The organism is Streptomyces sp. NBC_01013 (genome assembly GCF_045162765.1).
Lineage (GTDB): Bacteria > Actinomycetota > Actinomycetes > Streptomycetales > Streptomycetaceae > Streptomyces.
Genome location: NZ_CP108687.1, coordinates 6,937,232 through 6,994,902 on the forward strand (window position 1 = coordinate 6,937,232; position 57,671 = coordinate 6,994,902).

The 57,671-nt window shown below is 70.7% G+C and carries 50 protein-coding genes and 1 pseudogene (2 of these 51 running past the window's edge); 44 read left to right on the forward strand and 7 right to left on the reverse strand.

All coding sequences use genetic code 11. The annotated features are described in order from the left end of the window. The 8 genes from ruvC to OG538_RS30350 all read left to right on the forward strand — a co-directional run. A protein-coding gene (ruvC, locus tag OG538_RS30315) for a crossover junction endodeoxyribonuclease RuvC (RefSeq protein ID WP_406098623.1) crosses the window boundary here: on the forward strand, window positions 1-520 show its 3' portion. Its footprint begins 56 nt before the window's first position; 520 of the gene's 576 nt are visible here — the last part of the coding sequence; the start codon falls outside the window, past its left edge; it ends in the stop codon at window positions 518-520. After that, window positions 517-1,143, forward strand: a complete 627-nt coding sequence (ruvA, locus tag OG538_RS30320) for a Holliday junction branch migration protein RuvA (protein WP_406098624.1) — start codon at window positions 517-519, stop codon at window positions 1,141-1,143. Before ruvC ends, ruvA begins: the two co-directional genes overlap by 4 nt. 83 nt (window positions 1,144-1,226) lie before the next feature. Further along, the gene (gene ruvB, locus OG538_RS30325) at window positions 1,227-2,300 is read left to right on the forward strand and encodes a Holliday junction branch migration DNA helicase RuvB (protein ID WP_406098625.1); all 1,074 of its coding nucleotides are present in this window, start codon (window positions 1,227-1,229) and stop codon (window positions 2,298-2,300) included. A 164-nt stretch (window positions 2,301-2,464) separates the two neighbouring features. Beyond that, window positions 2,465-2,944 carry a preprotein translocase subunit YajC gene (gene yajC, locus OG538_RS30330; RefSeq protein ID WP_406098626.1) on the forward strand — a complete coding sequence of 160 codons (480 nt, stop codon included), beginning with the start codon at window positions 2,465-2,467 and terminating at the stop codon, window positions 2,942-2,944. 146 nt (window positions 2,945-3,090) lie between these two features. After that, window positions 3,091-4,851 (forward strand): protein translocase subunit SecD, encoded by a 1,761-nt coding sequence (gene secD, locus OG538_RS30335; RefSeq protein ID WP_406098627.1) that lies wholly within the window; start codon window positions 3,091-3,093, stop codon window positions 4,849-4,851. 1 nt (window position 4,852) lies between these two features. Next, window positions 4,853-5,956 carry a protein translocase subunit SecF gene (secF, locus tag OG538_RS30340; protein WP_406098628.1) on the forward strand — a complete coding sequence of 368 codons (1,104 nt, stop codon included), beginning with the start codon at window positions 4,853-4,855 and terminating at the stop codon, window positions 5,954-5,956. Further along, window positions 5,953-6,504 (forward strand): adenine phosphoribosyltransferase, encoded by a 552-nt coding sequence (locus OG538_RS30345; RefSeq protein ID WP_406098629.1) that lies wholly within the window; start codon window positions 5,953-5,955, stop codon window positions 6,502-6,504. Before secF ends, OG538_RS30345 begins: the two co-directional genes overlap by 4 nt. A 170-nt stretch (window positions 6,505-6,674) precedes the next feature. Beyond that, entirely contained in the window at window positions 6,675-9,236 is a 2,562-nt protein-coding gene (locus OG538_RS30350) for a RelA/SpoT family protein (RefSeq protein WP_406098630.1), read from the forward strand. Window positions 9,237-9,324: 88 nt separating this feature from the next. On the opposite strand, the gene OG538_RS30355 is transcribed toward OG538_RS30350, so the two are convergent. Continuing rightward, on the reverse strand, window positions 9,325-10,554 hold the full coding sequence (locus OG538_RS30355) for a DUF349 domain-containing protein (RefSeq protein ID WP_406098631.1): 1,230 nt from the start codon (window positions 10,552-10,554) through the stop codon (window positions 9,325-9,327). A 247-nt stretch (window positions 10,555-10,801) separates the two neighbouring features. After that, window positions 10,802-11,599, reverse strand: a complete 798-nt coding sequence (locus OG538_RS30360; protein WP_406098632.1) for a peptidylprolyl isomerase — start codon at window positions 11,597-11,599, stop codon at window positions 10,802-10,804. 148 nt (window positions 11,600-11,747) lie between these two features. Here OG538_RS30360 and OG538_RS30365 point away from each other — a divergent pair, with 148 nt between their 5' ends. The 4 genes from OG538_RS30365 (at window position 11,748) to OG538_RS30380 (ending at window position 16,136) form a co-directional block, all read left to right on the forward strand. Continuing rightward, window positions 11,748-12,434 carry an MBL fold metallo-hydrolase gene (locus OG538_RS30365; protein WP_406098633.1) on the forward strand — a complete coding sequence of 229 codons (687 nt, stop codon included), beginning with the start codon at window positions 11,748-11,750 and terminating at the stop codon, window positions 12,432-12,434. Between the two features lie 14 nt (window positions 12,435-12,448). Further along, window positions 12,449-13,711, forward strand: coding sequence for a histidine--tRNA ligase (gene hisS, locus OG538_RS30370; protein ID WP_406098634.1), 1,263 nt, complete (start codon window positions 12,449-12,451; stop codon window positions 13,709-13,711). A 343-nt stretch (window positions 13,712-14,054) separates the two neighbouring features. Next, window positions 14,055-14,690, forward strand: coding sequence for a vitamin K epoxide reductase family protein (locus tag OG538_RS30375; RefSeq protein WP_406098635.1), 636 nt, complete (start codon window positions 14,055-14,057; stop codon window positions 14,688-14,690). 63 nt (window positions 14,691-14,753) lie between these two features. Next, window positions 14,754-16,136 (forward strand): replication-associated recombination protein A, encoded by a 1,383-nt coding sequence (locus tag OG538_RS30380; protein WP_406098636.1) that lies wholly within the window; start codon window positions 14,754-14,756, stop codon window positions 16,134-16,136. A gap of 9 nt (window positions 16,137-16,145) precedes the next feature. Here the strand turns inward: OG538_RS30380 and OG538_RS30385 are convergent, their stop codons facing one another. Continuing rightward, window positions 16,146-16,841, reverse strand: coding sequence for a DUF2470 domain-containing protein (locus OG538_RS30385; RefSeq protein ID WP_406098637.1), 696 nt, complete (start codon window positions 16,839-16,841; stop codon window positions 16,146-16,148). Between the two features lie 188 nt (window positions 16,842-17,029). Here OG538_RS30385 and rpsD point away from each other — a divergent pair, with 188 nt between their 5' ends. Continuing rightward, the gene (gene rpsD / locus OG538_RS30390; RefSeq protein WP_136327444.1) at window positions 17,030-17,644 is read left to right on the forward strand and encodes a 30S ribosomal protein S4; all 615 of its coding nucleotides are present in this window, start codon (window positions 17,030-17,032) and stop codon (window positions 17,642-17,644) included. Between the two features lie 24 nt (window positions 17,645-17,668). Here the strand turns inward: rpsD and OG538_RS30395 are convergent. After that, window positions 17,669-19,874 (reverse strand): annotated as a pseudogene (locus OG538_RS30395) (ATP-binding protein); the annotation flags it as partial. Between the two features lie 211 nt (window positions 19,875-20,085). Here OG538_RS30395 and OG538_RS30400 point away from each other — a divergent pair. The 13 genes from OG538_RS30400 (at window position 20,086) to nusB (ending at window position 33,474) form a co-directional block, all read left to right on the forward strand. Beyond that, entirely contained in the window at window positions 20,086-20,526 is a 441-nt protein-coding gene (locus OG538_RS30400) for a DUF948 domain-containing protein (RefSeq protein ID WP_406100370.1), read from the forward strand. 7 nt (window positions 20,527-20,533) lie between these two features. Further along, window positions 20,534-20,884 carry a DUF6167 family protein gene (locus tag OG538_RS30405; RefSeq protein ID WP_406098638.1) on the forward strand — a complete coding sequence of 117 codons (351 nt, stop codon included), beginning with the start codon at window positions 20,534-20,536 and terminating at the stop codon, window positions 20,882-20,884. Then, window positions 20,884-23,553, forward strand: a complete 2,670-nt coding sequence (gene alaS / locus OG538_RS30410; RefSeq protein ID WP_406098639.1) for an alanine--tRNA ligase — start codon at window positions 20,884-20,886, stop codon at window positions 23,551-23,553. Before OG538_RS30405 ends, alaS begins: the two co-directional genes overlap by 1 nt. An 8-nt stretch (window positions 23,554-23,561) precedes the next feature. Beyond that, window positions 23,562-24,035 carry a Holliday junction resolvase RuvX gene (gene ruvX, locus OG538_RS30415; RefSeq protein ID WP_406098640.1) on the forward strand — a complete coding sequence of 158 codons (474 nt, stop codon included), beginning with the start codon at window positions 23,562-23,564 and terminating at the stop codon, window positions 24,033-24,035. Window positions 24,036-24,130: 95 nt separating this feature from the next. Continuing rightward, on the forward strand, window positions 24,131-25,912 hold the full coding sequence (gene mltG, locus OG538_RS30420) for an endolytic transglycosylase MltG (protein WP_406098641.1): 1,782 nt from the start codon (window positions 24,131-24,133) through the stop codon (window positions 25,910-25,912). Then, window positions 25,899-26,735 carry a shikimate dehydrogenase gene (locus OG538_RS30425; protein WP_406098642.1) on the forward strand — a complete coding sequence of 279 codons (837 nt, stop codon included), beginning with the start codon at window positions 25,899-25,901 and terminating at the stop codon, window positions 26,733-26,735. Before mltG ends, OG538_RS30425 begins: the two co-directional genes overlap by 14 nt. A gap of 146 nt (window positions 26,736-26,881) precedes the next feature. Beyond that, window positions 26,882-28,066 carry a chorismate synthase gene (gene aroC, locus OG538_RS30430; RefSeq protein ID WP_406098643.1) on the forward strand — a complete coding sequence of 395 codons (1,185 nt, stop codon included), beginning with the start codon at window positions 26,882-26,884 and terminating at the stop codon, window positions 28,064-28,066. Further along, window positions 28,063-29,694, forward strand: coding sequence for a 3-dehydroquinate synthase (gene aroB, locus OG538_RS30435; RefSeq protein ID WP_406098644.1), 1,632 nt, complete (start codon window positions 28,063-28,065; stop codon window positions 29,692-29,694). Before aroC ends, aroB begins: the two co-directional genes overlap by 4 nt. Further along, window positions 29,691-30,131, forward strand: coding sequence for a type II 3-dehydroquinate dehydratase (aroQ, locus tag OG538_RS30440; RefSeq protein WP_406098645.1), 441 nt, complete (start codon window positions 29,691-29,693; stop codon window positions 30,129-30,131). Before aroB ends, aroQ begins: the two co-directional genes overlap by 4 nt. Window positions 30,132-30,270: 139 nt before the next feature. Next, the gene (locus OG538_RS30445) at window positions 30,271-31,146 is read left to right on the forward strand and encodes a Pro-rich N-terminal domain-containing protein (RefSeq protein WP_406098646.1); all 876 of its coding nucleotides are present in this window, start codon (window positions 30,271-30,273) and stop codon (window positions 31,144-31,146) included. 148 nt (window positions 31,147-31,294) lie between these two features. Next, window positions 31,295-32,401: an aminopeptidase P family protein gene (locus tag OG538_RS30450; protein WP_406098647.1), complete on the forward strand. Its 1,107-nt coding sequence runs from the start codon at window positions 31,295-31,297 to the stop codon at window positions 32,399-32,401. A 72-nt stretch (window positions 32,402-32,473) separates the two neighbouring features. After that, window positions 32,474-33,040, forward strand: a complete 567-nt coding sequence (efp, locus tag OG538_RS30455; RefSeq protein ID WP_385281161.1) for an elongation factor P — start codon at window positions 32,474-32,476, stop codon at window positions 33,038-33,040. A gap of 2 nt (window positions 33,041-33,042) precedes the next feature. Then, window positions 33,043-33,474, forward strand: coding sequence for a transcription antitermination factor NusB (gene nusB, locus OG538_RS30460; protein WP_024490948.1), 432 nt, complete (start codon window positions 33,043-33,045; stop codon window positions 33,472-33,474). Window positions 33,475-33,648: 174 nt separating this feature from the next. Here the strand turns inward: nusB and bldD are convergent, their stop codons facing one another. Continuing rightward, window positions 33,649-34,149, reverse strand: a complete 501-nt coding sequence (gene bldD / locus OG538_RS30465; protein ID WP_018103903.1) for a transcriptional regulator BldD — start codon at window positions 34,147-34,149, stop codon at window positions 33,649-33,651. A gap of 222 nt (window positions 34,150-34,371) precedes the next feature. Here bldD and pyrR point away from each other — a divergent pair, with 222 nt between their 5' ends. From pyrR to OG538_RS30535, 14 genes are all read left to right on the forward strand, one after another. Further along, window positions 34,372-34,956, forward strand: coding sequence for a bifunctional pyr operon transcriptional regulator/uracil phosphoribosyltransferase PyrR (pyrR, locus tag OG538_RS30470; RefSeq protein WP_148016313.1), 585 nt, complete (start codon window positions 34,372-34,374; stop codon window positions 34,954-34,956). A gap of 86 nt (window positions 34,957-35,042) precedes the next feature. Next, complete coding sequence (locus OG538_RS30475; RefSeq protein ID WP_406098648.1) at window positions 35,043-36,020, forward strand: aspartate carbamoyltransferase catalytic subunit; 978 nt, start codon at window positions 35,043-35,045, stop codon at window positions 36,018-36,020. A 2-nt stretch (window positions 36,021-36,022) separates the two neighbouring features. Continuing rightward, window positions 36,023-37,309, forward strand: coding sequence for a dihydroorotase (locus tag OG538_RS30480; protein ID WP_406098649.1), 1,287 nt, complete (start codon window positions 36,023-36,025; stop codon window positions 37,307-37,309). Beyond that, on the forward strand, window positions 37,306-37,893 hold the full coding sequence (locus OG538_RS30485) for a hypothetical protein (RefSeq protein ID WP_406098650.1): 588 nt from the start codon (window positions 37,306-37,308) through the stop codon (window positions 37,891-37,893). The genes OG538_RS30480 and OG538_RS30485 overlap by 4 nt, the downstream gene beginning before the upstream one ends. After that, window positions 37,890-39,032 (forward strand): glutamine-hydrolyzing carbamoyl-phosphate synthase small subunit, encoded by a 1,143-nt coding sequence (carA, locus tag OG538_RS30490; protein ID WP_406098651.1) that lies wholly within the window; start codon window positions 37,890-37,892, stop codon window positions 39,030-39,032. The genes OG538_RS30485 and carA overlap by 4 nt, the downstream gene beginning before the upstream one ends. Continuing rightward, window positions 39,025-42,333 (forward strand): carbamoyl-phosphate synthase large subunit, encoded by a 3,309-nt coding sequence (gene carB, locus OG538_RS30495; RefSeq protein WP_406098652.1) that lies wholly within the window; start codon window positions 39,025-39,027, stop codon window positions 42,331-42,333. Before carA ends, carB begins: the two co-directional genes overlap by 8 nt. A gap of 144 nt (window positions 42,334-42,477) precedes the next feature. Then, window positions 42,478-43,587 carry a quinone-dependent dihydroorotate dehydrogenase gene (locus OG538_RS30500; protein ID WP_406098653.1) on the forward strand — a complete coding sequence of 370 codons (1,110 nt, stop codon included), beginning with the start codon at window positions 42,478-42,480 and terminating at the stop codon, window positions 43,585-43,587. Next, window positions 43,584-44,423 (forward strand): orotidine-5'-phosphate decarboxylase, encoded by an 840-nt coding sequence (gene pyrF, locus OG538_RS30505; RefSeq protein WP_406098654.1) that lies wholly within the window; start codon window positions 43,584-43,586, stop codon window positions 44,421-44,423. The genes OG538_RS30500 and pyrF overlap by 4 nt, the downstream gene beginning before the upstream one ends. Window positions 44,424-44,668: 245 nt before the next feature. Continuing rightward, window positions 44,669-44,992, forward strand: coding sequence for an integration host factor (locus OG538_RS30510; protein WP_024490957.1), 324 nt, complete (start codon window positions 44,669-44,671; stop codon window positions 44,990-44,992). 38 nt (window positions 44,993-45,030) lie between these two features. Then, complete coding sequence (gmk, locus tag OG538_RS30515; RefSeq protein WP_406098655.1) at window positions 45,031-45,648, forward strand: guanylate kinase; 618 nt, start codon at window positions 45,031-45,033, stop codon at window positions 45,646-45,648. 83 nt (window positions 45,649-45,731) lie between these two features. Further along, window positions 45,732-46,004 (forward strand): DNA-directed RNA polymerase subunit omega, encoded by a 273-nt coding sequence (rpoZ, locus tag OG538_RS30520; protein ID WP_003970369.1) that lies wholly within the window; start codon window positions 45,732-45,734, stop codon window positions 46,002-46,004. A 144-nt stretch (window positions 46,005-46,148) separates the two neighbouring features. Then, window positions 46,149-47,351, forward strand: coding sequence for a bifunctional phosphopantothenoylcysteine decarboxylase/phosphopantothenate--cysteine ligase CoaBC (gene coaBC / locus OG538_RS30525; RefSeq protein ID WP_406098656.1), 1,203 nt, complete (start codon window positions 46,149-46,151; stop codon window positions 47,349-47,351). A gap of 240 nt (window positions 47,352-47,591) precedes the next feature. Continuing rightward, window positions 47,592-48,800 carry a methionine adenosyltransferase gene (gene metK / locus OG538_RS30530; protein WP_406098657.1) on the forward strand — a complete coding sequence of 403 codons (1,209 nt, stop codon included), beginning with the start codon at window positions 47,592-47,594 and terminating at the stop codon, window positions 48,798-48,800. Between the two features lie 236 nt (window positions 48,801-49,036). Beyond that, complete coding sequence (locus OG538_RS30535) at window positions 49,037-51,184, forward strand: primosomal protein N' (RefSeq protein WP_406098658.1); 2,148 nt, start codon at window positions 49,037-49,039, stop codon at window positions 51,182-51,184. A gap of 912 nt (window positions 51,185-52,096) precedes the next feature. Here the strand turns inward: OG538_RS30535 and OG538_RS30540 are convergent. Further along, window positions 52,097-52,645, reverse strand: a complete 549-nt coding sequence (locus tag OG538_RS30540) for a hypothetical protein (RefSeq protein WP_406098659.1) — start codon at window positions 52,643-52,645, stop codon at window positions 52,097-52,099. A gap of 241 nt (window positions 52,646-52,886) precedes the next feature. Between OG538_RS30540 and fmt the strand changes: the two genes are divergently transcribed. From fmt to OG538_RS30560, 4 genes are all read left to right on the forward strand, one after another. Next, window positions 52,887-53,819, forward strand: a complete 933-nt coding sequence (fmt, locus tag OG538_RS30545) for a methionyl-tRNA formyltransferase (RefSeq protein WP_406098660.1) — start codon at window positions 52,887-52,889, stop codon at window positions 53,817-53,819. A gap of 82 nt (window positions 53,820-53,901) precedes the next feature. Then, window positions 53,902-55,335, forward strand: coding sequence for an RsmB/NOP family class I SAM-dependent RNA methyltransferase (locus OG538_RS30550; RefSeq protein ID WP_406098661.1), 1,434 nt, complete (start codon window positions 53,902-53,904; stop codon window positions 55,333-55,335). Window positions 55,336-55,457: 122 nt separating this feature from the next. After that, window positions 55,458-56,141 (forward strand): ribulose-phosphate 3-epimerase, encoded by a 684-nt coding sequence (gene rpe, locus OG538_RS30555; RefSeq protein WP_328892877.1) that lies wholly within the window; start codon window positions 55,458-55,460, stop codon window positions 56,139-56,141. A 164-nt stretch (window positions 56,142-56,305) separates the two neighbouring features. Continuing rightward, window positions 56,306-57,322 (forward strand): sugar-binding transcriptional regulator, encoded by a 1,017-nt coding sequence (locus OG538_RS30560; protein ID WP_406100371.1) that lies wholly within the window; start codon window positions 56,306-56,308, stop codon window positions 57,320-57,322. 69 nt (window positions 57,323-57,391) lie between these two features. Here OG538_RS30560 and OG538_RS30565 read toward each other — a convergent pair whose 3' ends face one another. Continuing rightward, window positions 57,392-57,671, reverse strand: partial view of a terpene cyclase gene (locus OG538_RS30565; protein WP_406100372.1) — the final stretch only. 743 nt of this gene lie beyond the right edge of the window; only the last 280 of its 1,023 coding nucleotides appear in the window; its start codon lies beyond the right edge, outside the window; it ends in the stop codon at window positions 57,392-57,394.

Below are 57,671 nucleotides of genomic sequence, written 5' to 3' on the forward strand. Positions count from 1 at the left end.
CGGTGTCGCCGGCCGGCCCCTGACGATGCTCGGCGTCGGAGTCGTGCGCACACCGGCCGACGCGGAGCTCGGCCACCGGCTGGTGGCCATCGAGCGCGGCATCGAGGAATGGCTCGACGAACACCGGCCCGAGTACGTCGCCGTGGAGCGGGTGTTCGCCCAGCACAACGTCCGTACGGTGATGGGCACCGCCCAGGCCAGCGCGGTCGCCATGCTCTGCGCCTCCCGTCGCGGCATCCCGGTCGCCCTGCACACGCCCAGCGAGGTCAAGGCCGCCGTCACCGGCAGCGGACGCGCGGACAAGGCACAGGTGGGAGCCATGGTCACCCGGCTCCTGCGGCTGGACGCCCCGCCGAAACCGGCGGACGCCGCCGACGCCCTCGCCCTCGCGATCTGCCACATCTGGCGCGCCCCCGCGCTCAACCGCCTCCAGCAGGCGCACGCGGCCGCCGCAGCGGCTGTCCGCACCCCGCGCACCCCGCGCACCGCAGCAGCCCCCGTCCGGAAGGTCCCCCGATGATCGCCTTCGTCAGCGGCCCCGTCGCCGCGCTCGCCCCGACCACGGCCGTGATCGAGGTCGGCGGCATCGGCATGGCCGTCCAGTGCGCTCCGAACACCCTCGCCGGCCTCCGGATCGGCAAGGAGGCCAAGCTCGCCACCTCCCTCGTCGTGCGGGAGGACTCGCTGACGCTCTACGGCTTCGCCGACGACGACGAACGGCAGGTCTTCGAGCTCCTCCAGACCGCCAGCGGGGTCGGACCCAGGCTCGCCCAGGCCATGCTCGCCACCCACAGCCCCGACGCCCTGCGCATCGCCGTGGCCACCGGCGACGAGAAGGCGCTCACCGCCGTGTCCGGCATCGGCAAGAAGGGCGCCCAGAAGCTCCTGCTCGAACTGAAGGACAGACTCGGCGAGCCGGTCGGCGCCCACATCGGCCAGCAGGGCATCGGTACCGCGGTCTCCGCCGCCTGGCGCGACCAGCTCCACGCCGCGCTGATCGGTCTCGGCTACGCCACCCGCGAGGCCGACGAAGCCGTGTCCGCCGTGGCACCGCAGGCGGAGGCGGCCCTCGCGGAAGGCTCCCAGCCGCCCGTGCCGCAGTTGCTGCGCGCCGCCCTGCAGAGCCTCAACCGCGCGCGCTGAGCGGATCCGGGCCCACACACCCCTGACGCCAGGCCCGGCACCCCACGGGCCGGCACCGAAACACCCGAGGCGGGACTGACGAGATGAACTGGGACGAGACCGGACCCGACACCGACGAGCTCCTCGACGAGCGCCTCGTCGACGCCGGCGCGGACGGTGAGGACACCGCGGTCGAGGCGGCGCTGCGCCCCAAGGACCTCGACGAGTTCGTCGGCCAGGAGAAGGTGCGCGAACAGCTCGACCTCGTCCTCAAGGCGGCCCTCGCCCGCGGCGCCACCGCCGACCACGTGCTGCTGTCCGGAGCCCCTGGCCTGGGCAAGACCACCCTCTCGATGATCATCGCGGCGGAGATGAACGCGCCGATCCGGATCACCTCCGGCCCCGCCATCCAGCACGCGGGCGATCTGGCAGCGATCCTCTCCTCCCTCCAGGAGGGCGAGGTCCTCTTCCTCGACGAGATCCACCGCATGTCCCGGCCCGCCGAGGAGATGCTCTACATGGCCATGGAGGACTTCCGGGTCGACGTGATCGTCGGCAAGGGCCCCGGGGCCACCGCCATCCCGCTGGAGCTGCCGCCCTTCACCCTGGTCGGCGCGACCACCAGGGCCGGACTGCTGCCGCCCCCACTGCGTGACCGTTTCGGCTTCACCGGTCACATGGAGTTCTACGCCCCGAGTGAACTGGAACGGGTGATTCACCGCTCGGCCGGTCTCCTGGACGTGGGGATAGACGTCGAGGGCGCCGCCGAGATCGCGGGTCGCTCGCGCGGCACGCCCCGTATCGCCAACCGGCTGCTTCGCCGCGTCCGGGACTACGCCCAGGTCAAGGCCGACGGCAGGATCGACCGGGAGATCGCCGCCGCGGCGCTGAGGGTCTACGAGGTCGACGCCCGCGGGCTGGACCGGCTGGACCGGGCGGTGCTCGGCGCCCTGCTCAAGCTTTTCGGCGGCGGCCCGGTCGGCCTGTCCACGCTCGCGGTCGCCGTGGGGGAGGAGCGCGAGACGGTCGAGGAGGTCGCGGAGCCCTTCCTCGTACGCGAAGGACTGCTGGCCAGGACGCCGCGGGGGCGGGTCGCCACCCCGGCTGCCTGGGCCCATCTCGGGCTCGTGCCGCCACAGCATGGCGGAAAGGGACAACAGGGCCTGTTCGGGGCGTGATGCATCACAGGTTGGCCCACAGAGGAACCACGGTGCCATGCTGGGCGTTGTTCCATCGATGCGGACTCGCTTAGACTCCGCCGATGCCGCCCTTAAAGGTCGGTGTACCCACCCCCGTAGACCAGGCCGCCTTCCAGCGCGGTCGTGCGAAGGAAAATCGTCCCGTGAATCCCGTGACTCTCCTCCCCTTCATCGTGCTCATCGGGGCCATGTTCCTGATGACGCGGTCCGCCAAGAAGAAGCAGGCGGCGGCTGCGAACATGCGCAATGAAATGCAGCCCGGCACCGGCGTCCGGACGATCGGGGGCATGTACGCCACCGTCAAGGAGCTTCACGACGACACGGTCCTCCTTGAGGTCGCCCCCGGCGTCCACGCCATCTACGCGAAGAACGCCATCGGCGCCGTCCTGGACGACGCGGAGTACAACCGCATCGTCCACGGCGACGTGGAGGAGCTCGACGTCGACGGCACGGTCGTGCCGGACGACGCCTCCTCGCTGACCGAGACCGCCGACGAGGACACCTCGGACGAGGCGAAGACCGACCTGGTCAAGAAGACCGGGACGGACGACGCCGAGCCGGCCGACGACAAGGCCGACAAGAAGTCCGAGGGCAAGGCCGACGGCGAGACCGACGCGAAGTAGCACACGACCCGGGGATGCCGTGAGCCCACAGGCATCCGGCCATCCCCGGACCGTGCGGTCTTCTGCGGGGGCGGGTCCCCACTAAACTTCGTGGCCGCTCGGGCGCGTACCCGGCGCGGGGCGGTTGGACAGGGAGAAACGAGAAGGTGGCAGCACCGAAGAAGGGCCGAGGACCGGCCGGCGGTCAGGGCAGGCCGGGGCGTTCCCTGGCTCTGATCCTGATCGCCATGGTCGCTCTCACCGGCGGGATGTTCCTGGCCGACCAGCCGACGCCGCGACTCGGCATCGACCTGGCCGGCGGTACGTCCATCACGCTGGAGGCGAAGGCCGAGCCGGGCCAGGAACAGGCGGTCAACAAGACCAACATGGACACGGCGGTCCAGATCATGGAACGCCGCGTCAACGGTCTCGGTGTTTCCGAGGCCGAGGTCCAGACCCAGGGCGATCGCAACATCATCGTCAACATCCCCAAGGGCACGAACTCCGCCCAGGCCCGTGAGCAGGTCGGCACGACCGCCAAGCTCTACTTCCGGCCGGTGCTGACCGTCGCCCAGGGAACGCCGACGCCCACGCCGAGCGCCTCGTCCACCGACAAGGCCAGCCCGTCCGCAAAGCCGAGCGCCTCCGCTTCGGACAAGGCGAGCAGCCCGTCCGCGAAGCCCGGCGCGAGCGCCACCACGCAGGGCCGCGCGGTCACCGGCGCTCTGAAGGCCGACTCCACGCCCACGCCCAAGGCCAGCGCGACGCCCAAGGCCGCCACCACGCCGGAGGCGAGCTCCACCCCGACCGCCTCCGCCGCGGAACAGGCGGCCGCCGCGGATCTGCAGAAGAAGTTCGCGGCGCTGGACTGCTCCAGCAAGGCCTCCCGCTCCAAGGCGAGCCAGGGCACGAAGTCCACCGACACGGTCGTCGCCTGTGAGCAGGACGGCAGCGCGAAGTACGTCCTCGGCCCGGCCGAGGTGTCGGGTACCGACGTCGACAGCGCCAAGGCCGCGATCAACCAGCAGAGCGGTCAGTGGATCGTTCAGATGGAGTTCACCAGCGGCGGCGCCAAGAAGTTCCACACCACCACGGGCAAGCTCGCCCAGCAGCAGTCGCCGCAGAACCAGTTCGCCATCGCACTCGACGGCGAAGTCGTCTCGGCTCCCTCGGTCAGTACGGCGCTGAGCGCCAGTGCCGAGATCTCCGGCAGCTTCACCCAGCAGTCCGCCGAGGAACTGGCCAACGTGCTCTCCTACGGTGCGCTGCCGCTCTCCTTCCAGGAGCAGAGCGTCACCACCGTCACCGCCGCCCTCGGTGGCGAGCAGCTCCGCGCAGGCCTCATCGCCGGTGCCATCGGCCTGGCCCTCGTGGTCATCTACCTGGTGGCGTACTACCGCGGGCTGGCGTTCATCGCGCTGCTCAGCCTCCTGGTCTCCGGCATCCTGACCTACACGATCATGTCGCTGCTCGGCCCGGCCATCGGCTTCGCGCTGAACCTGCCCGCGGTCTGCGGCGCCATCGTGGCGATCGGTATCACCGCCGACTCGTTCATCGTGTACTTCGAACGCATCCGGGACGAGATCCGCGAGGGCCGCACGCTCCGTCCGGCCGTCGAACGTGCCTGGCCGCGTGCCCGGCGCACCATCCTCGTCTCCGACTTCGTGTCGTTCCTGGCGGCGGCGGTGCTCTTCGTGGTCACCGTCGGCAAGGTCCAGGGCTTTGCGTTCACGCTGGGCCTCACCACTCTTCTCGACGTGGTCGTGGTCTTCCTCTTCACCAAGCCCGTCATGACGCTCATGGCGCGCACGAAGTTCTTCGCCAGCGGTCACCCGTGGTCCGGACTGGACCCGAAGCGGCTCGGCGCCAAGCCGCCGCTGCGCCGTTCGCGCCGTGTCAACGCCCCCACCGACCCGAAGGAGGCGTGAGATGTCGCGACTCGGCAATCTCGGCGCCCGTCTCTACCGCGGCGAGGTCGGCTACGACTTCATCGGCAAGCGCAAGATCTGGTACGGCGTCTCGATCCTGATCACCATCACGGCCATCGTCGGCCTGGCGGTCAGCGGCCTGAACATGGGCATCGAGTTCAAGGGCGGAGCCGTCTTCACCACCCCGAAGACGAGTGTCTCCGTCAACAGGGCGGAGGAGCTGGCGTCCGAGTCCTCGGGACACCAGGCCATCGTCCAGAAGCTGGGCAACGGCGGTCTGCGCATCCAGATCACCGAGGTCGACACCGCGAAGTCCGACCAGATCAAGAGCGAGCTCTCCAAGGGCCTCGACGTCCCGACCGAGAAGATCGCCGCCGACCTTGTCGGCCCCAGCTGGGGTGAGCAGATCGCCAACAAGGCATGGACCGGCCTCGGCGTCTTCATGGTCCTCGTCGTGATCTACCTGGCGATCGCCTTCGAATGGCGGATGGCCATCGCGGCCCTCGTCGCGCTGATCCACGACATCACCATCACGGTCGGTGTCTACGCGCTGGTCGGATTCGAGGTCACCCCGGGCACCGTGATCGGTCTGCTGACGATCCTCGGTTACTCCCTCTACGACACGGTCGTCGTCTTCGACAGCCTCAAGGAGGGCACGAAGGGGATCACCAAGCAGACCCGGTGGACGTACAGCGAGATTGCCAACCGCTCCATCAACGGCACGCTGGTCCGATCGATCAACACCACGGTCGTGGCCCTGCTGCCGGTCGCCGGTCTGCTGTTCATCGGTGGCGGTGTCCTCGGCGCCGGCATGTTGAACGACATCTCGCTGGCCCTGTTCGTCGGTCTCGCCGCCGGTGCGTACTCCTCGATCTTCATCGCCACTCCGCTGGTCGCCGACCTCAAGGAACGCGAACCGCAGATGAAGGCGCTGAAGAAGCGGATCCTCGCCAAGCGCGCCGCGGCCGCCGCCAAGGGTGAGCTCAACGAGGCCGAGCAGGCGGACGAGCGGTCCCCCGAGGAAACCGCGCCCGCCGGTGCGGTGGTCGGCCAGCGCCAGGAGCCTCCCAGGGGCCACGGCCGGACCCCGGGGAAGCGTCGATGACCAGCACCACCGAAAGCACCAGGGCCCTGCTGCTCAGCCGGATCCGTGATGTGGCGGACTACCCGAAGCCGGGCGTGATGTTCAAGGACATCACCCCGCTGCTGGCGGACCCGGTCGCGTTCACGGCGCTCACCGACGCCCTCGCGGAGCTGTGCGTACGGCACGGCGCCACGAAGGTCGTCGGCCTGGAGGCCCGCGGGTTCATCCTGGCCGCGCCGGTCGCGGTCCGGTCCGGCCTCGGCTTCGTCCCGGTCCGCAAGGCCGGGAAGCTGCCGGGGGCCACACTCGGCCAGGCGTACGAGCTCGAGTACGGCACCGCGGAGATCGAGGTCCACGCGGAGGATCTGTCGGCCGACGACCGCGTCATGGTCATCGACGACGTCCTGGCCACCGGCGGCACCGCCGGGGCCTCGCTGGAGCTGATCCGGCGGGCCGGTGCCACGGTCGCCGGCGTCAGCGTCCTCATGGAGCTGGGATTCCTCGCCGGCCGGGAACGCCTGGCGCCGCACCTTCGGGGTGCCCCGCTGGAGGCCCTGATCACCGTCTGAACGGCTGCCGGACGGCAGTCCGCACAGCCCCCGCACACCGCGACGGGCACCCGGGAACAACCGGGTGCCCGTTTCGCGTTGCGAGGGCTCTCACCGTCCCCGGGGGAGCTCCGGCCGCAGGGTCGATACGATGGCCCTTCCGGGTGTCCGGATCCGCACGAGGAGCGCTCTTGCCAGACGAGGCCCAGCCAGTCGCCGCCCCGCAGCCCGACAAGCCCGCGGCGGCCCCAGCCACGCCCGCGAAGCAGCAGCCCGCGGAGAAGCCGAAGCCCCCGGCGCCCGAGCCCGGCACGGGGCCCGCCCCCGCCGAGGCGAACGGACCCGTGCCCGCTTCCCCCGCGCAGCCGGCCGTCCCTGTCTCCCCGCCCCCCACCGCGCCGAAGCCGCCCGCCAAGCCGGCGGCGGCCGCCCCGGCAGGCCCGGTGGCCCGTAGCGGCGGCTCGTCCAACCGGGTCCGGGCCAGGCTGGCCCGCCTGGGCGTCCAGCGCTCCAGCCCGTACAACCCGGTACTGGAACCGCTGCTGCGTACCGTCCGCAGCAACGACGCCAAGATCGAGTCGTCCACGCTGCGCCAGATCGAGAAGGCCTACCAGGTCGCCGAGCGCTGGCACCGCGGCCAGAAGCGCAAGAGCGGCGACCCGTACATCACCCATCCGCTCGCCGTGACGACGATCCTGGCCGAGCTGGGCATGGACCCGGCCACTCTGATGGCAGGGCTGCTGCACGACACGGTCGAGGACACCGAGTACGGCCTGGACACCCTGCGCCGCGACTTCGGCGACCAGGTCGCCCTGCTGGTGGACGGCGTCACCAAGCTGGACAAGGTCAAGTTCGGCGAGGCCGCGCAGGCCGAGACCGTACGCAAGATGGTCGTCGCCATGGCCAAGGACCCCCGGGTCCTCGTCATCAAGCTCGCCGACCGGCTGCACAACATGCGCACCATGCGCTATCTCAAGCGGGAGAAGCAGGAGAAGAAGGCCCGCGAGACGCTGGAGATCTACGCACCCCTGGCCCACCGCCTGGGCATGAACACCATCAAGTGGGAGCTGGAGGACCTCGCCTTCGCGATCCTCTACCCCAAGATGTACGACGAGATCGTCCGCCTCGTCGCCGAGCGGGCGCCCAAGCGCGACGAATACCTCGCCATAGTGACCGACGAGGTCCAGTCCGACCTGCGCGCCGCCCGTATCAAGGCGACCGTCACCGGACGGCCGAAGCACTACTACAGCGTCTACCAGAAGATGATCGTGCGGGGCCGGGACTTCGCCGAGATCTACGACCTGGTGGGCATCCGGGTGCTCGTCGACACGGTCCGCGACTGCTACGCGGCGCTCGGTACGGTGCACGCGCGATGGAATCCGGTCCCCGGCCGGTTCAAGGACTACATCGCGATGCCCAAGTTCAACATGTACCAGTCGCTGCACACCACGGTGATCGGTCCCAGCGGCAAGCCCGTCGAGCTGCAGATCCGTACCTTCGACATGCACCGCCGTGCCGAGTACGGCATCGCCGCGCACTGGAAGTACAAGCAGGAAGCCGTCGCGGGTGCCTCCAAGGTGCGCACCGACGTCCCCAAGAACACCGGCCGCGGCCAGGACACCGTCAACGACATGGCGTGGCTGCGCCAGCTGCTGGACTGGCAGAAGGAGACCGAGGACCCCAGCGAGTTCCTGGAGTCCCTGCGCTTCGACCTCTCCCGCAACGAGGTCTTCGTCTTCACGCCCAAGGGCGACGTCATAGCGCTTCCCGCGGGGGCGACACCGGTCGACTTCGCGTACGCCGTCCATACGGAGGTCGGCCACCGGACCATAGGGGCACGGGTCAACGGGCGGCTCGTACCGCTCGAATCGACGCTCGACAACGGCGACCTGGTGGAGGTCTTCACCTCCAAGGCGGCGGGCGCCGGGCCCTCCCGCGACTGGCTCGGCTTCGTCAAGTCGCCGCGTGCCCGCAACAAGATCCGGGCCTGGTTCTCCAAGGAGCGCCGCGACGAGGCGATCGAGCAGGGCAAGGACTCCATCGCGCGGGCGATGCGCAAGCAGAACCTGCCGATCCAGCGGATCCTGACGGGCGACTCGCTCGTGACGCTCGCCCACGAGATGCGCTACCCCGACATCTCGTCCCTCTACGCCGCGATCGGCGAGGGACATGTGGCGGCGGCCGGCGTCGTGCAGAAGCTGGTGCAGGCACTCGGCGGCGAGGACGCGGCCAACGAGGACCTCGCGGAGAGCTCCCCGCCCTCGCACGGACGCAACAAGCGCCGTGCCAAAGCGGATCCGGGTGTGGTCGTCAAGGGTGTCGACGACGTCTGGGTCAAGCTGGCCCGCTGTTGTACGCCCGTGCCCGGCGACCCGATCATCGGCTTCGTCACGCGGGGCAGCGGTGTCTCCGTGCACCGCGCCGACTGCGTGAACGTGGACTCGCTCTCGCAGCAGCCGGAACGGATCCTCGACGTCGAGTGGGCGCCCACGCAGTCCTCGGTGTTCCTGGTCGCCATCCAGGTCGAGGCGCTGGACCGGTCCCGGCTCCTGTCGGACGTCACACGGATCCTGTCCGACCAGCACGTCAACATCCTGTCCGCGGCCGTGCAGACGTCCCGCGACCGGGTGGCCACCTCGCGCTTCACCTTCGAGATGGGCGACCCCAAGCACCTCGGGCACGTCCTGAAGGCCGTACGGAGCGTTGAGGGCGTCTATGACGTCTACCGGGTGACTTCGGCCCGCAGGCCGTAACAGCGAGCCCGGGGGACGGCCCCGGACATGGAGTGGCCCCCGGTACGCGTCGCGTACCGGGGGCCACTCCATGTCAGCCGCAGCCCGGTCAGCCGCCGAACTCCTCCAGACCCTTGAGGGCCTGGTCCAGAAGCGCCTGCCGGCCCTCCAGCTCACGGGACAGCTTGTCGGCGCGGGCGTTGTTGCCCGAAGCACGAGCGGCGTCGATCTGCGAACGCAGCTTGTCGACGGCGCCCTGGAGCTGCCCGGTCAGACCCGCCGCACGCGCGCGTGCTTCCGGGTTGGTCCGGCGCCACTCCGACTCCTCGGCCTCCTGGAGCGCCCGCTCCACCGCCTGCATCCGCCCCTCGACCTTCGGGCGGGCGTCACGCGGCACGTGGCCGACGGCCTCCCAGCGCTCGTTGAGGGCCCTGAACGCGGCCCTGGCCGCCTTGAGGTCCTTCACCGGCAGGAGCTTCTCGGCCTCGACGGCGAGGTCCTCCTTGAGCTTGAGGTTCTCGCCCTGCTCCGCGTCACGCTCGGCGAAGACCCCGTTGCGCGCGGCGAAGAAGACGTCCTGGGCGCCGCGGAAGCGGTTCCACAGATCGTCCTCGGCCTCGCGCTGGGCGCGGCCCGCGGCCTTCCAGTCCGTCATCAGGTCGCGGTACCGGGCAGCCGTCACGCCCCAGTCCGTGGACCCGGAGAGGGCCTCGGCCTCGACGACCAGCTTCTCCTTGACCGCGCGGGCCTCCTCGCGCTGGGCGTCCAGCGAGGCGAAGTGGGCCTTGCGGCGCTTGGAGAACGCCGAGCGGGCGTGCGAGAAGCGGTGCCACAGTTCGTCGTCCGACTTGCGGTCGAGCCGCGGCAGGCCCTTCCACGTGTCGACGAGTGCGCGCAGCCGCTCGCCCGCGGAGCGCCACTGCTCGCTCTGCGCCAGCTCCTCGGCCTCGACGACCAGCGCCTCCTTGGCATGCTTCGCCTCGTCGGTCTGCTTGGCCTTCTGCGCCTTGCGCTCCTCGCGCCGCGAGTCGACCGTCGCGACCAGGGCGTCCAGCCGCTTGCGCAGCGCGTCCAGATCGCCGACGGCATGATGCTCGTCGACCTGCCCGCGCAGATGCTCGATGGCGGTCGTCGCGTCCTTCGCCGACAGGTCGGTGGTCTTCACCCGCCGTTCGAGGAGGCCGATCTCGACCACAATGCCCTCGTACTTGCGCTCGAAGTAAGCCAGGGCCTCCTCCGGAGAACCGGCCTGCCACGATCCGACGACCTGCTCGCCATCGGCTGTACGCACGTACACGGTGCCTGTCTCGTCGACACGGCCCCACGGGTCGCTGCTCACAGCGCCTCCTCCACCTGATGCCCGTGAGGGGGTTCGCCCCCCTGGCATCGTCCACAGTTTCCTGGGGCGGGCAGCGCCCGCCCTGCACAACGCCAATCTAGGCGACGGGCCGCCCGGCTGTCCGCACTCAGCGCGGCTGAAATTGGACCGGCCGGCACATGGGAGGTGGCGCCCCCCATGTACCGGCCGCTCCCGGCCGTCCGCACCGAGCGGCTGCCGGGCAGATCGTGCCGGGCCCGCCGGGGGGTCACGTCTTGTCGACGCCCGCCTTCGAGATGTTCACCGGCTTCTTCGGCGCACCGTCGGCGGCGCCGCCGGTCACACCCGCCTTGCCGATGGCTTCGACGGTCTTCAGGGAGTCCTTGTCCATCGTGCCGAACGGCGTGTAGCTGGGCGGCAGTTTGCTGTCCTTGTAGACGAGGAAGAACTGGCTGCCGCCGGTGTGCGCCTGACCGGTGTTGGCCATCGCGACCGTGCCGGCCGGGTAGGTCACCCTGCCGTCGGCGCCCGCCTTGCCCAGTGCGGTCAGGTTCTCGTCGGGAATCGTGTAGCCGGGACCACCGGTTCCGTCGCCCTTCGGGTCACCGCACTGCAGGACGAAGATGCCGTCCGTGGTCAACCGGTGACACTTGGTGCCGTCGAAGAACTTCTTGTCGGCGAGCGACTTGAAGGAGTTCGTCGTGTGCGGGGTCTTCGCCGCGTCCATCGCGAACGATATGTCGCCCTGGCTCGTCTTGAGCGACATCGTGTACGTCGACTTCTTGTCGATCTTCATCGCGGGCTCGGGCACGGTCTTCTCGCTCGCCGTGGGCGAGGGCGACGCCGGCGGGCTCTGACTCGCGGCCGCGTCGGCCTTGTTGTCCTTGTCGTCGTCGCCGCTGGTGGCGAAGTACGTAGCACCACCGATGACCGCCACCACGGCCACCGCGGAGGCGATGATGACCGTCAGCCGCCGGGTCCTGTGGCGGGCCTCCTCCCGGCGCTGCTGCTGCCGCTCGAATTTCTCCCTGGCGAGCTGCCGCCGCCGCTGATCGCTGCTGACCACCGGGTGATCTCCTTGTACGTCGTGTGATCGGGCCTGGGTTGCCCCGTACCGTATATGGGTTAGCTGTGGAATGAGGAGCGCCGGTAGGCTCTGAACTGCTGCGACCTCGCAGCCGACCTCCCTCGTCGGACGACCACTAAGGACGATCGTGCTCATTGCCGGGTTCCCCGCCGGGGCCTGGGGGACCAACTGTTACCTGGTCGCCCCCGCCGCAGGCGAGGAGTGCGTGATCATCGACCCGGGCCATCAGGCCACCTCAGGGGTCGAGGAAGCGCTGAAGAAGCATCGGCTGAAGCCCGTCGCCGTCGTCCTCACCCACGGCCACATCGACCATGTCGCCTCGGTCGTCCCGGTGTGCGGCGCGCACGACGTACCCGCCTGGATCCACCCCGAGGACCGCTACATGATGAGTGACCCGGAGAAGGCCCTCGGCCGCTCCATCGGGATGCCGCTCATGGGCGAGCTGACGGTGGGGGAGCCGGACGACGTCAAGGAGCTGAGCGACGGCGCGCAGCTGCTGCTCGCGGGCATGGAGTTCGGCGTCTCGCATGCGCCCGGCCATACCAAGGGGTCGGTGACGTTCAGGATGCCCGAGGCCGCGGAGGTTCCGCAGGTCCTCTTCTCGGGCGACCTGCTCTTCGCCGGCTCCGTCGGACGCACCGACCTGCCCGGCGGCGACCACGCCGAGCTCCTCGAGTCGCTGGCCCGTGTGTGCCTGCCGCTCGACGACTCGACCGTGGTGCTGTCCGGCCACGGCCCCCAGACGACCATCGGCCGCGAGCGCGCCACCAATCCGTATCTCAGCGGTATGGACGCGCCCCGACGAGGAATGTGACGAGAGCGAACACCGTGAGCACCTTCAAGGCCCCCAAGGGCACGTACGACCTGACCCCGCCCGACTCCGCGAAGTATCTCGCCGTGCGCGAGGCGATCGCCGCACCGCTGAAGAACTCGGGTTACGGCTACATCGAGACCCCCGGTTTCGAGGATGTGGCCCTCTTCTCCCGCGGTGTCGGCGAGTCCACCGACATCGTGTCCAAGGAGATGTACACCCTCACCACCAAGGGCGGCTCCGAGCTCGCCCTGCGTCCCGAGGGCACCGCTTCCGTGCTGCGGGCCGCCCTGGAGGCCAACCTCCACAAGCTCGGCAACCTGCCGGTCAAGCTCTGGTACTCCGGCTCGTACTACCGCTACGAGCGACCGCAGAAGGGCCGCTACCGCCACTTCTCGCAGGTCGGCGCCGAGGCGATCGGCGCCGAGGACCCGGCCCTGGACGCCGAGCTGATCATCCTGGCCGACCAGGCGTACCGCACCCTGGGGCTGCGCCAGTTCCGCATCCTGCTGAACTCGCTGGGCGACAAGGAATGCCGGCCCGTCTACCGCGAGGCGCTCCAGGGCTTCCTGCGCGAGCTCGACCTCGACGAGGACACCCGCCGGCGCATCGAGATCAACCCGCTCCGGGTCCTCGACGACAAGCGCCCCGAGGTCCAGAAGCAGCTGGCCGGCGCCCCCGTCCTGCGCGACTACCTGTGCGACGCCTGCAAGGCGTACCACGAGGAGGTCCGGAGCCTGCTCAACGCCGCAGGCGTCGTGTACGAGGACGACGAGAGGCTCGTCCGCGGCCTCGACTACTACACCCGCACCACCTTCGAGTTCGTCCACGACGGACTGGGCTCGCAGTCCGCGGTCGGCGGCGGCGGCCGGTACGACGGCCTCTCCGAGATGATCGGCGGTCCCGCGCTGCCGTCGGTCGGCTGGGCACTCGGTGTGGACCGCACCGTGCTCGCGCTGGAGGCGGAAGGCATCGAGCTCGAACTCCCCTCCACCACCAGTGTCTTCGCCGTACCGCTCGGCGAGGAGGCGCGACGTGTGCTCTTCGGCGTCGTCACACAGCTGCGCCGCGAGGGCGTGGCCGCGGACTTCGCGTTCGGGGGCCGCGGTCTCAAGGGTGCGATGAAGAGCGCCAACCGCTCGGGAGCGCGCTTCACCATCGTGGCCGGCGAGCGTGATCTGGCCGAGGGGAACGTGCAGCTCAAGGACATGGAGTCCGGCGAGCAGACGGCCGTGCCGCTGGCCGGGGTGGCCGAGGCGGTCCGCACACGCCTCGCGTGAACCCCTCCTGTCGCGGGCGGGCCGTACCGCCCGCGACAGGAAGCACCCAACAGCGGTTCGTGGAAGTCCCGTTCCCTCCTACCGTCAACCCGGCCGGTGCGCATTCATACTGCCGGGCGATTCCGGTCCGCGGGCGGACACCACACCAACGGGTGGACCGGATCCGGCCCGAGGCCGTGGGCACGGCCCCTCATCACGGCGGTGTCTGCCCGGCACCCCTGATTCCGGACCGTGTGAGGCCGCGCCCGTACGCGCATCTTTATGTTCATCGAACAGAAGACCGGCGCGCCCGTGCGGCACAATGACCGTGCCCCAGCAGGCCACTCACTGACGGAACGGCGATATGACGACTGCAGCGGTTGACCATCCCTCCTCCGACCAGGACGAGGACGGCGGCAAGAGGACCATCGGCGGCAGTCGCGCGCTGGCACTGCTGCTGGTGATCACGGGTGCTGCCGGACTCCTCGCCGCGTGGGTCATCACCATCGACAAGCTCAAGCTGGCGGAGGACCCCACCTTCGTTCCGGGCTGCAGTCTCAACCCGGTGGTGGCGTGCGGGAACATCATGAAGAGCGACCAGGCCTCGGCCTTCGGCTTCCCGAACCCGATGCTCGGCATGGCCACCTACCCCGTGATCATCGGGATCGGTCTGGCCCTGCTCGCCGGAGCGCGCTTCCGCGGCTGGTACTGGCTGGGGATGAACGCGGGCACGCTGTTCGGCGTCGGCTTCTGCACCTGGCTCCAGTACCAGTCGCTGTACAACATCAACTCGCTCTGCCTGTGGTGCTGCCTGGCCTGGGTCGCCACGATCCTGATGTTCTGCTACGTCACCACGCACAACATCAAACACCGGATCATTCCCGCGCCGAGCTGGCTGCGCAACGGCCTCACCGAGTTCCACTGGGTGCCCCCGGTCCTGTGGATCGGGATCATCGGCATGCTGATCCTGACCCGCTGGTGGGACTTCTGGACCAGCTGACAGGCGCGCTCGCCCCCGCCGGCCCCGGCCGGGATGTCAGTGCCGTGACATAGGCTTCAAAACGTGGAGCCCGACCTCTTTACCGCAGCTGCCGAAGACCGCCAGGAGAAGGACCCGTCCAGCAGCCCCCTCGCTGTCCGGATGCGTCCGCGTACCCTCGACGAGGTCGTGGGCCAGCAGCATCTGCTCAAGCCGGGCTCGCCGCTGCGCCGCCTCGTCGGCGAGGGGAGCGGGGGACCGGCAGGACCGTCGTCGGTGATCCTCTGGGGCCCGCCCGGCATCGGGAAGACGACCCTGGCGTACGTGGTCAGCAAGGCCACGAACAAACGATTCGTCGAGCTCTCCGCGATCACCGCGGGCGTCAAGGAAGTACGGGCCGTCATCGAAGGGGCCCGTCGCGCCACCGGTGGCTACGGGAAGGAGACCGTCCTCTTCCTGGACGAGATCCACCGCTTCTCCAAGGCGCAGCAGGACTCCCTGCTCCCGGCCGTGGAGAACCGCTGGGTCACGCTGATCGCGGCGACCACCGAGAACCCCTACTTCTCGATCATCTCCCCGCTCCTGTCGCGTTCGCTGCTGCTGACGCTCGAGTCGCTGACCGACGACGACCTGCGCGACCTGCTGTGCCGGGCCCTGACCGACGAGCGCGGACTCGGCGGCGCGGTGACGCTGCCCGAGGACGCCCAGGAGCATCTGCTGCGCATCGCCGGGGGTGATGCGCGCCGGGCGCTGACGGCGCTGGAGGCGGCGGCCGGTGCGGCGCTGTCCAAGCAGGAGGAGGAGATCACCCTCCTCACCCTGGAGGAGACCGTCGACCGGGCGGCCGTGAAGTACGACCGGGACGGCGACCAGCACTACGACGTGGCGAGTGCGCTGATCAAGTCGATCCGCGGCTCGGACGTGGACGCTGCGCTGCACTATCTGGCCCGGATGATCGAGGCCGGGGAGGACCCCCGGTTCATCGCCCGCCGGCTGATGATCTCGGCCAGCGAGGACATCGGTCTCGCCGATCCCACGGCGCTTCCCACCGCGGTCGCGGCCGCCCAGGCGGTCGCGATGATCGGCTTCCCTGAGGCGGCACTCACCCTCAGCCACGCCACGATCGCGCTGGCGCTCGCCCCGAAGTCCAACGCGGCGACGCTGGCGATCTCCGCGGCGCAGGACGACGTCCGCAGGGGACTGGCAGGCCCGGTCCCCGCCCATCTGCGCGACGGCCACTACAAGGGCGCCGCCAAGCTGGGCCACGCGCAGGGCTACGTCTACCCGCACGATGTCCCCGGCGGCATCGCCGCTCAGCAGTACGCCCCGGACGCGGTCCGCGACAAGCGCTACTACCGGCCCACCCGCTACGGGGCCGAGGCGCGGTACGCGGATGTGGCGGACCGGGTCCGCGAGCGTCTGGGGCACACGGAAAGCGGCGGCACGGGCGCACCGGACAGCGCGTAGGGGCCGGACTCAGTGCGCGGCCGCATCGAAGAGGGTGCGCATCGCGTGGCGCAGTTCCACCACATCGCGCACCGGCTCGGGGAACTCGAAGCGGGCGTCGAAGCAGGGCCCCTGCCGCTCGAAGAAACGGACCCGCAGCCCGAGACGGTCCAGCGCGACCGGTACGACGAACGGCGGCGCAGCGGTCCGGGCGGCCCGCTCGCCGAGCAGCCCGCACAACGTCTCCAGCCGGTCTCCGTGTGCCGCGTGCAGATGCTGCAGCAGCTCCGCCTCGTGGGCGACGAGCGGGTCGGCGGCCGCGTCCCGCAGCTCCTCCGGCTCGACCGTCTCCGCACCCCAGAGGTCCTCGACGTAGGCCTCGCCCGTCTCCAGCCGCAGCAGCATCCGGCCGGGGCCCGCCATCCCGGGCACGGACGTGAGCCATCCGCAGACGCGGGCCCGGCCACGGATGCGGTGGGGTACGGCGACGGGGGCGACGTCCGTGATCTCCAGCACGGCCGCCAGCTCGTCGTCCTGCGCATGGGTCGCGGCCCGCACAGCCGGGGAGCCGGCGGGAAATTCGAGGAACAGGTCGCCGTCCGGACCCACGGTCCGGGACAGCGGCATCAGCTGGTCCGAGCCCGCCCTTTCCAGCCCGGGTACGAGCAGCACCGCGGAGCAGGTACTCTGTACGAGAGTTCGTGTGCGCTCGGCTGCTGACGGCATCCGAGTGTTTTCAAGCCCGCTGGGACGCGGCTGACCACGATCTGATCGGTCCTCCGTCGTATCGACGCCTTCAGTTGCGTCGACGCTGTCAGTGCTGTCCGTGACGTGTGTGGTGTTCCCAGGGCGAGACATGCGATCTCCTTGAGTAAGGTGAGCCTAACCTAACCTACAACGGAGGTCTGGAGAACGTGCCTAATCAGTCGCGTCCCAAGGTCAAGAAGAGCCGCGCGCTCGGCATTGCGCTGACGCCGAAGGCCGTCAAGTACTTCGAGGCGCGCCCCTACCCGCCGGGCGAGCACGGCCGTGGCCGCAAGCAGAACTCGGACTACAAGGTCCGTCTGCTCGAGAAGCAGCGTCTGCGCGCCCAGTACGACATCAGCGAGCGCCAGATGGCGCGTGCCTATGACCGTGCCAAGAAGGCCGAGGGCAAGACGGGCGAGGCGCTCGTCGTCGAGCTCGAGCGCCGCCTCGACGCGCTGGTCCTGCGTTCTGGCATCGCCAAGACGATCTACCAGGCGCGCCAGATGGTCGTCCACGGCCACATCGAGGTCAACGGTGGCAAGGTCGACAAGCCGTCGTTCCGTGTCCGTCCCGACGACATCGTGATGGTCCGCGAGCGCAGCCGCGAGAAGTACCCCTTCCAGGTTGCCCGCGAGGGTGGTTACGACACCGACGGTGAGACCCCGCGCTACCTGCAGGTGAACCTGAAGGCCCTGGCCTTCCGCCTTGACCGGGACCCGAACCGCAAGGAAATCCCCGTGATCTGCGACGAGCAGCTCGTCGTCGAGTACTACGCCCGCTGATTCAGGCGTAGCCGCTCCACACCGGCGCTCAGGCCCGCCCCTCCCCGATCGGGGAGGCGGCGGGCTTTCGCGTGGCAGGGGAGGGCGAGCCGGACGCCTCCCGCCGTCGCTCGCCGGACCGGCCCGACAGGGCCCTGGCCACCACCGCGTCCGTGCCGAGCTTGCGGCCTGCCCCTCGCTCCGACACGTACAGCGCCTCGCCCAGCTCATGGCGGGCCAGTTCCTCGCACCGGGCCCGGGGCCTGCCGTAGTGAGCCGATCCGAACAGCGGCAAGCCCACCGACGGCCAGATCCGGTCGGCGGCCCCTTGCAGCAGAGCCGCCTCCGCCGCGTCGCCCTCGACCACCGTGACGAGTGCCAGCAGCTCCAGGCTGAGCACGGTGCCCAGACGGTCGTGGAACGTGTGACTGATGGCCAGCGACTCCCCGAGCAGTTCCCGGGCCCGGCCGGCGAGACCCCCCTGGAGTGCGGCGAAGCCCAGTACGTACAGCGCGTAGCTGAGCGCCCAGCGCTCCCCGTGGTCCTCGCAGATGTCCCGGACCTCCTCGCAGATCACGACCGCGCCGTCCAGATCCCCCTGGAACCCGACCGCCATGGCCAGCTCCACCTGGGCCATCAGCACATTGCTGTTCAGCTCGCCGAGCTCCCGGTAGCGGCCGAGGGCCTCCTGCAGCAGATCGTGGGCGCGTGGCATGTCGTCCGTGACCAGGGCCAGACAGCCCGTGCGATGCACCGCGTACGCCGAAGCGACGGTGTCACCCGCCAGGTCCGCCTCCTCCCGGCACTCGGTGAGGGCCGAGATCGCCCCCACCGGATCGCCCTGGAGGACCGCGACGTACCCGAGCACCCACAGTGCCTTCAGCCGCGAGGTGTCGTACGGCGTCTCCTCCTCCCGTACGTGCTCCAGCCAGTGCCGCCCCTCCGAGAGGCGTCCGCAGCCGACCCACAGGAACCAGAGCGTGCCCGCCAGGTACTGCGCGAGGTGCGCCTCATCGGGGCTCTCCAGCGAACACTCCATGGCCCGCCGCAGATTCGGCAGCTCACTTTCCACCCGAGTGGCCACCTCCGCCTGCCGCGGGCTGAACCAGTCGAGCTCGCACCAGGTCGCCAGCCCCAGGAACCAGTCCCGGTGACGGCGGCGCAGCCGGTCCGTGTCGCCCGTGGCCGCGAGCCACTCGGCGCCGTACTCCCGCACCGTGTCCAGCATCCGGTAGCGCGCCCCGACGGCCGCCTCCTCCCGCAGGACCACGGACTGCGCCAGCAGCCCGGACAGCACGTCCAGCACCGAGTCGGCCGGCAGATCGGGGCCGCTGCAGATGTACTCGGCCGCCTCCAGGTCGAACTGCCCGGCGAAGACCGACAGCCGGGCCCACAGCAGCCGCTGCTCCGGGGCGCAGAGCTCATGACTCCAGCCGATCGCTGTACGGAGCGTCTGGTGGCGGGCGAGCGCGCAGCGGCTGCCGCCGGTCAGCAGCCGGAAGCGGTCGTCCAGCCGTTGCAGCACCTGCTCCGTCGACAGGGCGCGCAGTCGGCCGGCCGCCAGCTCCAGTGCGAGCGGAATACCGTCGAGGCGCCGGCACAGCTCCAGGACGGCGCCCTGGGTGCGCTCGGTCAGCCGGAACTCGGGCTGCACAGAGGTGGCCCGCTCGGCGAAGAGCAGCAACGCGTCCTCGTCATTCATCGTCGCGAGCGGGTAGCCGCTCTCACCGTCGAGGTCCAGCGGCAGCCGGCCGGCGGCCAGCACCCGCAGCCCCGGAGAGCGGCGAAGCAGATCCCGTACCAACTCCGCACAGGCGTCGACCAGATGCTCGAAACCGTCGATCACCAGAAGGAGACGGCGCTCGGCACAGTGTTCGAGGAGTGTCGAGCGGGGTGGCCGGCTCGTGTGGTCCGTGAGACCCAGCGCGTCGACCAGGGCGTGCTCCAGAAGCGCGGGATCGTGGACCGAGGAGAGCTCCACCAGCCAGACGCCGTCGCAGTACCGTTTCTCCAGGAGCGCCGCGACCCTGCTGACCAGCCGGGACTTGCCGACCCCTCCCACCCCGACGACGGTGACGAGCCGCGACTCCTCCAACAGCTCGACCACGTCGGCCAGCTCGCCGTCGCGCCCCACGAACCTGTTCAGCTCCGCCGGGAGATTGCCACGGCGACGGGGCGCGGGCTCCTCGGGGGAGGCGGCCGGGTGGCCGGGGTCGTCGGGGGACGGAAAGGGGCGCTGAGGGCGTCGCATGAAACACGCAGAGTACTGGCCCGAAAGCGCTCCGTACAATCTCGTTGCGGGAACTCCTGCTGGGGCGGCCCGCAATGCGGTACAAGGCGTGAGCCCTGGCGCGATAGGCTCGGGGAACGGTGACCGGCCGCCGCGACGGCCTCGCCGAACAGCAGGAAACAAGACAGACAGACGACAAGCCAGAGAGCGGTGCACTGTGTCCGGTGGTGAGGTGGCCGGGATCCTGGTGGCCGTCTTCTGGGCGATCCTGGTTTCGTTCCTCGCCGTCGTGCTGGTGAGGCTCGCCCAGACGCTCAGGGCGACCACGAAACTCGTGGCGGACGTGACCGAACAGGCCGTCCCGCTGCTCGCCGACGCCTCCGCGACCGTACGCTCCGCGCAGACACAGCTCGACAAGGTCGACGCCATCGCGACGGACGTCCAGGAGGTCACCTCCAACGCCTCGGCGCTCTCCACCACCGTCGCCTCCACGTTCGGCGGCCCGCTGGTCAAGGTCGCGGCGTTCGGGTACGGGGTCCGGCAGGCCATCGGCCGCAAGGCGGACCCCGAGCCGGAAGCGCGCTCCCGGCGCGCGGTGATCGTCGGCCGGACCGTGCCGTCCGCGCGCGCCAGGAAGCGCAACGGCAGAAACTCCCGCGGATCGAAGGACTGACGCAGCGATGTTCCGCCGTACGTTCTGGTTCACCGCCGGCGCAGCCGCCGGTGTGTGGGCCACCGCCAAGGTCAACCGGAAGATCAAGCAGCTGACCCCCGAGAGCCTCGCGGCGCAGGCCGCCGACAAGGCGGTCGTGGCCGGTCACAAGCTGAAGGACTTCGCCCTGGACGTCCGTGAGGGCATGGCCAGACGCGAGGCCGAACTGGGCGAGGCGCTCGGGCTCGAAGCGCCCGTCGACCCCGATCTCCCCGTGCGGCGCCACCTCACCGTCGAGGCGGCCGAGCGCGAGGCGCCCCGCAGCCTTCCCCCCACGTCACGCACCTACAACTCGTACAACCGGAATGAGGACCACTGATGGAGTCGGCAGAAATTCGTCGCCGCTGGCTGAGCTTCTACGAGGAGCGCGGTCACACCGTCGTCCCTTCGGCGTCGCTCATCGCGGACGACCCGACTCTGCTGCTGGTCCCGGCCGGCATGGTGCCCTTCAAGCCGTACTTCCTCGGCGAGGTCAAGCCGCCCGCCCCGCGCGTCACCAGCGTGCAGAAGTGCGTCCGTACGCCGGACATCGAAGAGGTCGGCAAGACCACCCGGCACGGCACGTTCTTCCAGATGTGCGGGAACTTCTCCTTCGGCGACTACTTCAAGGAAGGCGCCATCGAGTACGCCTGGGAGCTGCTCACCAGCTCCGTGGCGGACGGCGGCTTCGGCCTCGACCCCGAGCGTCTGTGGATCACGGTCTACCTCGACGACGACGAGGCCGAGCAGATCTGGCGCGACAAGATCGGTGTCCCCGCCGAGCGCATCCAGCGCCTCGGCAAGAAGGACAACTTCTGGTCCATGGGCGTCCCCGGCCCGTGTGGCCCCTGTTCCGAGATCAACTACGACCGCGGCCCCGAGTTCGGCGTCGAGGGCGGCCCGGCCGTCAACGACGAGCGCTACGTGGAGATCTGGAACCTGGTCTTCATGCAGTACGAGCGCGGCGCCGGCGACGGCAAGGACGACTTCCCGATCCTCGGTGACCTGCCGTCCAAGAACATCGACACCGGCCTCGGCCTCGAACGCCTTGCGATGATCCTCCAGGGCGTACAGAACATGTACGAGACCGACACCCTGCGCGTCGTCATGGACAGGGCCACCGAGCTCACCGGCGTGCGCTACGGCGCCGCCCACGGCACGGACGTCTCACTCCGCGTGGTCGCCGACCACATCCGCACCTCCGTCATGCTCATCGGCGACGGTGTCACCCCCGGCAACGAGGGCCGCGGCTACGTGCTGCGCCGCATCATGCGCCGGGCCATCCGCAACATGCGGCTGATGGGCGCCACCGGCTCGGTCGTCAGCGAGCTGGTCGACGTCGTGATCAACACGATGGGCCTGCAGTACCCCGAGCTGATCACGGACCGCAAGCGGATCGAGACGGTCGCCCTCGCCGAGGAGGCCGCGTTCCTGAAGGCCCTCAAGGGCGGCACCAACATCCTGGAGACCGCCGTCACCGAGACCAAGGCCGCCGGCGGCCGGGTCATCGCCGGTGACAAGGCGTTCCTGCTCCACGACACCTGGGGCTTCCCGATCGACCTCACCCTGGAGATGGCCGCCGAACAGGGGCTGTCCGTGGACGAGGACGGATTCCGCCGCCTCATGCAGGAGCAGCGGGACAAGGCCAAGGCCGACGCCAGGGCCAAGAAGACCGGTCACGCAGACCTGTCCGCCTACCGCGAGGTCGCCGACAACTCCGGAGTCACCGAGTTCACCGGCTACCTCGCCACCGAGGGCGAGTCGACGATCGTCGGCCTCCTCGTCGACGGTGTCTCCTCGCCGGCCGCCTCCGAGGGCGACGAGGTCGAGGTCGTCCTGGACCGCACCCCGTTCTACGCCGAGGGCGGCGGCCAGCTCGCCGACCAGGGCCGTATCCGGCTCGACAACGGCGCCGTCATCCAGGTGCGCGACGTTCAGCAGCCGGTCCCCGGCGTCTCCGTGCACAAGGGCTCGGTGCAGGTCGGCGAGGTGACGGTCGGGGCCTCCGCCTTCGCCGCCATCGACAACACCCGCCGACGCGCGATCGCCCGCGCCCACAGCGCCACCCACCTCACGCACCAGGCACTGCGCGACGCGCTCGGCCCGACGGCAGCCCAGGCCGGTTCGGAGAACTCCCCGGGCCGTTTCCGCTTCGACTTCGGTTCGCCCGCGGCCGTACCCGGCACGGTCCTCGTCGATGTCGAGCAGAAGATCAACGAGGTCCTCTCGCGGGAGCTCGACGTCCAGGCCGAGGTCATGTCGATCGACGAGGCCAAGAAGCAGGGAGCCATCGCCGAGTTCGGCGAGAAGTACGGCGAGCGGGTCCGTGTCGTCACCATCGGCGACTTCTCCAAGGAGCTGTGCGGCGGCACGCACGTCGGCAACACTGCCCAGCTCGGTCTGGTGAAGCTGCTCGGCGAGTCGTCCATCGGCTCCGGCGTGCGCCGCATCGAGGCCCTCGTCGGCGTCGACGCGTACAACTTCCTCGCCAAGGAGCACACGGTCGTCGCCCAGCTCCAGGAGCTGGTCAAGGGCCGTTCCGAGGAGCTCCCGGAGAAGATCGCCTCCATGCTCGGCAAACTGAAGGACGCCGAGAAGGAGATCGAGAAGTTCCGCGCGGAGAAGGTCCTGGCCGCTGCCGCGGGTCTGGTCGACTCCGCCAAGGACGTACGGGGCGTGGCCCTGGTCACCGGCCAGGTGCCGGACGGCACGTCGGCCGACGACCTGCGCAAGCTCGTCCTCGACGTCCGCGGGCGCATCCAGGGCGGCCGTCCGGCCGTCGTGGCCCTGTTCACCACGGCCAACGGGCGCCCGCTGACCGTCATCGCCACGAACGAGGCCGCCCGCGAGCGCGGCCTCAAGGCCGGCGACCTGGTCCGCACCGCCGCCAAGACCCTCGGCGGCGGTGGCGGAGGCAAGCCGGACGTCGCCCAGGGCGGCGGACAGAACCCGGACGCCATCGGCGACGCCGTCGCCGCTGTCGAACGCCTCGTCACCGAGACGGCGTGACACCGGACATGACGCAGATGCGCCGCGGTCGCCGACTGGCGATCGACGTCGGGGACGCCCGGATCGGGGTCGCCTCGTGCGACCCCGACGGGATCCTTGCCACACCGGTGGAGACCGTGCCGGGACGCGACGTCCCGGCCGCCCACCGGCGGCTCGGACAGATCGTCGCGGAGTACGAGCCGATCGAGATCATCGTCGGCCTGCCACGGTCCCTGGGCGGTGGCGAAGGGCCGGCCGCGGCCAAGGTCCGCGCCTTCACCGATGTGCTCGCCCGTGCGGTTGCACCCATTCCGGTGCGATTGGTGGACGAGAGGATGACCACAGTGACGGCCAGTCAGGGGCTGCGCGCATCGGGCGTGAAGTCCAAAAAAGGCCGATCCGTCATCGATCAGGCTGCCGCTGTGGTGATCCTCCAGAACGCTCTGGAGTCCGAACGGGCCTCGGGCAATCCGCCCGGCGAGGGCGTCGAAGTGGTTGTCTGATCGCGATACGGTAACGTTCCGCGCGATGCGGCGGGGTTCGAACAAACACCGCACAGCAAAGAGACGGAACGTCGTCTCGCGGCTCAAGGGGATCGATGACTGAGTATGGCCGGGGCCCCGGCTCCGAACCGTGGCATCCCGAGGATCCCCTGTACGGGGACCAGGGGTGGGAGGGCCGGCGGCCTGCCCACGGCCAGGGCCAGTACGGCGGCCAGCAGCAGCAGGACCCGTACGCCCAGCAGCAGCCGCAAGACCCATATGCCCAGCCGCAGGACGCTTACACGCAGCAGCCGCAGGACCCTTACGCGCAGCACCAGCAGCAGCACCAGCAACAGCAGCACCAGCAACAGCAGCACCAGCAACAGCAGCACCAGGACCCGTACGCGCAGCAGCATCAGCAGGCGCAGTACCAGCAGCAGCCCCCGTACGGTGCGCAGCAGGACCCGTATGCCCAGCAGCAGCCGCCCTACAGCGGCGGCTGGGACACCGGCCAGCAGCCGGCGGCGCCCTACGACGGCCAGCCCGCCGCCGGGTACGGCTACAGCGAGACGAACGACTACTACGGCACCCCCGAGGCGTATCCGCCGCCGCAGCCCCCGGGCCGCCGCGAGGCGGAACCCGCACCGGCCCCGGCGCAGAACCCTGACTGGGACCCCGAGGTCCAGCCCGAGGAGACCCACCCGTTCTTCACGGGCGCGGACGACGGCAAGGCCAAGGACGACGACGAGTACGACGACGACCCTCGTGAGTCCCGCCGCGGGAACGGGGACGGCGAGCGCCGCGGCAAGGGCAAGAAGAAGAAGGGCCGCAGCGGGTGCGCCTGCCTGGTCGTCTCCCTCGTCCTGGCCGGCGGCCTCGGAGGAGTGGGCTACTTCGGCTACTCCTTCTACAAGGACAAGTTCGGCTCCGCCCCCGACTACGCGGGTAGCGGCTCGGGATCGGTCGAGGTGGAAATCCCGAAGGGCGCGTACGGGTACGACATCGGCAACATCCTGAAGAAGGCGGGTGTGGTCAAGAGCGTCGACGCCTTCGTCTCCGCGCAGAACGAGAACCCCAAGGGGAAGTCGATCCAGGCCGGGGTCTATCTCCTCCACGAGGAGATGTCGGCGTCCGAGGCCGTGAAGATGATGGTCGACCCGAAGAGCCAGAACCTTCTGATCATTCCCGAGGGCTCCCGCAATGTCGCCGTCTACGCGAAGATCGACGCGAAGCTGGACCTCAAGAAGGGCACCACCGCAGCCGTAGCCGCGTCCAAGAAGGCCGATCTGGGCCTGCCCGGCTGGGTGGCCAAGAACAAGGACATCAAGGACCCGCTGGAAGGATTCCTCTACCCGGCCGCATATCCGGTCACGAAGGAAACCAAGCCCGAGACGATCCTCAAGAAGATGGTCTCGCGGTCCAACGAGGAGTACGAGGATCTCGACCTCGAAGGCACCGCCAAGAAGTACAACCTGGACGGTCCGTGGCAGGTGCTCACCGTGGCCAGCCTGGTCCAGGCGGAAGGCCTTACGCATGACGACTTCCGCAAGATGGCCGAAGTCGTCTACAACCGCCTGAAGCCCGACAACGTGGCGACGAACCGCAAGCTCGAATTCGACTCCGCGTTCAATTACCTCAAGAACCAGAGCGAGATCAAGATCAGGTCGAACGAGATCCGGACCAACCCGGATCCCTATAACACCTATTACCACGCCGGTCTGCCTCCGGGCCCCATCGGCAACCCCGGGGACGAGGCCCTGCGCGCGACCCTGAGTCCCACCTCCAGCGGCTGGATGTTCTTCATCTCGCTCGACGGCAAGAAGACCCAGTTCACCAAGACGGCCGCGGAGCACGAGAAGCTCAACAAGAAGTTCAAGGAACTGCATGGGCTCGACTGACAGGCGTCACCGGGCAGCCGTTCTCGGCTCGCCCATCGCACACTCGCTCTCCCCGGTCCTGCACCGGGCGGCATACGCCGAACTCGGCCTCGACGGCTGGTCGTACGACCGGTTCGACGTGGACGAGGCGGCGCTCCCGGGCTTCGTCGAGGGCCTGGATTCCTCCTGGGCCGGGCTCTCCCTCACCATGCCGCTGAAGCGGGCGATCATGCCGCTGCTGGACTGTGTCAGCGAGACCGCGGCCTCGGTCGAGGCGGTGAACACGGTCGTCTTCACCGAGGACGGCGGGCGTACCGGCGACAACACGGATATTCCGGGCATGATCGCCGCGCTGCGCGAGCGGGGTGTCGAGAAGACCGAGTCCGCCGCTGTCCTCGGCGCCGGGGCCACCGCCTCGTCCGCTCTCGCCGCGCTCTCGCAGATCTGTACGGGACCCGTCACGGCCTACGTCCGCAGCCGCGAGCGCGGTATCGAGATGCGCGGCTGGGGCGAACGGCTCGGGGTCGACGTGCGGATCGCCGACTGGGCCGAGGCCGAGCAGGCACTGCACGCGCCACTGGTCATCGCGACCACGCCGGCCGGTGCCACGGACGCGCTGATGGACGCCGTTCCGGAGCGCCCGGGCACGCTCTTCGACGTGCTGTACGAGCCCTGGCCCACCGGACTCGCCTCAGCCTGGGCGAGCCGTGGGGGCGCAGTCGTCGGAGGTCTTGACCTCCTCGTCCACCAGGCCGTCCTCCAGGTCGAGCAGATGACGGGCCGCTCGCCCGCGCCGCTGACCGCCATGCGTCACGCCGGCGAACAGGCGCTGACCGCCCGCTGACCGCCCGGCCGGCCCGGCCGGTCCGTCCGTCTGCTGGACCGGCGGCGGGTCGGGAGGCCCGGTCGTGGGAGGATCGAGGGCGGCGGGCCAGGGCCGCGCACCCGGTCGCGCCGATGCAGTTACAGGCGCGAGCATGAGGAGCACCGTTGAGCAGGTTGCGCTGGCTGACCGCCGGAGAGTCGCACGGCCCCGCACTGGTGGCGACGCTGGAGGGTCTTCCCGCCGGTATCCCCGTCACCACGGAGATGGTGGCGGACGCGCTCGCCAGGCGACGGCTCGGATACGGGCGCGGCGCCCGGATGAAGTTCGAGAAGGACGAGGTCACCTTCCTCGGCGGGGTCCGGCACGGCCTGACCATGGGCTCGCCCGTCGCCGTGATGGTGGGCAACACCGAGTGGCCCAAGTGGGAGCAGGTCATGTCGGCCGACCCGGTCGACCCCGAAGTGCTGGCCGCCCAGGCCCGTAACGCCCCGCTGACCCGCCCCCGGCCCGGCCACGCCGACCTCGCCGGCATGCAGAAGTACGGCTTCGACGAGGCCCGGCCGATCCTGGAGCGCGCCAGCGCCCGGGAGACCGCGGCGCGCGTCGCCCTCGGCGCCGTGGCCCGGTCGTACCTCAAGGAGACGGCCGGCATCGAGATCGTCAGTCACGTCGTGGAACTGGCCGCGGCCAAGGCGCCGTACGGTCTCTACCCGGTGCCCGCCGACGTCGAGAAGCTCGACGCCGACCCGGTGCGCTGCCTCGACGCCACGGCGAGCAAGCAGATGGTCGCCGAGATCGACCAGGCCCACAAGGACGGCGACACGCTCGGCGGTGTCGTCGAGGTGCTGGCCTATGGAGTGCCGGTCGGCCTCGGTTCGCACGTGCACTGGGACCGTCGGCTCGACGCCCGTCTCGCCGCCGCGCTCATGGGCATCCAGGCCATCAAGGGCGTCGAGGTCGGCGACGGCTTCGATCTCGCCCGGGTGCCCGGCTCGCAGGCGCACGACGAGATCCTGGTGACCGAGGACGGCATCAAGCGCGCCTCCGGCCGCGCCGGCGGCACCGAAGGCGGTCTGACCACAGGTGAGCTGCTGCGGGTCCGGGCGGCGATGAAGCCGATCGCGACGGTGCCGCGTGCACTGGCCACGGTGGACGTGGTGACCGGTGAGCCCGCCAAGGCGCACCACCAGCGCTCCGATGTCTGTGCCGTTCCGGCCGCCGGCATCGTCGCCGAGGCGATGGTCGCACTGGTCCTCGCCGATGCGGTCGCGGAGAAGTTCGGCGGCGACAGCGTCGCCGAAACCCACCGCAACGTCCAGTCGTACCTCGACCACCTCCAGATCCGATGAGCGGTCCGCTGATCGTCCTGGTCGGGCCCATGGGCGTCGGAAAGTCCACGGTCGGCGAGCTGCTCGCCGCCCGGCTGGGCACCGGCTACCGGGACACCGATGCCGATGTCGTGGCCACGGCCGGCAAGCCCATCTCCGAGATCTTCTACGACGAGGGCGAAGAGCACTTCCGCGCACTGGAGCGGGCGGCCGTGCGGGCCGCGGTCGCCGAGCACGGGGGAGTCCTCTCGCTCGGCGGCGGCGCCGTCCTCGACGAGGCGACGCGCGCCCTGCTGGCCGGTCACGCCGTGGTCTACCTCTCGATGGACGTCGACGAGGCCGTCAAACGCGTCGGGCTCAACACCGCCCGCCCGCTGCTCGCCGTGAACCCGCGCCGGCAGTGGCGCGAGCTCATGGAGGCCCGCCGCCACCTCTACACGGAGGTGGCCCGCGCGGTCGTCGCGACCGACGAGCGCACACCGGAAGAGGTCGCCCAGGCGGTCCTCGACGCACTGGAACTGCCGGACGCACCGTCCGGCCGGGAGAAGCGAACGATGACCGACCAGACCCCCACCCGCGTCCAGATCGCCGGCAGCGCGGGCAGCGACCCCTACGAGGTCCTGATCGGCCGGCAGCTGCTCGCCGAGTTGCCCACGCTCATCGGTGAGCGCGCCCAGCGCGTCGCGGTCCTGCACCCGGAGGCGCTCGCCGAGACCGGCGAGGCCGTCCGCCAGGACCTCGCCGACCAGGGCTACGAGGCCATCGCGATCCAGCTGCCCAACGCGGAGGAGGCCAAGACCGTCGAGGTTGCCGCCTACTGCTGGAAGGCGCTCGGCCAGACCGGTTTCACCCGCACCGACGTCATCGTCGGCATCGGCGGCGGCGCCACCACGGACGTCGCCGGCTTCGTCGCCGCCTCCTGGCTGCGCGGGGTGCGCTGGATCGCCGTACCCACGACCGTGCTCGGCATGGTCGACGCGGCCGTCGGCGGCAAGACCGGCATCAACACCGCGGAGGGAAAGAACCTCGTCGGTGCCTTCCACCCTCCGGCCGGCGTGCTCTGCGACCTGGCCGCGCTGGACTCGTTGCCGGTCAACGACTACGTCTCCGGCATGGCGGAGATCATCAAGGCCGGCTTCATCGCCGACCCGGTGATCCTCGACCTCATCGAGGCGGACCCGCAGGGTGCGCGCACACCGGCCGGACCGCACACGTCCGAGCTCATCGAGCGGGCCGTCCGAGTCAAGGCCGAGGTCGTCTCCAGCGACCTCAAGGAGGCCGGACTCCGCGAGATCCTCAACTACGGGCACACGCTGGCCCACGCGATCGAGAAGAACGAGCGCTACAAGTGGCGCCACGGCGCCGCCGTCTCGGTCGGCATGGTCTTCGCCGCCGAACTGGGCCGCCTCGCCGGACGCCTGGACGACGCCACCGCCGACCGGCACCGCGCCGTCCTGGAGTCCGTCGGCCTGCCGCTCACCTACCGTGGCGACCAGTGGCCCAAGCTGCTGGAGAACATGAAGGTCGACAAGAAGTCCCGCGGCAACCTGCTGCGCTTCATCGTCCTGGACGGCCTCGGCAAGCCCACCGTCCTGGAGGGCCCCGACCCGGCCGTTCTGCTCGCCGCCTACGGGGAGGTATCGGCGTGAGCCGCCGGGTGTTCGTCCTCAACGGACCCAACCTCGGCCGTCTGGGTTCCCGGGAACCCGACGTCTACGGAGCGACGTCGTACGCCGGACTCGTCGACACCTGCCGCACCCTCGGCAAGGAGCTCGGTTTCGACGTCGACGTCCGGGAGACCAACGACGAGGGGGAGCTGATCCGCTGGCTCCACGAGGCCGCGGACGGTTCAATTCCGGTCGTTATCAACCCGGGTGCCTTCACGCACTACTCGTACGGGATGCGCGACGCGGCCGCCCAGCGCACCGCTCCGCTGATCGAGGTGCACATCTCGAACCCGTACGCACGGGAGGAATTCCGTCACAACTCCGTGGTCGCACCGGTGGCCACCGGGACCGTGGCCGGTTTCGGCATCGGCTCCTACCGTCTCGCCCTGCGCGCCCTCGCGGACGAACTGACGGACTGACCCACGCGGGCACCGGGTGGCCGAGTTGGCCGACCGGGCACTGTGGACCCTCCCCGGCCGTTCCCTCCGTGGCGGCCGGGGAAGGTACGGTTGCCGTTCCACCAGCGCCAGTTGCCTGTACGAGACGGAGTGCCACCCGATGCAGCACGCAGTGGGGGCCCCGCTGCCGCCGCCCCAGGGACCCGGAAACGGACCCGTCGGCTGGTCGCACCAGGCCCAGCACCCCGGCCACCCGGTCCCGGGTCCCGCCGGCCCGCCCGCTCAGCCCCCGGCCGGTCACCCGGGCCCGCCGCCCGCCGCGCCACCCGCCCCGCAGGGCCAGGGCGGCCAGGGCTGGACCGGGACCGCGCTGCACCAGGCCCCCGCCCCGGTCTCCAGGGAGACCACCGGGCACATCCAGCTGCCGCCCGGCGGGCCGGTACCGCTGCCCGCGCCGCCCGCCGAGCCCGGCACCGGGAACGCGACCCTCGCTGTGCTCCTGATCGGCCCGGCAGGCGCCGGGAAGACGACGGTGGCCAAGCTCTGGGCGGCCCGCCGTCGCGTCCCGACCGCCCACGTCAGCCTCGACGACGTCCGTGAGTGGGTCTGCTCCGGCTTCGCGGACCCGCAGACGGGGTGGAACGACCAGTCGGAGGCCCAGTACCGCCTGGCCCGCCGCACCTGTGGCTTCGCGGCCCGAAACTTCCTGGCCAACGGCATCTCCTGCATCCTCGACGACGCGGTCTTCCCGGACCGCCCCGTGGTCGGCCTCGGCGGCTGGAAGCGTCATGTCGGCCCCGGCCTGCTGCCCGTCGTCCTGCTGCCGGGCCTGGAGATCGTCCTGGAGCGCAACGCCGCCCGCAGCGGCAACCGCCGCCTCTCCGACGAGGAGGTCGCCCGGATCCATGGCCGGATGGCCGGCTGGTACGGCTCCGGCCTGCCGATCATCGACAACTCCACGTACGACGTGGAGACCACCGCCCGCGTCCTGGACGACATACTCGCCCGCTCCATCGCGAGCCCCCCGGCCTGGTGAAACCGGCGGCCGGCGGCGCGTGCCCGCGGGCGGAGCCGGCCTGGTATCCCGGCGGCCGGCGGCGCGCGCCCGCAGGCCGAGCGGCGGGCGCCCCCCGGTCGGATGCGCTGACCGCGCGGGCCCGGGCCCGCGCTCGTACGCTCGATGCATGTCAGAGGTGTACGCCGTCCGCCGCGGGCTGCTCCGCGACCGGTGCGCCGCAGTCGGATCCGCGGCCGCCCTGGTCTCCCGCCCCGCCAATGTCCGCTACCTGGCGGGCGGAGCGCCCCCGGGTGCCGTGCTGCTGCTCGGCCCCGACGAGGACGTCCTGCTCTGCCCGCGCCCCCCGACCGGTGATCCGGCCGACGGCCGCACCGACGAACAGCTGCGGGTGGACCTGCTGCCGGTCACCGGCGGCGATCCCGTGGTCGCCGCCGCGGATCTGGCCACCGCCGACGGGGCGGAGTCCCTGGCCGTCGAGGAACACGACCTGACGGTCGCCCGCCACCGGGCCATGGCCTCGGTCGCCCCGAAGCTCCGGCTGGCCGATCTCGGTGCCAACGTCGAGCAGCTGCGCATCGTCAAGGACGAGGAGGAGATCGGCTGTCTGCGGATCGCCGCCGAGATCACCGACCAGGCGCTGGGCGAACTCCTCGAATCGATCCTGGTCGGCCGCACGGAGCGGCATCTCGCACTCGAACTGGAACGCCGTCTGGTGGACCACGGTGCCGACGGCCCCGCCTTCGCGACATCCGTCGCCACCGGCCCCAACTCCGGCCGCGGCCGTCACCGGCCCTCGGACCGACGGGTCGAGGAAGGAGATTTTCTCTCCGTCTGCCTGGGCGCCAACTACCGCGGATACCGGTGCGAGGTCGGTCGCACCTTCGTCATCGGAACGGCCCCGGCCGACTGGCAGATCGAGCTCTACGACCTGGTTTTCGCCGCTCAGCGGGCCGGACGTGAGGCACTGGTGCCCGGCGCCGCCTACCGTGACGTGGACCGTGCGGCCCGTCATCTCCTGGAGTCGGCGGGCCATGGTGAGGGCCTCGCACCCTGGACCGGGCACGGGGTCGGGCTCGAAATCGACGAGGACCCGCAGCTGGCACCTGCAGCCATGGGTAAACTGGACGCTTGTGTGCCGGTCACCGTCGAACCGGGGGTCCACCTCCCGGGCCGGGGCGGGGTCCGGATCGATGACACGCTCGTCGTGCGCCCCGAGGCGGACGGCGGACCCGAGCTACTCACCATTACGACCAAGGAGCTGCTCGCGCTCTAGGGGACTCCTCGCGGAGACTCCGGCGCGCATCCTTGGCCGTCCACCAGCTTCAGTCCAGGAGATTCCGCAACCGTGGCTTCCACGAACGACCTCAAGAACGGCCTGGTGCTCAAGCTCGACGGAGGCCAGCTCTGGTCCGTCGTCGAGTTCCAGCACGTCAAGCCCGGCAAGGGCCCGGCCTTCGTGCGCACCAAGCTCAAGAACGTGCTGTCCGGCAAGGTCGTCGACAAGACGTTCAACGCCGGCGTGAAGGTCGAAACGGCCACCATTGACCGGCGCGACATGCAGTTCTCGTACATGGACGGCGAGTACTTCGTCTTCATGGACATGGACACCTACGACCAGCTGATGGTCGACCGCAAGGCTGTCGGCGACGCCGCCAACTTCCTGATCGAGGGCTTCACCGCCTCTGTCGCCCAGCACGAGGGCGAGGTGCTCTACGTCGAGCTGCCGGCCGCCGTCGAGCTCGTCATCCAGCACACGGACCCGGGCGTCCAGGGCGACCGGTCCACCGGTGGCACCAAGCCCGCCACGCTGGAGACCGGCTACGAGATCGGTGTCCCCCTCTTCATCACCACCGGTGAGAAGATCAAGGTCGACACCCGCTCGGGCGATTACCTCGGCCGGGTGAACAGCTAACCGTGGCTGCCCGGAATACGGCCCGCAAGCGAGCCTTCCAGATCCTCTTCGAGGCCGACCAGCGCGGTGAGTCCGTGCAGACGGTCCTCGCGGACTGGGTCCGGCACTCGCGGTCCGACACCCGTCAGCCGCCGGTTACCGAGTACACGATGGAGCTCGTCGAGGGGTACGCGCAGTACGCGGACCGGATCGACGACCTCATCGTCACCTACGCCGTGGACTGGGAGATCGACCGCATGCCGGTCGTCGACCGGAACATCCTGCGGCTCGGTGCGTACGAGCTGATCTGGGTGGACGCGACGCCGGACGCGGTGGTGATCGACGAGGCGGTGCAGATCGCCAAGGAGTTCTCCACCGATGACTCCCCGTCCTTCGTGAACGGCCTGCTGGCCCGTTTCAAGGACCTCAAGCCGAACCTTCGCCGGGAGCAGTAGCCCCGACGGTGTTCTGCCGCCGAAGGGCCCACGGTCGCAAGACCGTGGGCCCTTCGGCATGTCCGGCCGGGGACGGGGCCGGGGACGGAGGACGGCCCGGAAAACGGAAACGCCGGGCCCGGCGGGGCGCCTGAAGGGCCCCGCCGACCCGGCGGTACGTTTCTGCTGGGGTGGTCAGCCCTCGTCGTGAGCGACCGCGCGGCGCGCGTCGGCGTCCAGGACGCCCCAGCTGATCAGCTGCTCCGTGAGCACGGACGGCGACTGGTCGTAGATCACGGCCAGCGTGCGCAGGTCGTCCTGGCGGATCGAGAGCACCTTGCCGTTGTAGTCGCCGCGCTGGCTCTGGATCGTGGCCGCGTAGCGCTGCAGGGGTCCGGCCTTCTCCGGCGGGACGTGGGCGAGGCGCTCGAGCTGGAGTACGAGCTTCGGCGGCGGCTCGGCTGCCCCGCCGGGCGTGGTGCCGGGCAGGAGCTCCTGCACCGGAACGCCGTAGAAGTCCGCCAGCTCGGCAAGGCGCTGCACGGTCACGGCACGGTCACCGCGCTCGTACGAGCCGACCACGACGGCCTTCCAGCGGCCCTGGGACTTCTCCTCCACGCCGTGGAGGGAGAGGCCCTGCTGGGTGCGGATGGCGCGGAGCTTGGCCCCGAGCTGTTTTGCGTATTCGCTGGACATAAGGCTCCCCGGACGCTGGAACATTGTGCGGCTCCGCCGCGTGGCTGGTAACTCACTGTGAGGTTACGCAGCGTTACTTGGGTGCGTCAAGCTGAATGGTCCGGACCGGTACCTCCCGGGGGTGGGGGCAAGGGGCCTGCTCAGGCCCTGGTAACGTGGATGACGCAATTTCGACGTCCTTTAAGATCCGTCCCGAGAGGCGGAGAAGGAGGTCCGTTTCTTATGGACGCACAGCACGACGCCACCGGCAATGCGGCACGCCCCGTTCTCGAGGCTCCCGACATCGCCCGAGTACTGACCCGCATCGCCCACGAGATCGTCGAACGCGCCAAGGGCGCCGACGATGTGGTGCTTCTCGGCATCCCGACCCGGGGCGTCTTCCTCGCCCGCCGGCTCGCCGACAAGCTCGAAGAGATCACCGGCCGGAAGATGCCGGTCGGGTCGCTCGACATCACCATGTACCGCGACGACCTGCGGATGCGCCCGGCGCGTGCCCTGGCCCGCACGGAGATCCCCGGTGAGGGCATCGAGGGCCGCCTGGTCGTCCTCGTCGACGACGTCCTCTTCTCCGGCCGCACGATCCGCGCCGCACTCGACGCGCTCGGCGACATCGGCCGGCCCCGCGCGGTGCAGCTCGCGGTCCTCGTCGACCGAGGACACCGCGAACTCCCGATCCGTGCCGACTACGTCGGCAAGAACCTCCCCACGTCGCTGCGGGAGACGGTCAAGGTCCAGCTCGCCGAGGAGGACGGCCGCGACGCCGTGCTGCTCGGGGTCGAGCAGGCCGCCCCGGCGGTCGAGCGCTAGCTGCCCTTCCGTACGGCCCCCGTGCCGTACGACGGCTTCCGCACGCCCGCACGCCTGAATCCTCCAGCCACCCGGAGAACACCCAGATGAAGCGCCACCTCATCTCGGCCGCCGACCTCACCCGCGACGACGCCGTCCTGATCCTCGACACCGCCGAGGAGATGGCCCGGGTCGCGGACCGGCCGATCAAGAAGCTCCCGACCCTGCGCGGCCGTACCGTCGTCAACCTCTTCTTCGAGGACTCGACGCGTACCCGCATCTCCTTCGAGGCAGCCGCCAAGCGGCTGTCCGCCGACGTCATCAACTTCTCCGCCAAGGGCTCCTCGGTCTCCAAGGGCGAGTCACTCAAGGACACCGCCCTGACCCTGGAGGCGATGGGCGCCGACGCCGTCGTCATCCGGCACGGCGCCTCGGGCGCCCCGTACCGCCTCGCCACCTCCGGCTGGATCGACGGCGCCGTCGTCAACGCCGGCGACGGCACGCACGAGCACCCCACCCAGGCCCTCCTGGACGCCTTCACCATGCGCCGCCGGCTGGTCGGGGCCGACTCCGGCCTCGGCAAGGACCTCGACGGCCGCCGCATCACGATCGTCGGCGACATCCTGCACAGCCGGGTCGCCCGCTCCAACGTCCACCTGCTGACGACCCTCGGCGCCCATGTGACCCTGGTGGCCCCGCCCACCCTGGTCCCCGTCGGCGTCGAGCAGTGGCCCTGCGACATCAGCTACAGCCTCGACGAGGTGCTGCCGAAGTCGGACGCTGTGATGATGCTTCGTGTGCAGCGTGAGCGGATGAACGCCGCGTACTTCCCGACCGAGCGCGAGTACTCCCGCCGCTACGGCCTGGACGGCGAGCGGATGGCGAAGATGCCCGGGCACGCCATCGTCATGCACCCCGGCCCGATGGTCCGCGGCATGGAGATCACCGCCGAGGTCGCCGACTCCGACCGCTGCACGGTCGTCGAGCAGGTCGCCAACGGCGTCTCGATCCGCATGGCCGTGCTCTACCTGCTGCTCGGCGGTTCCGAGCCTGCCGCCCCCGCCCGTACCGAGGAGAACAAGTAACCATGAGCAAGATCATTATCCGCGGTGCGAAGGTCCTCGGCGGCACCCCCCAGGACGTCCTCATCGACGGCGAGACCATCGCGGCGGTCGGCACCGGACTCGACGCCGGCGACGCCACCGTGATCGAGGCGGCCGGACAGATCCTGCTGCCCGGCCTGGTCGACCTCCACACCCACCTGCGCGAGCCCGGCCGGGAGGACTCCGAGACCGTCCTGACCGGCACCAAGGCCGCCGCGGTCGGCGGCTTCACCGCCGTGCACGCCATGGCCAACACCTTCCCGGTCGCCGACACCGCCGGAGTCGTCGAGCAGGTCTGGCGCCTGGGCAAGGAGTCCGGCTACTGCGACGTGCAGCCCATCGGCGCCGTCACCGTCGGCCTGGAGGGCAAGCAGCTCGCCGAGCTCGGCGCCATGCACGATTCGGCCGCCGGAGTGAAGGTCTTCTCCGACGACGGCAAGTGCGTGGACGACGCGGTGATCATGCGCCGCGCCCTGGAGTACGTGAAGGCGTTCGACGGGGTCGTCGCCCAGCACGCCCAGGAGCCCCGCCTCACCGAGGGCGCCCAGATGAACGAGGGCATCGTCTCGGCCGAGCTCGGCCTCGGCGGCTGGCCCGCCGTCGCCGAGGAGTCGATCATCGCCCGCGACGTCCTGCTCGCCGCGCATGTCGGCTCCCGGGTGCACATCTGCCACCTGTCGACCGCCGGCTCCGTCGAGATCGTCCGCTGGGCCAAGTCCAAGGGCTGGAACGTCACCGCCGAGGTCACCCCGCACCACCTGCTCCTCACGGACGAGCTCGTACGGTCCTACAACCCCGTCTACAAGGTGAACCCGCCGCTGCGCACCGAGGCCGACGTCATGGCCCTGCGCGAGGCCCTCGCCGACGGCACCATCGACTGCGTCGCCACCGACCACGCCCCGCACCCGCACGAGGACAAGGACTGCGAGTGGGCCGCGGCCGCCATGGGCATGGTGGGCCTGGAGACCGCGCTCTCCGTCGTCCAGCAGACGATGGTGGACACCGGGCTGATCGACTGGGCCGGCGTCGCCGACCGCATGTCGTTCCGCCCCGCGGCCATCGGCCGCCTCGACGGACACGGCCGGCCCGTCTCGGAGGGCGAGCCCGCCAACCTCACCCTGGTCGATCCGGCATACCGTGGGGTCGTGGACCCCGCGGGCTTCGCCTCCCGCAGCCGCAACACTCCGTACGAGGGGCGCGAGCTGCCGGGCCGAGTGACCCACACCTTCCTGCGGGGCCGTGCCACGGTCGTCGACGGGAAGCTCGCGTGACAAGTCTCAGCCCCACCCATCAGCTGTACCAACTGGCCGCCGAGCAGAAGTCGGCGGAGGTCACCGACTGGTCCGCCCGCATCAGCTGGGTGATCGGACTGATCGTCCTCATCGCGTTCGTCTACTGGCTCATGCGCCAGGGATGGAAGTGGCGCGGCAGCCTCCAGTCCGGTCTCCCCGACCTCGCGACCACCCCGGACGGCTTCGCGGACGGCGAGAGGCTGCTCACGCTGACCGGGCGCTACCACGCCTCGACGACGGCCGGGCAGTGGCTCGACCGCATCGTCGCCCACGGCCTCGGCACCCGCAGCCGCGTCGAGCTCACCCTCACCGAGCAGGGCCTCGACGTCGTACGCCCCGGCGCGACGGACTTCTTCGTCCCCGCCGCCGACCTGCGCGAAGCCCGGACGGACAAGGCACTCGCGGGCAAGGTCCTGCCCGAGGGCGGCCTGCTGGTCATCACCTGGGCGCTCGGCGACCAGCTGATCGACTCCGGATTCCGTTCCGACCACTCGGCCGAGCACGCCGCCTGGGTCGAAGCCGTCAACCACCTCACCAGCACTACGGAAGGCACCGCACGATGACGATCTCCACCCGGGGAGCGGCCAAAGCTCCCGCCGTACTCGTCCTGGAGGACGGCCGCGCCTTCCGCGGCCGCGCCTACGGGGCTGTGGGGGAGACCTTCGGCGAGGCGGTGTTCTCCACCGGCATGACCGGCTACCAGGAGACGCTGACCGACCCCTCGTACCACCGCCAGGTCGTCGTGATGACCGCCCCGCACGTCGGCAACACCGGTGTGAACGACGAGGACCCCGAGTCCAAGCAGATCTGGGTCGCCGGCTACGTCGTCCGCGACCCCGCCCGGGTGCCCTCCAACTGGCGCTCGCGGCGCTCGCTCGACGAGGAGCTCGCGAGCCAGGGTGTCGTGGGCATCAGCGGCATCGACACCCGCGCCCTCACCCGCCACCTGCGTGAGCGCGGCGCCATGCGCGTCGGCATCTTCTCCGGGAACGCGATCGCCGACGAGGGCACGCTCCTCGCCCGGGTACGCCAGGCCCCCGAGATGAACGGCGCCGACCTCTCCGCCGAGGTCGCCACCAAGGAGACGTACGTCGTCCCCGCGATCGGCACCAAGAAGTTCACCGTCGCCGCGATCGACCTCGGCATCAAGGGCATGACCCCGCACCGGATGGCCGAGCGGGGCATCGAGGTGCACGTCCTGCCCGCCACCGCCACCCTGGAGGAGGTGTACGCGGTGCAGCCCGACGGGGTCTTCTTCTCCAACGGCCCCGGTGACCCGTCCACCGCCGACCACCCCGTCTCCGTCATGCAGGGCGTCCTGGAGCGGCAGACCCCGCTCTTCGGCATCTGCTTCGGCAACCAGATCCTGGGCCGCGCGCTCGGCTTCGGCACGTACAAGCTGAAGTACGGCCACCGCGGCATCAACCAGCCCGTGCAGGACCGCTCGACCGGCAAGGTCGAGGTCACCGCGCACAACCACGGCTTCGCCGTCGACGCGCCGCTCGACAAGGTCTCCGACACCGCCTACGGGCGCGCCGAGGTCTCCCACGTCTGCCTGAACGACCAGGTCGTCGAGGGCCTCCAGCTCCTCGACCGGCCGGCGTTCAGCGTCCAGTACCACCCCGAAGCAGCCGCCGGCCCGCACGACGCCGCGTACCTCTTCGACCGTTTCGTTTCCCTGATGGAGGACCAGCGTGCCTAAGCGCTCCGATATCCAGTCCGTCCTGGTCATCGGCTCCGGTCCGATCGTCATCGGTCAGGCCGCCGAGTTCGACTACTCCGGCACCCAGGCCTGCCGCGTCCTCAAGGCCGAGGGCCTGCGCGTCATCCTGGTGAACTCCAACCCGGCGACGATCATGACCGACCCGGAGATCGCCGACGCCACGTACGTCGAGCCGATCACCCCCGAGTTCGTCGAGAAGATCATCGCCAAGGAGCGCCCGGACGCGCTGCTCCCGACCCTGGGCGGCCAGACCGCCCTCAACACCGCGATCTCGATGCACGAGAACGGTGTCCTGGAGAAGTACGGCGTCGAGCTCATCGGCGCCAACGTCGAGGCCATCAACAAGGGCGAGGACCGCGAGCTCTTCAAGGGCGTCGTCGAGGCCGTCAAGGCGAAGATCGGCTACGGCGAGTCCGCCCGCTCGGTCATCTGCCACTCCATGGACGACATCATGAAGGGCGTCGAGACCCTCGGCGGCTACCCCGTCGTCGTCCGCCCCTCCTTCACCATGGGCGGCGCCGGCTCCGGCTTCGCCCACGACGAGGAGGAACTGCGCCGCATCGCCGGACAGGGCCTCACGCTCTCGCCGACCACCGAGGTGCTCCTGGAGGAGTCCATCCTCGGCTGGAAGGAGTACGAGCTGGAGCTGATGCGCGACAAGAACGACAACGTCGTGGTCGTCTGCTCCATCGAGAACTTCGACCCGATGGGCGTCCACACGGGTGACTCGATCACCGTCGCCCCGGCGATGACGCTCACCGACCGCGAGTACCAGCGGCTGCGCGACGTCGGTATCGCGATCATCCGCGAGGTCGGCGTCGACACCGGCGGCTGCAACATCCAGTTCGCCATCGACCCCGCCGACGGCAGGGTCATCGTGATCGAGATGAACCCCCGCGTCTCGCGCTCCTCGGCGCTCGCCTCCAAGGCCACCGGCTTCCCGATCGCCAAGATCGCCGCCAAGCTGGCCGTCGGCTACACGCTCGACGAGATCCCCAACGACATCACCGAGAAGACCCCGGCCTCCTTCGAGCCGACCCTCGACTACGTCGTGGTCAAGGCCCCGCGCTTCGCCTTCGAGAAGTTCCCCTCCGCGGACTCCACCCTCACCACCACCATGAAGTCGGTGGGCGAGGCCATGGCGATCGGCAGGAACTTCACCGAGGCCCTGCAGAAGGCGCTGCGCTCCCTGGAGAAGAAGGGCTCGCAGTTCGCCTTCACCGGCGAGCCCGGCGACAAGGCCGAGCTGCTGGCCGAGGCGGTCCGGCCGACCGACGGCCGTATCAACACCGTCATGCAGGCGATCCGGGCCGGTGCCACCCAGGAAGAGGTCTTCGACGCCACGAAGATCGACCCCTGGTTCGTCGACCAGCTCTTCCTCATCAAGGAGATCGCCGACGAGATCGCCGCCGCCGACAAGCTCGTCCCCGAACTGCTGGCCGAGGCCAAGCGGCACGGCTTCTCCGACGTCCAGATCGCCGAGATCCGCGGCCTGCGCGAGGACGTCGTCCGCGAGGTGCGGCAAGCGCTCGGCATCCGGCCGGTCTACAAGACGGTCGACACCTGCGCCGCGGAGTTCGCCGCCAAGACGCCGTACTTCTACTCCTCCTACGACGAGGAGAGCGAGGTCGCGTCCCGCACCAAGCCCGCGGTGATCATCCTGGGGTCCGGCCCCAACCGCATCGGACAGGGCATCGAGTTCGACTACTCCTGCGTCCACGCCTCCTTCGCCCTGAGCGACGCGGGCTACGAGACCGTGATGGTCAACTGCAACCCGGAGACGGTCTCCACCGACTACGACACCTCCGACCGCCTGTACTTCGAGCCGCTGACGCTCGAGGACGTGCTGGAGATCGTGCACGCCGAGTCTCTCGCGGGCCCGATCGCGGGTGTCATCGTCCAGCTGGGCGGCCAGACCCCGCTGGGCCTGGCGCAGGCGCTCAAGGACAACGGCGTGCCCGTCGTCGGTACCTCCCCGGAGGCGATCCACGCCGCCGAGGACCGCGGCGCATTCGGCCGCGTGCTCGCCGAGGCCGGCCTGCCCGCCCCGAAGCACGGCACCGCCACCACCTTCACCGAGGCCAAGGCCATCGCGGACGAGATCGGCTACCCCGTCCTCGTGCGCCCGTCCTACGTCCTGGGCGGCCGCGGCATGGAGATCGTGTACGACGAGACGCGGCTCTCCTCGTACATCGCCGAGTCCACCGAGATCAGCCCCACCCGGCCGGTCCTGGTCGACCGTTTCCTCGACGACGCCATCGAGATCGACGTCGACGCCCTCTACGACGGCACCGAGCTCTACCTCGGCGGCGTCATGGAGCACATCGAGGAAGCCGGCATCCACTCCGGTGACTCCGCCTGCGCGCTGCCCCCGATCACCCTCGGCGGCTACGACATCAAGCGGTTGCGCGCCTCCACCGAGGGCATCGCCAAGGGCGTCGGCGTACGCGGACTGATCAACATCCAGTTCGCCCTGTCCGGCGACATCCTCTACGTCCTCGAAGCCAACCCGCGCGCCTCCCGTACCGTCCCCTTCACCTCGAAGGCGACCGCGGTCCCGCTCGCGAAGGCAGCCGCCCGCATCTCCCTGGGCGCCACCGTCGCGGAGCTGCGCGAGGAGGGTCTGCTGCCGAAGCACGGCGACGGCGGCACCCTGCCGCTCGACGCGCCGATCTCCGTCAAGGAGGCCGTCATGCCGTGGTCGCGCTTCCGCGACATCCACGGCCGCGGCGTCGACACGGTCCTCGGCCCGGAGATGCGCTCCACCGGTGAGGTCATGGGCATCGACTCGGTCTTCGGCACGGCGTACGCCAAGTCGCAGGCCGGCGCCTACGGCCCGCTGCCCACCCAGGGGCGCGCCTTCATCTCGGTCGCCAACCGCGACAAGCGCTCGATGATCTTCCCGGCCCGCGAGCTGGTCGCCCACGGCTTCGAGCTGATGGCCACCTCCGGCACGGCCGAGGTGCTCAAGCGCAACGGCATCAACGCGCGCGTCGTGCGCAAGCAGTCCGAGGGCGAGGGCCCGAACGGCGAGAAGACGATCGTCCAGCTCATCCACGACGGCGAGGTCGACCTCATCGTCAACACGCCGTACGGAACCGGCGGCCGGCTCGACGGCTACGAGATCCGCACCGCGGCCGTCGCCCGGTCCGTGCCCTGCCTCACCACGGTCCAGGCGCTCGCCGCGGCCGTCCAGGGCATCGACGCCCTCAACCACGGAGACGTGGGCGTACGTTCCCTCCAGGAACACGCGGAGCATCTGACCGCAGCGCGCGAATAGCAGCCCAGAGGGGGACACCGGAAACGGTGTCCCCCTCTTCGCGGGAACACCGGTGCGCGGGAACACCCGTGCGCGACACCGCCGCTGCGTGAGAACCACGATGCGCGACCCCGAAGCTCCGTGAGAACACCGAGGACACCCCCGATGTACAAGTTCTTCTTCCAGCTCGTCTTCCAGCGGATGGACCCCGAGCAGGCCCACTACCTGGCCTTCCGCTGGATCCGCCTCGCCGCCCGCACCCCCGTCCTGCGTACGTTCGTCGCGGCCGCGCTCGCCCCCCGCCACAAGGAGCTGCGCACAGAGGCCCTCGGCCTGCGGATGCACGGCCCCTTCGGCCTCGCCGCCGGCTTCGACAAGAACGCCATCGCCATCGACGGCATGGCGATGCTCGGCTTCGACCACGTCGAGATCGGCACCGTGACCGGAGAGCCGCAGCCCGGCAACCCGAAGAAACGCCTGTTCCGCCTCGTCGCGGACCGCGCGCTGATCAACCGCATGGGCTTCAACAACGAGGGTTCGGCCGCCGTCGCCGAACGCCTGGCCGCCCGCAACCCGGTCTTCCGGACCACCGTGGGCGTCAACATCGGCAAGACGAAGGTCGTCCCCGAGGCCGACGCGGCCGCCGACTACGTGAAGTCCACCGAGCGCCTCGCCGCGCACGCCGACTACCTCGTCGTCAACGTCTCCTCGCCCAACACCCCGGGACTGCGCAACCTCCAGGCCACCGAGTCGCTGCGCCCGCTGCTGACCGCCGTGCGCGAGGCGGCCGACCGGACCGTCACCGACCGCCGGGTCCCGCTGCTCGTCAAGATCGCCCCCGACCTCGCGGACGAGGACGTCGACGCCGTGGCCGACCTCGCCGTCGAACTGGGCCTGGACGGCATCATCGCCACCAACACCACCATCGCCCGCGAGGGCCTGGGCCTGAAGTCCCCGTCCTCTCTGGTCGAGGAGACCGGCGGACTGTCCGGCGCGCCCCTCAAGGAGCGCTCCCTGGAGGTCCTGGGCCGCCTGTACGCGCGCGTGGGCGACCGGATCACGCTCGTGGGCGTCGGCGGCATCGAGAACGCGGAGGACGCCTGGCAGCGCATCCTCGCGGGCGCCACGCTCGTCCAGGGGTACAGCGCCTTCATCTACGAGGGCCCGTTCTACGCCCGCGCGATCCACAAGGGCCTGGCCGCGCGCCTGGCCGCTTCCCCGTACGCCACCCTCGCCGACGCGGTCGGCGCGGAAACCCGGAAGGCCGCCCGATGACCCAGGAACCCTTCGGCGCGCGTCTGCGCCACGCCATGGACAGCCGGGGACCGCTCTGCGTCGGCATCGACCCGCACGCGTCCCTGCTGAGCTCCTGGGGGCTCGGCGACGACATCGCGGGCCTGGAGCGCTTCACCCGCACGGTCGTCGAGGCACTGGCCGACCGGGTCGCCGTCCTCAAGCCGCAGTCCGCGTTCTTCGAGCGCTTCGGCTCGCGCGGCGTCGCCGTGCTGGAGAAGGCCGTCGAGGAGGCCAGGGCAGCCGGTGCGCTGGTACTGATGGACGCCAAGCGCGGTGACATCGGCTCCACCATGGGCGCCTACGCCGCGACCTACCTGGACAAGGACTCGCCGCTGTTCTCGGACGCGGTCACGGTCTCGCCGTACCTCGGCTTCGGCTCGCTGCGGCCGGCGCTCGACGCCGCCGCGATCTCCGGTTCGGGCGTGTTCGTGCTGGCCCTCACCTCCAACCCGGAGGGGGCCGAGGTGCAGCGCGCCACCGCGGCCGACGGGCGTTCGCTGGCCCAGGTGATGCTCGACCACATGGCCGCGGAGAACGACGGGATCACCCCGCTCGGCTCGGTCGGTGCGGTGGTGGGAGCGACGCTCGGCGACGCCGCGGCGAACCTCGCGATCAACGGGCCGCTGCTCGCGCCCGGCATCGGCGCCCAGGGCGCCACGCCCGCGGATCTTCCGGGTGTCTTCGGCGACGCGGTCGGCAATGTGGTGCCGAGCGTGAGCCGGGGCGTGCTGCGCCACGGTCCGGACGCGTCAGGGCTGCGCGAAGCCGCCGAACGGTTCGCGGACGAGGTCCGCGCGGCCGTCTCGGACGGCTGACACTGCCACGTAACAGGCTGTTGACGGAATCCTGACCAAAAAACTCAGGTGTTATGCCAGGAATGTCCTGGTCGGCTAAGGCTGACCAGGACTTTTAGTCCGTTCTCGCTGACTCCGGCGGCCCTGGCCGCTAGTCTCCGTCGAGAGCCAACGAGCACAGGTTGTTCGCGGCTCACCAGGTGAGGGGCGAACCAGCTGCCTCACCGGTCCGTATCCGACAGATCGACATCCGAGGTGACGTAGGCGTGGCTCTTCCGCCCCTTACCCCTGAACAGCGCGCAGCCGCGCTCGAAAAGGCCGCCGCGGCTCGCCGGGAGCGGGCCGAGGTCAAGAATCGACTCAAGCACTCCGGCGCCTCCCTCCATGAGGTCATCAAGTCGGGCCAGGAGAACGACGTCATCGGCAAGATGAAGGTCTCCGCCCTGCTGGAGTCCCTGCCCGGCGTGGGCAAGGTCCGCGCCAAGCAGATCATGGAGCGGCTCGGCATCTCCGAGAGCCGCCGGGTCCGGGGTCTCGGCTCCAACCAGATCGCATCCCTGGAGCGTGAGTTCGGCGGCAGTCCCGCCTGACGGTCTCAGGCACTCCTGAGAACCGGGATAATCGCTCCATGGTTGCAACATCCCGGGGGACGTCCCCCGTACCCCCGGACGTACGTCCGCGGCTGACCGTGCTCTCCGGCCCCTCGGGGGTCGGCAAGAGCACGGTCGTCGCGCATATGCGCAAGGTCCACCCCGAGGTATGGCTCTCGGTTTCGGCGACGACCCGCAAGCCCCGCCCCGGCGAGCGCAACGGTGTCCACTACTTCTTCGTGGAGAACGAGGAGTTCGACAAGCTGATCGCCAACGGCGAGCTGCTGGAGTGGGCCGAGTTCGCCGGCAACCGCTACGGCACGCCGCGCCGTGCCGTGCAGGAGCGGCTGGAGGCCGGTGAGCCGGTGCTGCTGGAGATCGACCTCCAGGGCGCCCGGCTGGTCCGGCAGTCCATGGCGGACGCCCAGCTGGTCTTCCTCGCGCCGCCGAGCTGGGACGAGCTGGTGCGCCGGCTCACCGGCCGCGGCACCGAGGCGCCGGAGGTGATCGAGCGCCGGCTCGGCGCGGCGAAGGTCGAACTCGCTGCCGAATCCGAGTTCGATACGACGCTCGTCAACACCTCCGTCGAGGACGTGGCACGTGAGCTGCTAACCTTGATGCTGGAGGCTTCCGGCCACCGTGCCGGCGGCCAGTGAACGCACCGACACGGGGGCACCGGCCACAAAGCCCCTGACTGTCAAAGATTTCTTTGATCTTCACCCCCTTCGGAAGGCAGAGAGTGTCCTCTTCCATCACCACGCCCGAGGGCATCATCAACCCGCCGATTGATGAGCTCCTCGAAGCAACCGACTCGAAGTACAGCCTCGTGATCTACGCCGCCAAGCGCGCGCGCCAGATCAACGCGTACTACTCGCAGCTCGGTGAGGGACTCCTCGAGTACGTCGGTCCGCTCGTCGACACCCACGTCCACGAGAAGCCGCTTTCGATCGCGCTCCGCGAGATCAACGCGGGCCTGCTCACCTCCGAGGCCATCGAGGGCCCCGCGCAGTAAGCAGGAAATCGCACTTCACCACAGGCCCGGCGGTCACGACCGCCGGGCCTGTGGCGTGCCCGGGGCGACGGACACGCGCCCGCGGCGGTGAGGCAGCATGGGGGACGTACGGAGCGCGTACGTATCCGAGTGCGGGGAGACGCAGTGGACAAGCCGAAGGTCGTCCTGGGGGTCAGCGGGGGCATCGCCGCGTACAAGGCGTGCGAGCTGCTGCGCAGGCTGACGGAGTCGGGTCATGACGTACGGGTCGTCCCGACCGAGTCGTCGCTCCACTTCGTGGGGGCCGCCACCTGGTCGGCGCTCTCCGGCCACCCGGTCTCCACCGAGGTCTGGAACGACGTCCACGAGGTCCCGCACGTGCGGATCGGACAGCACGCCGACCTCGTCGTCGTCGCCCCCGCCACCGCTGACATGCTGGCCAAGGCGGCCCACGGCCTGGCCGACGACCTGCTCACCAACACCCTGCTCACCGCCCGCTGTCCGGTCGTCTTCGCGCCCGCCATGCACACCGAGATGTGGGAGCACCCGGCCACCCAGGAGAACGTCGCCACCCTGCGGCGCCGGGGCGCCGTCGTCATCGAGCCCGCCGTCGGACGCCTCACCGGCGTCGACACCGGCAAGGGCAGGCTCCCCGACCCGGCGGAGATCTTCGAGGTCTGCCGCCGCGTCCTGTCCCGCGGCCCCGTCGCCCCCGACCTCGCCGGCCGGCACGTGGTGATCAGCGCGGGCGGCACCCGTGAACCGCTCGACCCGGTCCGGTACCTCGGCAACCGCTCCTCCGGCAAGCAGGGATACGCACTCGCCCGCACCGCCGTAGCCCGGGGCGCCCGGGTCACACTCGTCGAGGCCAACACCGGACTGCCCGATCCTTCCGGTGCCGACATCGTCCGCGTCGGCACCGCGGTGCAACTGCGCGAGGCCGTGCTGAAAGCGGCGGCGGACGCCGACGTCGTCGTGATGGCGGCGGCCGTCGCCGACTTCCGCCCCGCCGAGTACATGACGGGGAAGATCAAGAAGAAGGACGGCCAGGAGCCCGCGCCGCTCGCCCTCGTGCGCAATCCCGACATCCTCGCCGAGGTGGCGGCCGACCGCGCCGCGCCCGGGCAGATCGTCGTCGGATTCGCCGCCGAGACCGACGACGTCCTCGCCAACGGGCGGGTGAAGCTCCGGCGCAAGGGCTGCGACCTCCTGGTGGTCAACGAGGTGGGGGAGCGCAAGACCTTCGGCTCGGAGGAGAACGAAGCGGTCGTGCTCGCGGCCGACGGGAGCGAGACTCCGGTGCCGTACGGGCCCAAGGAGGCGCTCGCCGACACGGTCTGGGATCTCGTGTCGGCGCGTCTGGGGTGAATTTCTCGTGTCGTCGCCCCGGTCGTCCGACCCCTTGCGACACGGGCGCGGCGGGCGCGGGGGCGGAGATTGCGGGGCCTCCGGGTGGCGGTGGGGCATGTCACAGATCTCCCAAAGGGCGAGACACGTTGTCCGGCAGCCGGAGCCGACCGATAAACTGGTCCAGGTTCGTACCGGGCGCAGCTCCCGGGCCGTCCGCCAAATGATCAGCCAGCAGCCGCTGCAACCCCAGGGAGCGATGTGTCCCGCCGTCTCTTCACCTCGGAGTCCGTCACCGAGGGTCACCCCGACAAGATCGCTGACCAGATCAGCGACACCATTCTCGATGCACTCCTCCGTGAGGACCCGACGTCGCGTGTCGCCGTCGAGACCTTGATCACCACAGGTCTGGTGCATGTTGCGGGTGAGGTCACGACCAAGGCCTACGCCCCGATCGCACAGCTCGTGCGCGACAAGATCCTCGAGATCGGCTACGACTCCTCGAAGAAGGGCTTCGACGGCGCCTCCTGCGGTGTCTCGGTGTCCATCGGCGCGCAGTCGCCCGACATCGCGCAGGGCGTCGACACCGCGTACGAGAAGCGCGTCGAAGGCGACGAGGACGAACTCGACAAGCAGGGGGCCGGCGACCAGGGCCTCATGTTCGGCTACGCCTGCGACGAGACGCCCGAGCTGATGCCGCTGCCCATCCACCTCGCGCACCGGCTGTCGCGCAGGCTGTCGGAGGTCCGCAAGAACGGGACGATCCCGTACCTGCGACCCGACGGCAAGACCCAGGTCACCATCGAGTACGACGGCGACAAGGCCGTCCGTCTCGACACGGTCGTCGTCTCCTCGCAGCACGCCTCCGACATCGACCTCGACTCGCTGCTCGCTCCCGACATCCGCGAGTTCGTCGTCGAGCACGTCCTGAACCAGCTGATCGAGGACGGCATCAAGCTCGACACCGACGGCTACCGCCTGCTGGTCAACCCGACCGGTCGTTTCGAGATCGGCGGCCCGATGGGCGACGCCGGCCTGACCGGTCGCAAGATCATCATCGACACCTACGGCGGCATGGCCCGCCACGGTGGCGGCGCCTTCTCGGGCAAGGACCCGTCGAAGGTGGACCGTTCGGCCGCGTACGCGATGCGCTGGGTCGCCAAGAACGTCGTCGCGGCGGGCCTCGCGGCCCGGTGCGAGGTGCAGGTCGCCTACGCGATCGGCAAGGCCGAGCCGGTCGGCCTCTTCGTCGAGACCTTCGGCACCGCCTCGATCGAGACCGAGAAGATCGAGCACGCCATCGGCGAGGTCTTCGACCTCCGCCCGGCCGCGATCATCCGCGACCTCGACCTGCTGCGTCCGATCTACGCCCAGACCGCCGCGTACGGCCACTTCGGCCGTGAGCTCCCCGACTTCACGTGGGAGCGCACCGACCGCGTGGACGCGCTGCGCAAGGCCGCGGGCCTGTAGGGCGCGTTTCGGAAGTCCCGCCTGCCCCCGCCCTTCCGGGCGGACGGCGCTACTTCCGAAACCCGCCCCAGACCTGCCGGCCGCCCCTCCCGGGGCGTCGTACGTATGCCGGAGCCCGGATGCCGTCATGGTGTCCGGGCTCCGGCGCGTTCGTGTCCAGGTACGGCCGGTCCGTCCTCCCGGCCGCCGCTGACCGGCGGCCTCGGTTGTCAGTGGTGTCTGGTAGGAATTTGGCTGTGAGCAGCGACGACAAGCGGTCCGACGAGCCCGGTGCCGGGACACCGGAACAGCTTGCGCTGATCCGGGAGACCGTGCGCCGGGCCGACGTGCCGCGCGCCAAGCCGCGGACCTGGCGCGGGGCCGCGCTCGCCAAGGAGCTTCCCGTCGCCCGCGTGCTGGTCAACAAGGGGGCGCTCCACCTCGACCAGTACTTCGACTACGCCGTGCCCGAGGAGCTCGACGCCCAGGCGCAACCCGGCGTGCGGGTGCGGGTGCGCTTCGGGGCCGGGGGGCGCAACGTCCGGGGAGGCCGCCGCGAGGGCGGCGGCCTCATCGACGGCTTCCTCGTCGAGCGGCTGGCCGAGTCCGACTACAGCGGGGCGCTGGCCGCGCTCGCTTCCGTCGTCTCGCCCGAACGCGTCCTGGGCCCGGAGCTGCTCGGACTCGCCCGGGCCGTCGCCGACCGGTACGCGGGCAGCCTCGCGGACGTCCTCCAGCTGGCGGTGCCGCCGAGGAACGCCCGGGCCGAGGCCAAGCCGTCGCCGGACCCGCTGCCGCCGCCCCCGCCGCCGGCCCCCGGTACCTGGCAGCGGTACGCGCAGGGCCCCGCCTTCCTGTCCGCGCTGGCCGAGGGTGGAGCGCCCAGAGCCGTGTGGACCGCCCTGCCCGGGCCGCATTGGCCGCAGGAGATCGCCGCCGCCGTGGCCGCGACCCTCGCCTCGGGCCGCGGCGCGCTGGTCGTCGTCCCCGACGGGCGGACCGCCGGCCGCGTCGACGCGGCCCTGACCGGGCTGCTGGGGGAGGACCGTCATGCGACTCTGACGGCCGGCTCGGGGCCCGAGAAGCGCTACCGGGAGTGGCTTGCCGTGAGCCGCGGATCCGTCCGGGCCGTCGTCGGGACCCGGGCCGCGATGTTCGCCCCCGTCGCCGATCTCGGCCTGGTCGCGATCTGGGACGACGGGGACTCCAGCCACAGCGATGACAACGCCCCCTTCCCGCACGTCCGCGAGGTGCTGGAACTGCGGGCCGCGCACGGCCGGTGCGCCTTTCTGCTCGGCGGCACGAGCTGCACCGTGGAGGCGGCGCAACTGGTGGAGAGCGGCTGGGCACTGCCGCTGCGCGCGGAGCGGGAACAGCTGCGGCTGGCTGCGCCCCTGGTCCGCACCGTCGGAGACGGCGAGCTGGCACGGGACGGCGCCGCCCGTCAGGCCCGGCTGCCGAGCCTCGCCTGGCAGACCGTGCGCGACGGACTGCGCACCGGACCGGTGCTGGTGCAGGTGCCGCGCCGCGGCTACGCCCCCCGGCTGGCCTGCGAGCGCTGCCGGGAGCCCGCACGGTGCCGGCACTGTGCCGGGCCCCTTGAGGCACCCGACCAGCAGGATCTGAACTGCGCCTGGTGCGGTCGCGCCGAGACGTCCTGGCACTGTGTCGCCTGCGGCGCGCGTCGGCTGCGGGCGCAGATCGTCGGCGCCCGCAGGACCGCGGAGGAGCTCGGCCGGGCCTTTCCCGCCGTGCCGGTGCGGACCTCGGGCCGCGACCACATCCTGGACTCGGTGCCCGACCAGCCCGCGCTGGTGGTCAGTACTCCGGGCGCCGAGCCGGTCGCCGAAGGCGGATACGCGGCGGCGCTGCTGCTGGACGGCTGGGCGATGGTCGGCCGCCCCGACCTGCGGGCCGGCGAGGAGGCACTGCGCCGCTGGACGGCCGCCGCCGCACTGGTACGGGGGCAGCCGGAGGGCGGCACGGTGGTGATCGTCGCCGAGCCCACGCTGCGGCCCGTGCAGGCACTGGTCCGCTGGGACCCGGTCGGACACGCCCGCCGTGAACTCGCGGACCGGGCCGAGCTGGGCTTCCCGCCGGTGTCCCGGATGGCGTCGGTGACGGGGACGGCTGAGGCGCTCGCCACGTTCCTCGCCGCCGCGGAGCTGCCGCCGGACGCCCAGGTGCTCGGCCCCGTGCCGGTCCCGGGCGGCGAGCCCGGACGGCCCCGCCGGTCCTCCGAAGCACCTGTCGGCGAGGCCTGGGAGCGGGCCCTGATCAGGGTGCCCCCGGGCAGCGGAGCGGCGCTGGCCGCCGCGCTGAAGGGAGCGCAGGCCGCACGGATGTCCCGTGGGGGCGGCGGGGGCGCGGTCCGGATCAGGGTGGACCCGCCGGACATCGGGTAGCGATTGGTTGCGTTGCCGGGGTTCGGGGCGGGGGGTTCCGTCCTCAATCGCCGGACGGGCGGGTGCCCGTGCGGGGCGTTGCGCCGGGCTTTGGCTGCGCCCCGGTCCGGGGTGGGGGGTTCCGTCCTCAATCGCCGGACGGGCTTGGTGGGGTGCGGGTGCCCCGTAGGGGCGCTTCGGCCCGGTGGTGGGGGTCCGTGGCCCCTCCGGGGCGTCTCCTCGAACGACGAACGTTCGGCGGGTACGCAGCGGTGCCCGGGTATCTGTTCGTCGTTCTGCGGGGACTCCCCTGCACGGCCCCGGACCGGCCGCCGTGCGTCTGCGGCAGTCGTACGGCCGGTGTGCACTCGCGAGTGATGCAGGGTGGGGCCGTGCAGGGCAGTCCCCGCAAGAAATGGCGTACGACCGGGGTCCCTCACGTGGCCGGGTGCACACGCCATTTTTGAGGAGTCTGCCCGGAGGGGCACCACCCCCACCCACCCAACGTGGCGCACCCCGCAGGGGACCCGCACCATCAAGCCTGTCCGGCGATGGAGGACGGACCCCCGCGCCCCGGAAAGGGCGCACCCCGCAGGGGACCCGCACCATCAAGCCCGTCCGGCGATTGAGGACGGACCCCCGCGCCCCGGAAAGGGCGCACCCCGCAGAGGACCCGCACCATCAAGCCCGTCCGGCGATTGAGGACGGACCCCCGCGCCCCGGAAAGGGCGCACCCCGCAGGGGACCCGCACCATCAAGCCTGTCCGGCGATTGAGGACGGACCCCCGCGCCCCGGAAAGGGCGCACCCCGCAGAGGACCCGCACCATCAAGCCCGTCCGGCGATTGAGGACGGAACCCCACACCAACAGCACCCCGCCCCGCGTCCGACGATGTGGCCGGGCCCGGCACAGGTGTGCGGGGCCCGGGAAGGGTCAGCCGTTGCGCGGGCCCGGAAAGGCGCCCGGGCGCAGGTCCTCGCGCAGCGGCGGGCGCTCCGCCGTCGGCTGCGGGGGCATCGAACGCGCCGCCGGGACGGAGGGCAGCGGGGCCGCCGCGGAAGCCCCGGGGAGCGCCGGCACCGGACGCTGCGTCACGACGTCGGCCGCTCCCTCGGGCGTCACCGGCTGGGGAGCGGCGCGCCGTGCACCGTAGCGGCGGTGGACAGCCTGCTTGGTGACTCCGAGGGCGGAGCCCACCGCGTCCCAGGAGAAGCCCAGCGAACGGTCGAAGTCCACCGCAGCGGTCACCAGGGTCTCGACGCTGTCCCGCAGTTCCTGGGCCAGTCTGACGGTGGGGGCCGGGGCCCTGCCGTAGACGACGAAGCCCGCGGAGGGGCCGGAGCGGCGCGGACGGTAGACGTTGCCCAGTTGGGCGGTGAGTGTGCGCAGTGCGTCCACCTGCCGCCGAACCCGCTCGATGTCCCGCACCAGGAGATGCAGGCTGGCCCGCGCTTGGGCGTCGTGGGTTGCGTGGTCGGCCATGAAGAAGCCTCTCGAACCGGCGTTGAAAGGGATCGGGCCGCACCAGGGCGGCTCGCTTCGGTCAATCTCTCTTGACCAACGCCTCACCGGGGGATCTGGTCACGCTCCGGGGGCGTACACGCACATGCAAGGGGCGCGCAGCCGTGCGTACGCCCCCCAGCGCTCTTCCGGCCTCCGGGCCCATAGACTGGTGCGTTGCTCGTCACCGTAACGTTTCGGCCTGAGAGGCAGTCAGCCACCCATGAAGCTCGTCTTCGCAGGCACCCCCGAGGTAGCCGTACCCGCACTGGACGCCCTGATCGCCTCCGGTCGCCATGAGGTGGCTGCGGTCGTGACCAGGCCCGACGCCCCCGCGGGACGCGGTCGCCGACTGGTGGCCAGTCCCGTCGCCGAGCGGGCGGAGGAGGCCGGCATCGAGGTGCTCAAGCCGGCCAGGCCACGGGACGAGGACTTCCTCGCCCGGCTCCGGGAGATCGCGCCGGACTGCTGCCCCGTCGTCGCCTACGGGGCGCTGCTGCCCAGGACCGCGCTCGACGTCCCGGCGCGGGGCTGGGTCAACCTCCACTTCTCACTGCTGCCCGCCTGGCGCGGCGCCGCACCCGTCCAGCACGCCGTCATGGCGGGCGACGAGGTGACGGGGGCCTCCACCTTCCTCATCGAGGAGGGGCTCGACTCCGGACCGGTCTACGGCGTCCTCACCGAGGAGGTTCGGCCCACCGACACCAGCGGCGATCTGCTCACCCGGCTGGCCTTCGCCGGTGCCGGGCTGCTCGCCGCGACGATGGACGGCATCGAGGACGGGACCCTGCACGCCGTGCCGCAGCCTGCCGAGGGCATCACCCTCGCACCGAAGATCACCGTCGAGGACGCTCAGGTCCAGTGGTCGGCGCCCGCCCTGCGCGTCGACCGGGTGGTCCGCGGCTGCACCCCGGCCCCCGGTGCGTGGACCCTCTTCCGCGGGGAGCGCCTCAAGCTGATCCAGGCCGTGCCCGTCGTGGACCGGGCCGATCTGGCGCCCGGCGAGCTGTCCGCGGCGAAGAACAACGTGTACGTGGGGACCGGATCGCATGCGATCGAGCTGCTCTGGGTCCAGCCGCAGGGCAAGAAGCCGATGCGCGCCGCGGACTGGGCACGCGGAGTGCGTATCGTGCCGGGTGAGCTCGTGGGCAGCTGACGGTCTTCGCGGACCGGCGGAGCGGGCCGGGGACGTAGGCTGGGGCGGTTCGCCCCCTCACCATCAGCGGAGCACCTTTCACGTGAACGACCAGCCGCGTCGCCGTCCCGCCAAGCCGCACCGCCGCCCGCAGAAGGACCCGGTCCGGTTCCTCGCCTTCGAGGCCCTCAGGGCCGTCGACGAGCGCGACGCGTACGCCAACCTCGCCCTCCCCCCGCTCCTGAAGAAGGCCAGGGCCAAGGGCGACTTCGACAACCGGGACGCGGCGCTGGCGACCGAGCTGGTCTACGGGACGCTGCGCCGCCAAGGCACGTACGACGCGATCGTGGCCGCCTGCATCGACCGGCCGCTGCGCGAGGTCGACCCGCCCGTCCTGGACGTCCTGAACATGGGCGTGCACCAGCTGCTCGGCACCCGCATCCCGACCCACGCCGCCGTCTCCGCGAGCGTGGAGCTGGCCCGGGTCGTGCTGGGCGAGGGGCGTGCCAAGTTCGTCAACGCCGTCCTGCGCAAGGTGTCCGCCCACGACCTCGACACATGGGTCGCGAAGGTCGCCCCCTCGTACGAGGACGACGCCGAGGACCACCTCGCGATCGTGCACTCGCATCCGCGCTGGGTCGTCTCCGCCCTCTGGGACGCGCTCGGCGGTGGCCGCGCGGGGATCGAGGACCTGCTCGAAGCCGACAACGAGCGGCCCGAGGTCACCCTGGTCGCCCGCCCCGGCCGCTCCACCACCGATGAACTGCTCGATGCCCTCGGCGTGGAGAACGGCCTGCCGGGCCGCTGGTCCCCCTACGCCGTGCGGATGGCCGAGGGCGGCGAGCCCGGCGCCCTGACCGCCGTGCAGGAAGGCCGGGCCGGTGTCCAGGACGAGGGCAGCCAGCTCGTGGCCGCCGCCCTCGCCAACGCCCCCCTGGAGGGCAGCGACACCCGCTGGCTCGACGGCTGCGCCGGCCCCGGGGGCAAGGCCGCCCTGCTGGCGGCCCTCGCCGCCGGTCGCGGTGCCGCCCTGCTGGCCGCCGAGAAGCAGCCGCACCGGGCCCGCCTCGTCGAGCGTTCGCTGGCCGGCAACCCCGGCCCGTACCAGGTGATCACCGCCGACGGCACCCGCCCGCCGTGGCTGCCCGACACCTTCGACAGGATCCTCATGGACGTCCCGTGCTCGGGCCTCGGTGCGCTGCGCCGCCGGCCGGAGGCCCGCTGGCGCCGTCGCAAGGAGGACCTGGAGAGCTTCGCGCCCCTCCAGCGCGGACTGCTGCGCGAGGCGCTGAAGGCCGTACGGATCGGCGGCGTCGTCGGATACGCGACGTGCTCGCCGCATCTCGCCGAGACCCGGGTGGTCGTCGAGGACGTGCTCAAGGGCCGCGGCGGGGCGCCCGTCGAAGCCGAGTGGGTGGACGCCCGGCCGCTGATGCCAGGGGTACCCGCGCTGGGCGACGGGCCGGACGTCCAGCTCTGGCCGCACCTGCACGGCACGGACGCGATGTACCTGGCCCTGCTGCGCCGCACCGGCTGAGCACCCCGGATACGCCGGGCCGGGGGCGAAAAGGCAGGGAATGCGCGAACTGTAATGATCCCGTGAGGCTTTGGAGCGCACCGAAGCGGGGAACTGCCCCGGAACATGGCAGGCTTGACCCCATGGCCCAGATCAACCCCAGCATTCTTTCCGCCGACTTCGCACGTCTCGCCGAGGAGGCACAGGCCGTCGAAGGTGCGGACTGGCTCCATGTCGATGTCATGGACAACCACTTCGTGCCCAATCTGACGCTCGGCGTCCCGATCGTGGAATCGCTCAGCAGGGCCACCAGCACGCCGCTGGACTGCCATCTGATGATCGAGGACGCCGACCGCTGGGCCCCGCAGTACGTCGAGGCGGGGGCGGGCTCCGTCACCTTCCACGCGGAGGCCGCGGCGGCCCCCGTGCGGCTCGCGCGGGAGATCCGGGCCAAGGGCGCCCGCGCGTCGATGGCACTCAAGCCGGCGACGCCCATCGAGCCGTACGAGGACCTGCTCCCCGAGCTCGACATGCTGCTGATCATGACGGTGGAGCCGGGCTTCGGGGGTCAGTCCTTCCTCGACATCATGCTGCCGAAGATCCGCCGCACCCGTGAGCTGATCTCCAGGCACGGCCTCGAACTGTGGCTCCAGGTCGACGGGGGTGTCTCCGAGTCCACGATCGAACGGTGCGCGGAGGCGGGCGCGGACGTGTTCGTCGCCGGTTCCGCCGTGTACGGCGCGAAGGACCCGGCCGATGCCGTCCGGGCACTGCGCGCCAAGGCCGAGGGTGCCATCGCCTCGGCGGGGTGGGCGTGCGGCCACTGACGCCGATGACGGCGCAGGCACCCGCTCCGGTCCCCGGTCGCAAGTCGGATGGGCCAAGTGCAGATGAACGCGGTCCGACGGGACCGATCAAGGATCGCCGTATCTGACAGGATGAACGGCGTATCGAGAGCGTGAACAGCAGTGAGGAGAACGCGGTGTCTGCAATGTCGGCGGGCCGGTCCGCCCTGCGGATGGGGCCCGCGGAGCTGGTGCAGGCGGCGGCCATGGCCCGCCGCTTCTACCTCGAGGGCAAATCCAAGATCCAGATCGCCGAGGAGTTCGGCGTCAGCCGCTTCAAGGTGGCCCGGGTCCTGGAGACGGCTCTGGAACGTGACCTCGTACGAATCGAGATCCGGGTCCCCGCGGAGCTGGACGCCGAGCGCTCCGACGCGCTCCGCGCCCGCTACGGGCTGCGCCATGCGGTCGTGGTCGAGTCCCCGGCGGAGGAACAGGACGATGCCGCCGACCCGGAGAACCTGGGCGAGGTCGCGGCCGACCTGCTCGGCGAACTGGTGAACGAGGGCGATGTGCTCGGGCTCGCCTGGGGACGGTCCACCATCCACATGGCGGCGGCCCTCGACCGGCTGCCCCCTTGCACCGTCGTGCAGCTCACCGGGGTGTACGACGCGGGAACGGCCGAGCGCGGCTCGGTCGAGGCCGTGCGGCGGGCCGCGCAGGTCTCCGGCGGCGAGGCCCACCCGATCTACGCGCCGATGCTGCTTCCCGACCCGGCGACGGCCGCCGCGCTGCGCCACCAGACGGGCATCGCGCGGGCCTTCGAGTACTTCGACAAGGTGACGGTCGCGGCCGTCTCCATCGGTTCGTGGGAGCCCGGGATCTCCACGGTCCACGACATGCTCTCCGACGCTGAGCGCGAGCACTACGCCTCGCTCGGTGTGGCCGCCGAGATGTCGGCGCACCTCTTCGACTCGGACGGGCGGCGGGTCGGCCGCGACCTGGGCGAGCGCTGCATCACGGTCGAGGCGGACCGGCTGCGCCGGATCCCCGAAGTGGTGGCTATCGCCGGCGGTCAGCGCAAGGCCGCGGCGATCGGGGCCGTACTGCGGTCCGGTCTCGTCACCAGCCTGGTGACGGACACCGCCGCGGCCGACTACCTGCTGACGGACTCCGCCGCGCCGCGCCGCCCCGCACTGGAGCGGGCCGACCCCGACGGGGACTGAGCCGGGACGTGGAGGAGGGGCGGGCGGTGCTGACACCGCCCGCCCCTCCTCCACGTCCCGCCGGGCCCGTCAGTCCCGCCCGACGCCCAGGACCGTGGACTCCAGATACTGCTCCGGCTCCTTGTACTGGCTGACGTCGGCCGGGTTGTAGCGCGGCGTCTGCCGGGACCAGTCGAGGTTGCCGCGCATCCAGCTCCGCATCCCGTCCAGATACGGCTCCAGCATCCGGGTGAGCTGCGGGTAGACGCTCAGCAGCTCGGCCTCCGCGGTCAGGAAGCGCTCGGTCTCCGTGGCAATCTCCGCGCAGACGTGTTCCAGTGCCTGCTGCTTGCCGAGACCGCGGTGGTGG

Excerpts from the sequence above, each read along its gene's own strand:
- ruvA (WP_406098624.1), top strand. The coding sequence starts at position 517 with ATGATCGCCTTCGTCAGCGGCCCCGTCGCCGCGCTCGCCCCGACCACG.
- ruvB (WP_406098625.1), top strand. The coding sequence starts at position 1,227 with ATGAACTGGGACGAGACCGGACCCGACACCGACGAGCTCCTCGACGAG.
- secF (WP_406098628.1), top strand. The coding sequence starts at position 4,853 with ATGTCGCGACTCGGCAATCTCGGCGCCCGTCTCTACCGCGGCGAGGTC.
- OG538_RS30345 (WP_406098629.1), top strand. The coding sequence starts at position 5,953 with ATGACCAGCACCACCGAAAGCACCAGGGCCCTGCTGCTCAGCCGGATC.
- OG538_RS30375 (WP_406098635.1), top strand. The coding sequence starts at position 14,055 with ATGACGACTGCAGCGGTTGACCATCCCTCCTCCGACCAGGACGAGGAC.
- OG538_RS30385 (WP_406098637.1), bottom strand. The coding sequence starts at position 16,841 with ATGCCGTCAGCAGCCGAGCGCACACGAACTCTCGTACAGAGTACCTGC.
- OG538_RS30405 (WP_406098638.1), top strand. The coding sequence starts at position 20,534 with ATGTTCCGCCGTACGTTCTGGTTCACCGCCGGCGCAGCCGCCGGTGTG.
- alaS (WP_406098639.1), top strand. The coding sequence starts at position 20,884 with ATGGAGTCGGCAGAAATTCGTCGCCGCTGGCTGAGCTTCTACGAGGAG.
- ruvX (WP_406098640.1), top strand. The coding sequence starts at position 23,562 with ATGACGCAGATGCGCCGCGGTCGCCGACTGGCGATCGACGTCGGGGAC.
- mltG (WP_406098641.1), top strand. The coding sequence starts at position 24,131 with ATGACTGAGTATGGCCGGGGCCCCGGCTCCGAACCGTGGCATCCCGAG.
- OG538_RS30425 (WP_406098642.1), top strand. The coding sequence starts at position 25,899 with ATGGGCTCGACTGACAGGCGTCACCGGGCAGCCGTTCTCGGCTCGCCC.
- aroB (WP_406098644.1), top strand. The coding sequence starts at position 28,063 with ATGAGCGGTCCGCTGATCGTCCTGGTCGGGCCCATGGGCGTCGGAAAG.
- OG538_RS30445 (WP_406098646.1), top strand. The coding sequence starts at position 30,271 with ATGCAGCACGCAGTGGGGGCCCCGCTGCCGCCGCCCCAGGGACCCGGA.
- OG538_RS30450 (WP_406098647.1), top strand. The coding sequence starts at position 31,295 with ATGTCAGAGGTGTACGCCGTCCGCCGCGGGCTGCTCCGCGACCGGTGC.
- bldD (WP_018103903.1), bottom strand. The coding sequence starts at position 34,149 with ATGTCCAGCGAATACGCAAAACAGCTCGGGGCCAAGCTCCGCGCCATC.
- pyrR (WP_148016313.1), top strand. The coding sequence starts at position 34,372 with ATGGACGCACAGCACGACGCCACCGGCAATGCGGCACGCCCCGTTCTC.
- OG538_RS30475 (WP_406098648.1), top strand. The coding sequence starts at position 35,043 with ATGAAGCGCCACCTCATCTCGGCCGCCGACCTCACCCGCGACGACGCC.
- OG538_RS30480 (WP_406098649.1), top strand. The coding sequence starts at position 36,023 with ATGAGCAAGATCATTATCCGCGGTGCGAAGGTCCTCGGCGGCACCCCC.
- carA (WP_406098651.1), top strand. The coding sequence starts at position 37,890 with ATGACGATCTCCACCCGGGGAGCGGCCAAAGCTCCCGCCGTACTCGTC.
- OG538_RS30500 (WP_406098653.1), top strand. The coding sequence starts at position 42,478 with ATGTACAAGTTCTTCTTCCAGCTCGTCTTCCAGCGGATGGACCCCGAG.
- pyrF (WP_406098654.1), top strand. The coding sequence starts at position 43,584 with ATGACCCAGGAACCCTTCGGCGCGCGTCTGCGCCACGCCATGGACAGC.
- gmk (WP_406098655.1), top strand. The coding sequence starts at position 45,031 with ATGGTTGCAACATCCCGGGGGACGTCCCCCGTACCCCCGGACGTACGT.
- OG538_RS30540 (WP_406098659.1), bottom strand. The coding sequence starts at position 52,645 with ATGGCCGACCACGCAACCCACGACGCCCAAGCGCGGGCCAGCCTGCAT.
- fmt (WP_406098660.1), top strand. The coding sequence starts at position 52,887 with ATGAAGCTCGTCTTCGCAGGCACCCCCGAGGTAGCCGTACCCGCACTG.
- rpe (WP_328892877.1), top strand. The coding sequence starts at position 55,458 with ATGGCCCAGATCAACCCCAGCATTCTTTCCGCCGACTTCGCACGTCTC.
- OG538_RS30560 (WP_406100371.1), top strand. The coding sequence starts at position 56,306 with ATGTCGGCGGGCCGGTCCGCCCTGCGGATGGGGCCCGCGGAGCTGGTG.